The organism is Vibrio sp. JZG120 (genome assembly GCF_053890955.1).
The window spans coordinates 346,028-403,698 of the sequence record NZ_JBSRRK010000001.1 but is presented as its reverse complement, the minus strand read 5'-3'; the positions used below and the strand labels follow the sequence as shown (position 1 = coordinate 403,698).

At 44.4% G+C, this 57,671-nt stretch carries 52 protein-coding genes (2 of these 52 running past the window's edge); 22 read left to right on the top strand and 30 right to left on the bottom strand.

Going from position 1 to position 57,671, the window contains the following annotated elements; genetic code table 11:
• A protein-coding gene (locus ACWPOD_RS01840; RefSeq protein ID WP_257898000.1) for a sulfurtransferase crosses the window boundary here: on the top strand, positions 1–756 show its 3' portion. It extends 75 nt beyond the left edge of the window; the window shows 756 of its 831 coding nt (coding positions 76–831); its start codon lies beyond the left edge, outside the window; the stop codon is at positions 754–756.
• Positions 757–777: 21 nt separating this feature from the next.
• Positions 778–3,069, top strand: coding sequence for a bifunctional diguanylate cyclase/phosphodiesterase (locus ACWPOD_RS01835; protein ID WP_258626991.1), 2,292 nt, complete (start codon positions 778–780; stop codon positions 3,067–3,069).
• A gap of 25 nt (positions 3,070–3,094) precedes the next feature.
• On the opposite strand, the gene ACWPOD_RS01830 is transcribed toward ACWPOD_RS01835, so the two are convergent.
• Positions 3,095–4,387 (bottom strand): glycoside hydrolase family 18 protein, encoded by a 1,293-nt coding sequence (locus ACWPOD_RS01830; protein WP_456231476.1) that lies wholly within the window; start codon positions 4,385–4,387, stop codon positions 3,095–3,097.
• Positions 4,388–4,518: 131 nt separating this feature from the next.
• Positions 4,519–5,520 (bottom strand): sugar-binding transcriptional regulator, encoded by a 1,002-nt coding sequence (locus ACWPOD_RS01825; RefSeq protein ID WP_005396112.1) that lies wholly within the window; start codon positions 5,518–5,520, stop codon positions 4,519–4,521.
• A 466-nt stretch (positions 5,521–5,986) separates the two neighbouring features.
• Between ACWPOD_RS01825 and tal the strand changes: the two genes are divergently transcribed.
• Both tal and tkt read left to right on the top strand, forming a co-directional pair.
• Complete coding sequence (gene tal, locus ACWPOD_RS01820; protein ID WP_005396118.1) at positions 5,987–6,937, top strand: transaldolase; 951 nt, start codon at positions 5,987–5,989, stop codon at positions 6,935–6,937.
• Between the two features lie 123 nt (positions 6,938–7,060).
• Complete coding sequence (gene tkt / locus ACWPOD_RS01815) at positions 7,061–9,052, top strand: transketolase (RefSeq protein ID WP_145534636.1); 1,992 nt, start codon at positions 7,061–7,063, stop codon at positions 9,050–9,052.
• A gap of 141 nt (positions 9,053–9,193) precedes the next feature.
• On the opposite strand, the gene ACWPOD_RS01810 is transcribed toward tkt, so the two are convergent.
• The 3 genes from ACWPOD_RS01810 to aroG all read right to left on the bottom strand — a co-directional run bounded on the left by ACWPOD_RS01810 (position 9,194) and on the right by aroG (position 13,334).
• Positions 9,194–10,756, bottom strand: a complete 1,563-nt coding sequence (locus ACWPOD_RS01810; protein WP_167427340.1) for a methyl-accepting chemotaxis protein — start codon at positions 10,754–10,756, stop codon at positions 9,194–9,196.
• A 211-nt stretch (positions 10,757–10,967) separates the two neighbouring features.
• The gene (locus ACWPOD_RS01805) at positions 10,968–12,140 is read right to left on the bottom strand and encodes an MFS transporter (protein ID WP_046875894.1); all 1,173 of its coding nucleotides are present in this window, start codon (positions 12,138–12,140) and stop codon (positions 10,968–10,970) included.
• 141 nt (positions 12,141–12,281) lie between these two features.
• Positions 12,282–13,334, bottom strand: coding sequence for a 3-deoxy-7-phosphoheptulonate synthase AroG (aroG, locus tag ACWPOD_RS01800; RefSeq protein ID WP_456231475.1), 1,053 nt, complete (start codon positions 13,332–13,334; stop codon positions 12,282–12,284).
• Between the two features lie 461 nt (positions 13,335–13,795).
• Between aroG and ACWPOD_RS01795 the strand changes: the two genes are divergently transcribed.
• Positions 13,796–14,788 carry an OmpA family protein gene (locus tag ACWPOD_RS01795; RefSeq protein ID WP_005396135.1) on the top strand — a complete coding sequence of 331 codons (993 nt, stop codon included), beginning with the start codon at positions 13,796–13,798 and terminating at the stop codon, positions 14,786–14,788.
• An 87-nt stretch (positions 14,789–14,875) separates the two neighbouring features.
• On the opposite strand, the gene ACWPOD_RS01790 is transcribed toward ACWPOD_RS01795, so the two are convergent.
• Positions 14,876–15,478 (bottom strand): beta-phosphoglucomutase family hydrolase, encoded by a 603-nt coding sequence (locus ACWPOD_RS01790; RefSeq protein ID WP_031780520.1) that lies wholly within the window; start codon positions 15,476–15,478, stop codon positions 14,876–14,878.
• A 76-nt stretch (positions 15,479–15,554) separates the two neighbouring features.
• Here ACWPOD_RS01790 and arfB point away from each other — a divergent pair, with 76 nt between their 5' ends.
• Both arfB and ACWPOD_RS01780 read left to right on the top strand, forming a co-directional pair.
• Entirely contained in the window at positions 15,555–15,968 is a 414-nt protein-coding gene (arfB, locus tag ACWPOD_RS01785; RefSeq protein WP_005396137.1) for an alternative ribosome rescue aminoacyl-tRNA hydrolase ArfB, read from the top strand.
• Between the two features lie 101 nt (positions 15,969–16,069).
• On the top strand, positions 16,070–17,839 hold the full coding sequence (locus tag ACWPOD_RS01780; protein ID WP_150916929.1) for a methyl-accepting chemotaxis protein: 1,770 nt from the start codon (positions 16,070–16,072) through the stop codon (positions 17,837–17,839).
• A 91-nt stretch (positions 17,840–17,930) separates the two neighbouring features.
• Here ACWPOD_RS01780 and vmeZ read toward each other — a convergent pair whose 3' ends face one another.
• Positions 17,931–21,083: a multidrug efflux RND transporter permease subunit VmeZ gene (gene vmeZ / locus ACWPOD_RS01775; RefSeq protein ID WP_167427339.1), complete on the bottom strand. Its 3,153-nt coding sequence runs from the start codon at positions 21,081–21,083 to the stop codon at positions 17,931–17,933.
• A gap of 8 nt (positions 21,084–21,091) precedes the next feature.
• A complete protein-coding gene (gene vmeY / locus ACWPOD_RS01770; protein WP_005396140.1) occupies positions 21,092–22,219 on the bottom strand; it encodes a multidrug efflux RND transporter periplasmic adaptor subunit VmeY in 1,128 nt (375 codons plus the stop codon).
• A 416-nt stretch (positions 22,220–22,635) separates the two neighbouring features.
• Here vmeY and ACWPOD_RS01765 point away from each other — a divergent pair, with 416 nt between their 5' ends.
• Positions 22,636–23,100 (top strand): dCMP deaminase family protein, encoded by a 465-nt coding sequence (locus tag ACWPOD_RS01765; protein WP_005373515.1) that lies wholly within the window; start codon positions 22,636–22,638, stop codon positions 23,098–23,100.
• Between the two features lie 87 nt (positions 23,101–23,187).
• On the opposite strand, the gene pepT is transcribed toward ACWPOD_RS01765, so the two are convergent.
• Positions 23,188–24,417, bottom strand: coding sequence for a peptidase T (gene pepT / locus ACWPOD_RS01760; protein ID WP_047008127.1), 1,230 nt, complete (start codon positions 24,415–24,417; stop codon positions 23,188–23,190).
• A gap of 170 nt (positions 24,418–24,587) precedes the next feature.
• Positions 24,588–25,451: a DUF6279 family lipoprotein gene (locus ACWPOD_RS01755; RefSeq protein WP_031780521.1), complete on the bottom strand. Its 864-nt coding sequence runs from the start codon at positions 25,449–25,451 to the stop codon at positions 24,588–24,590.
• A 261-nt stretch (positions 25,452–25,712) separates the two neighbouring features.
• Between ACWPOD_RS01755 and ACWPOD_RS01750 the strand changes: the two genes are divergently transcribed.
• On the top strand, positions 25,713–25,886 hold the full coding sequence (locus tag ACWPOD_RS01750; protein ID WP_005373524.1) for a hypothetical protein: 174 nt from the start codon (positions 25,713–25,715) through the stop codon (positions 25,884–25,886).
• Positions 25,887–25,975: 89 nt separating this feature from the next.
• On the opposite strand, the gene ACWPOD_RS01745 is transcribed toward ACWPOD_RS01750, so the two are convergent.
• Together ACWPOD_RS01745 and narQ are read right to left on the bottom strand one after the other, a co-directional pair.
• On the bottom strand, positions 25,976–26,608 hold the full coding sequence (locus ACWPOD_RS01745) for a response regulator (protein WP_005398453.1): 633 nt from the start codon (positions 26,606–26,608) through the stop codon (positions 25,976–25,978).
• The gene (narQ, locus tag ACWPOD_RS01740) at positions 26,595–28,331 is read right to left on the bottom strand and encodes a nitrate/nitrite two-component system sensor histidine kinase NarQ (RefSeq protein ID WP_167427338.1); all 1,737 of its coding nucleotides are present in this window, start codon (positions 28,329–28,331) and stop codon (positions 26,595–26,597) included. The genes ACWPOD_RS01745 and narQ overlap by 14 nt, the downstream gene beginning before the upstream one ends.
• 247 nt (positions 28,332–28,578) lie before the next feature.
• On the opposite strand from narQ, the gene napF reads away from it, so the two are divergent.
• The 6 genes from napF to ACWPOD_RS01710 all read left to right on the top strand — a co-directional run bounded on the left by napF (position 28,579) and on the right by ACWPOD_RS01710 (position 33,187).
• Complete coding sequence (napF, locus tag ACWPOD_RS01735) at positions 28,579–29,064, top strand: ferredoxin-type protein NapF (protein ID WP_167427337.1); 486 nt, start codon at positions 28,579–28,581, stop codon at positions 29,062–29,064.
• Positions 29,065–29,105: 41 nt separating this feature from the next.
• Complete coding sequence (locus tag ACWPOD_RS01730) at positions 29,106–29,414, top strand: chaperone NapD (protein ID WP_167427336.1); 309 nt, start codon at positions 29,106–29,108, stop codon at positions 29,412–29,414.
• On the top strand, positions 29,411–31,900 hold the full coding sequence (napA, locus tag ACWPOD_RS01725) for a periplasmic nitrate reductase subunit alpha (protein WP_456231474.1): 2,490 nt from the start codon (positions 29,411–29,413) through the stop codon (positions 31,898–31,900). Before ACWPOD_RS01730 ends, napA begins: the two co-directional genes overlap by 4 nt.
• A 78-nt stretch (positions 31,901–31,978) precedes the next feature.
• Complete coding sequence (locus ACWPOD_RS01720) at positions 31,979–32,434, top strand: nitrate reductase cytochrome c-type subunit (protein WP_031780699.1); 456 nt, start codon at positions 31,979–31,981, stop codon at positions 32,432–32,434.
• Positions 32,435–32,462: 28 nt separating this feature from the next.
• Positions 32,463–33,041 carry a NapC/NirT family cytochrome c gene (locus ACWPOD_RS01715; protein WP_456231473.1) on the top strand — a complete coding sequence of 193 codons (579 nt, stop codon included), beginning with the start codon at positions 32,463–32,465 and terminating at the stop codon, positions 33,039–33,041.
• An 11-nt stretch (positions 33,042–33,052) separates the two neighbouring features.
• Positions 33,053–33,187, top strand: coding sequence for a TIGR02808 family protein (locus ACWPOD_RS01710; RefSeq protein WP_005373546.1), 135 nt, complete (start codon positions 33,053–33,055; stop codon positions 33,185–33,187).
• 203 nt (positions 33,188–33,390) lie between these two features.
• Here the strand turns inward: ACWPOD_RS01710 and phaC are convergent, their stop codons facing one another.
• The 4 genes from phaC to ACWPOD_RS01690 form a co-directional block, all read right to left on the bottom strand.
• A complete protein-coding gene (phaC, locus tag ACWPOD_RS01705; protein WP_005398277.1) occupies positions 33,391–35,166 on the bottom strand; it encodes a class I poly(R)-hydroxyalkanoic acid synthase in 1,776 nt (591 codons plus the stop codon).
• 80 nt (positions 35,167–35,246) lie between these two features.
• Positions 35,247–35,594, bottom strand: coding sequence for a phasin family protein (locus ACWPOD_RS01700; protein ID WP_005398278.1), 348 nt, complete (start codon positions 35,592–35,594; stop codon positions 35,247–35,249).
• Between the two features lie 44 nt (positions 35,595–35,638).
• Positions 35,639–36,847, bottom strand: coding sequence for an acetyl-CoA C-acetyltransferase (locus tag ACWPOD_RS01695; protein ID WP_237284959.1), 1,209 nt, complete (start codon positions 36,845–36,847; stop codon positions 35,639–35,641).
• Positions 36,848–36,859: 12 nt separating this feature from the next.
• Entirely contained in the window at positions 36,860–37,600 is a 741-nt protein-coding gene (locus ACWPOD_RS01690; RefSeq protein WP_005398281.1) for an SDR family oxidoreductase, read from the bottom strand.
• A gap of 1,015 nt (positions 37,601–38,615) precedes the next feature.
• On the opposite strand from ACWPOD_RS01690, the gene ACWPOD_RS01685 reads away from it, so the two are divergent.
• Together ACWPOD_RS01685 and ACWPOD_RS01680 are read left to right on the top strand one after the other, a co-directional pair.
• A complete protein-coding gene (locus ACWPOD_RS01685; protein ID WP_456231472.1) occupies positions 38,616–39,236 on the top strand; it encodes a LysE family translocator in 621 nt (206 codons plus the stop codon).
• A gap of 16 nt (positions 39,237–39,252) precedes the next feature.
• Positions 39,253–39,519 (top strand): hypothetical protein, encoded by a 267-nt coding sequence (locus ACWPOD_RS01680; protein WP_012842361.1) that lies wholly within the window; start codon positions 39,253–39,255, stop codon positions 39,517–39,519.
• 62 nt (positions 39,520–39,581) lie between these two features.
• On the opposite strand, the gene secF is transcribed toward ACWPOD_RS01680, so the two are convergent.
• The 4 genes from secF to ACWPOD_RS01660 form a co-directional block, all read right to left on the bottom strand.
• Complete coding sequence (gene secF / locus ACWPOD_RS01675; protein WP_005397711.1) at positions 39,582–40,484, bottom strand: protein translocase subunit SecF; 903 nt, start codon at positions 40,482–40,484, stop codon at positions 39,582–39,584.
• 2 nt (positions 40,485–40,486) lie between these two features.
• Positions 40,487–42,325, bottom strand: a complete 1,839-nt coding sequence (gene secD, locus ACWPOD_RS01670) for a protein translocase subunit SecD (RefSeq protein WP_257898009.1) — start codon at positions 42,323–42,325, stop codon at positions 40,487–40,489.
• Between the two features lie 164 nt (positions 42,326–42,489).
• Positions 42,490–42,969, bottom strand: coding sequence for a hypothetical protein (locus ACWPOD_RS01665; RefSeq protein ID WP_145472767.1), 480 nt, complete (start codon positions 42,967–42,969; stop codon positions 42,490–42,492).
• A 125-nt stretch (positions 42,970–43,094) separates the two neighbouring features.
• Entirely contained in the window at positions 43,095–43,763 is a 669-nt protein-coding gene (locus tag ACWPOD_RS01660; RefSeq protein WP_237310829.1) for an SH3 domain-containing protein, read from the bottom strand.
• A gap of 103 nt (positions 43,764–43,866) precedes the next feature.
• Between ACWPOD_RS01660 and ACWPOD_RS01655 the strand changes: the two genes are divergently transcribed.
• A complete protein-coding gene (locus tag ACWPOD_RS01655) occupies positions 43,867–44,415 on the top strand; it encodes an ATPase (RefSeq protein ID WP_237310828.1) in 549 nt (182 codons plus the stop codon).
• Between the two features lie 526 nt (positions 44,416–44,941).
• Here ACWPOD_RS01655 and ACWPOD_RS01650 read toward each other — a convergent pair.
• Complete coding sequence (locus tag ACWPOD_RS01650; protein WP_053807919.1) at positions 44,942–45,565, bottom strand: class I SAM-dependent methyltransferase; 624 nt, start codon at positions 45,563–45,565, stop codon at positions 44,942–44,944.
• A 5-nt stretch (positions 45,566–45,570) separates the two neighbouring features.
• The gene (locus ACWPOD_RS01645) at positions 45,571–46,026 is read right to left on the bottom strand and encodes an Lrp/AsnC family transcriptional regulator (protein ID WP_031780652.1); all 456 of its coding nucleotides are present in this window, start codon (positions 46,024–46,026) and stop codon (positions 45,571–45,573) included.
• Positions 46,027–46,174: 148 nt separating this feature from the next.
• Here ACWPOD_RS01645 and ACWPOD_RS01640 point away from each other — a divergent pair, with 148 nt between their 5' ends.
• Together ACWPOD_RS01640 and ACWPOD_RS01635 are read left to right on the top strand one after the other, a co-directional pair.
• Positions 46,175–47,101, top strand: a complete 927-nt coding sequence (locus ACWPOD_RS01640; RefSeq protein WP_456231661.1) for a DMT family transporter — start codon at positions 46,175–46,177, stop codon at positions 47,099–47,101.
• A 94-nt stretch (positions 47,102–47,195) separates the two neighbouring features.
• Positions 47,196–47,858, top strand: coding sequence for a flagellar brake domain-containing protein (locus tag ACWPOD_RS01635; protein WP_065646235.1), 663 nt, complete (start codon positions 47,196–47,198; stop codon positions 47,856–47,858).
• Between the two features lie 2 nt (positions 47,859–47,860).
• On the opposite strand, the gene ACWPOD_RS01630 is transcribed toward ACWPOD_RS01635, so the two are convergent.
• From ACWPOD_RS01630 to ACWPOD_RS01595, 8 genes are all read right to left on the bottom strand, one after another.
• A complete protein-coding gene (locus tag ACWPOD_RS01630) occupies positions 47,861–48,898 on the bottom strand; it encodes a DUF2955 domain-containing protein (RefSeq protein WP_109168965.1) in 1,038 nt (345 codons plus the stop codon).
• A 12-nt stretch (positions 48,899–48,910) separates the two neighbouring features.
• Entirely contained in the window at positions 48,911–49,969 is a 1,059-nt protein-coding gene (locus tag ACWPOD_RS01625) for an HlyD family secretion protein (RefSeq protein ID WP_053807920.1), read from the bottom strand.
• Positions 49,970–50,004: 35 nt separating this feature from the next.
• Positions 50,005–50,460: a MarR family transcriptional regulator gene (locus ACWPOD_RS01620; RefSeq protein ID WP_005397727.1), complete on the bottom strand. Its 456-nt coding sequence runs from the start codon at positions 50,458–50,460 to the stop codon at positions 50,005–50,007.
• Positions 50,461–50,761: 301 nt separating this feature from the next.
• Positions 50,762–53,338 carry a quorum-sensing autoinducer 2 sensor kinase/phosphatase LuxQ gene (gene luxQ, locus ACWPOD_RS01615; RefSeq protein WP_456231471.1) on the bottom strand — a complete coding sequence of 859 codons (2,577 nt, stop codon included), beginning with the start codon at positions 53,336–53,338 and terminating at the stop codon, positions 50,762–50,764.
• Positions 53,338–54,435 (bottom strand): autoinducer 2-binding periplasmic protein LuxP, encoded by a 1,098-nt coding sequence (locus ACWPOD_RS01610; RefSeq protein WP_074190484.1) that lies wholly within the window; start codon positions 54,433–54,435, stop codon positions 53,338–53,340. Before ACWPOD_RS01610 ends, luxQ begins: the two co-directional genes overlap by 1 nt.
• Before the next feature lie 320 nt (positions 54,436–54,755).
• Positions 54,756–55,076, bottom strand: a complete 321-nt coding sequence (locus ACWPOD_RS01605) for a GIY-YIG nuclease family protein (protein WP_012842363.1) — start codon at positions 55,074–55,076, stop codon at positions 54,756–54,758.
• Positions 55,073–55,723: a YceH family protein gene (locus ACWPOD_RS01600; RefSeq protein ID WP_456231470.1), complete on the bottom strand. Its 651-nt coding sequence runs from the start codon at positions 55,721–55,723 to the stop codon at positions 55,073–55,075. Before ACWPOD_RS01600 ends, ACWPOD_RS01605 begins: the two co-directional genes overlap by 4 nt.
• 165 nt (positions 55,724–55,888) lie before the next feature.
• A complete protein-coding gene (locus ACWPOD_RS01595; RefSeq protein ID WP_031780656.1) occupies positions 55,889–56,092 on the bottom strand; it encodes a hypothetical protein in 204 nt (67 codons plus the stop codon).
• 241 nt (positions 56,093–56,333) lie between these two features.
• On the opposite strand from ACWPOD_RS01595, the gene ACWPOD_RS01590 reads away from it, so the two are divergent.
• Together ACWPOD_RS01590 and ACWPOD_RS01585 are read left to right on the top strand one after the other, a co-directional pair.
• A complete protein-coding gene (locus ACWPOD_RS01590) occupies positions 56,334–56,648 on the top strand; it encodes a DUF496 family protein (RefSeq protein WP_005373603.1) in 315 nt (104 codons plus the stop codon).
• Between the two features lie 121 nt (positions 56,649–56,769).
• A protein-coding gene (locus ACWPOD_RS01585) for an MATE family efflux transporter (protein ID WP_167427331.1) crosses the window boundary here: on the top strand, positions 56,770–57,671 show its 5' portion. Its footprint extends 436 nt past the window's final position; only the first 902 of its 1,338 coding nucleotides appear in the window; it begins with the start codon at positions 56,770–56,772; its stop codon lies off the right edge, out of view.

Below are 57,671 nucleotides of genomic sequence, written 5' to 3'. Positions count from 1 at the left end.
ATTCGTTTTCAAATTCCTTCCGAAGGGAAAAAGATCACCAATAAGTGGATTCCAGGCTCATTGCGTTTCGACTACGACAATGACTTTTGTCTGCCAGATACCAATCTCCCTCATATGATGCCAACAGAAGAAGAATTTAATAACAGCGCTCAGAAACTTGGCCTGAACAACGAAGACCTTATTGTTGTTTATGACAACTCAGGAACACTCGCCTCTCCGCGCGCATGGTGGATGTTTAAGGCAATGGGGCACAATAATGTCAAAGTGCTTAATGGTGGCCTCCCGGCTTGGATTGAGGCTGGACTGCCTGTCACGGGTGTCTTGTCAGAAGCTAAGCAGCTCGGAAACTTTACCGGGAAATTAAATAAACATGCTTTTTTGGACGCAAATGCAATATTAGAGTACTCAAACAATTGCAGTGCAAACATTGTTGACGCTCGCTCACGTGCACGTTTTTTAGGCGAGGTACCAGAGCCAAGAGAAGGACTGCGTTCTGGTCATATTCCTAATTCTGTTTGCCTCCCTTTCCAAACATTATTGAGTAATGGCTTTATAAAGGCAGACTCGGAATTGAAACAAGCATTTAGTGCACTAACGTTATATAATGATAAATCAATCATTTTCAGTTGTGGCTCAGGTGTAACGGCCTGTATTTTGCTGCTAGCAGCATACCAGTTAGGTTGGCGTGATTTATCGGTCTATGACGGGTCATGGACAGAATGGGGCGCAGACCACTCATTACCCATTACTCGCTAATCTAGGAGCTATCGAAGCGGCATGGTCAGGTTAAAGAAGAACATTTGGACACTATACATGGCGCTACTTACGATAAGTGCCGTGCTGTTCGTGTTGTTTGGCCGCTACCATTATGAGTCAACCCTGAATAAGTACAAAGATAAGCAGCTCCTACAATTGGAGCTGTTTGCCTCTTCTGTCGAATCACTTCTGAAAGGACAAGAATCGTTACTTGAAGTCATTGGTCATCAGTTGGTCGAGAGAAATGACTTTACTCGTACAGCAGCAGTTCAAACTCGCCCGATGCTGGACAAACTGCTCAGTATCCATCCGGCGATTATTGGATTCGGCCTAACCAACCCCGATGGAGACTACATCGCCGTAAGCTCCAACTTGATCTTGGCAAAGCTGCATAATCTAAAACAAGATCCATTGACTCGTGATACCTTTTTGGCAGCGCTCAACTCCGACCGAATGATTATAGGTCGAACGTATTTTATGCCAGCTCAAGATTCACTTGTGATTCCGATCCGAAAAGCAATTCCAAATAAAGATGGTGTTGTACAAGCAGTGATGACGGCTGGCTTTAATATGAATTCATCTTCGGTTTTTCGTAACGACATCCATGCCAATGAGCACAACCGGGTCACATTGATCCGCAGTGATGGCTACCTTACTTTTAGCTCGTCAGAAGACACAACCCTAGAAGATTACCTAAAACCTGCCAATGATTTAGATATAAAAGCCGTTATGGCTCAAATCACAAAAGATTCAGGCTGGGATATAGCGCAACTAAAAAAGCTCACACGAGCGCTAAATATTGTTGTCGACAATTCTCGCCTGAGTGAGTTAATCACATTGAGATACCTTCCTGATTATCATCTTTGGGCCTCTTCCTCGACAGATTTGAATTTTATTAAGCGCGGATTTTACGAACAGTTTGCACTGTACTCGATTGTTTTTCTTATCGTCCAAGGTGCTTTTTACGCTTTATTCCGCTCCATTGCGAACAATGAACATAAAACAAAACTGCGTTTGCTCTATCAAGCGAACCACGATCATCTCACTGGATTACCAAACCGAGAGTACCTACGCGCAAACATTCGACACTGGCTTTCTGGGAAAGGGAACCCTTTTTCTTTGATGTTTATCGATATTGATAATTTCAAATCAGTCAACGACACACATGGTCATGACTTTGGCGACGAAGTTCTAAAACAAATATCTATCCGCTTAAACACCTTTGTTAACGATGGCCGATTAATCATCCGTGAAGCCAGTGACGAGTTTATTTTTCTAACGAATCGAATTGATGAAGTAAGCGTTAAAAGACTAGCGAGCGACTTAATAAAGGCGCTATCAGAACCCTACGAAGTCAATGACAGTCAGTTCCTGCTCAGTTGCAGTATTGGTATTGCCTGCTATCCACACCATGGTGAAACATTAGATGAATTGCTCCTGTCAGCCGATATTGCGATGTATCAAGCGAAAAAACAACGCAACGTATACAGCCTGTTCAATCAGCAGATGCAAGCTACACACCTGCGTAAAATGAAAATTGAGCAACGCTTGAGGCTCGCGATAGATAAGCAAGCGCTTCATATGGTTTATCAACCTCAGTTAAACCTAGAAGGCGATATTTATGGTGTCGAAGCGCTTATTCGTTGGAGTGATGATGAGCTCGGCTTAGTCCCACCAAGTGAATTTATTCCCGTCGCAGAAAGCACAGGGTTGATGGTTCGTATTGGTGAACAAATCATTGAAAATAGCCTGACAGATATGGCTAAACTGACTGGTAATATTGATACATCTATCCAGATGTCTATTAACATCTCGGTCAAACAGTTTGTTCACGCCAAATTCATTACTAATCTTATGAATGCTATTGAGAAACGCGGCATCGAATGTTCAAAGATTACCCTAGAGATCACCGAAAACCTGTTTATTGAAGATCTTGAAAAGTTCGCACCAATTTGCGAGCGCTTGCATGCTCTTGGCTTTAAAATCTCGCTCGATGATTTCGGGACTGGCTACTCTTCATTAAGCATGTTGCGTACGCTACCTATTGACGAGGTGAAGATTGACAAGAGCTTTGTCGATCACATTGAGCATGACAAAAAAGCGCTGAATATGGTTAAGAATATCATTTCTATCGGCAAAAACTTTGAAATGAAAGTACTGGCTGAAGGAGTAGAGACGCTGCAACAACTGAATGAGTTAAAAGCTTGCGGTTGTGATTTGATTCAGGGCTACTTCTACTCTAAACCTTTATCGCTTGAAGACTTGATCGCTTTTACGAAGCAGAACCAAAGCAAAGAAACCGTAGTTGAATAACTACGATCGCTTTGCTTAGAAGGTTTTATTTATTCATTTCTTGGTACATCACCTCCACCAACTCTCCTTTCGGATCGCCTGACAATTCCCAAGTAAAAATACCGCCTAAGTTCGCCTGTTTAGCCCAATTTGCTTTGGCTTTGATCGAGCGTTGATCTTCGTAAGAGATAAAGACTTTCTTTACAGGATGCCACAAGTAAGGCGCTTGAGATTGCTCATCATACTTGTACTCGTAGCCCTGCTCCGCTCCATAGTTCTTCACCAAATCCCAAAACATGAAATAGCCGTTCTCACCCGTACCAAACTGCGCTCCTTGCTCGGATACAAGATCTTGCGTTGGTAAGCCACCCGAGAAGTCTTTGGTGCCTTGCCAGCCACGCCCGTAAAACGCAGCGCCAATCACCAGTTTCTCACTTGGAATACCGAGCTCAATCATCTGATTGATGAACACGTCTGCGCCCATGCCCCACCAGCTTCGCTCAGTCGCATGCAAGTTGGTAGTATGCCCGGTTTGCTGCCCCCAACCACCAAGGAAGTCATACGTCATCGCAAACATGTTAGTTAGGTACGGCTCCGCGGCTTTCCAATCGATACCTGCTGCTTTTGGACCAACGCCAACAGCAGTAGAGAGCTCGTATTCACGTTTGGTTTGATTTGTGAGTTCATCTAATTCTGCACGCATGGTTTTCACCAAATAGGTAAAGGCATCACGCTCAGATACTTTTTGCTCATCAGAAAGCTTGGTGTCAGGATTCCAAGGCGACGTTGTTAAACCGCCACCACCAGGGTATTCCCAATCCAGATCAATACCATCAAAGAAATCATATTGAGCAATCAACTCAACGGCAGTTTTTGAGAATTGATCCATCGCTTGTTTGTTTTTTGCCATAGCATGGAACGGTTCGGACATTGTCCAACCACCAAAAGAAGGGAGAATTTTGAGATCAGGATGTTGTTTCTTCATTTCAGCAAGTTGAGCGAAGTGGCCTTTGTATGGCACGTTAACGGAGACATCGCCAAAGTCCTTTTCTAATGCTGCTTCGGTATCGACAATGATCGCCGTATACGGATCTTTTCCTTCACATTGTTCGGCAACCAGTTTTTGTACCGTTTCAGAAGCACCGGCATGAGGGCCGCACATACTAAGAAACGCGTAAATCACGTGTGTCAGCTTATCGGCGGGAATATCGTTCACCGTGTATGGGTTTTCTGCATTTGCGTACTGCCAATCCGCAAAGTAACCCGCCACGACTTTTTGCTCAGCTTGCGCCGCACCAGTCAGCCCCATAATCAGTGCAGCAAGAAGTGTCTTTTTCATTGTGTTCTCCAGAGTAGATGTACAAATTTAAAGCTACTCCTAGAGAATATTTTTAACTTGAAAACGAAATCAGGCTGCGAGTCATTTATAACTCCTCGCAGCCTGATTACATAAGTTGCATATTATTTGTGCTAACTCTCAGATGCCGCGTTGCCGTGCATTTGCTCATCTAAGTTGAGTACCGTTAATGCATTGCTGACGCTTGTGGCGATCACGTCTATCGCTCCGGTTCTTAATGCTCCAAGTAAGGCGAGCGGCTTACTGTTCTCCGCTGCAATCGCGATGACTTCCGATATTGGGCGAAACTCTTCAATACCAAGGCCAATCACTCGGTCACTCATTACGGTGTTGGCAACATTACCGTGAATATCAAAGAAATCATAACCTGCAAAGTCCCCGACCACGCCTTGTTGAAGTCTCGACTGAACCACTTCATCAGGCGTAAACCAACCTAAGTCCACCATGTAGCTGTTTTCGCTCATGTCACCAATACCGACCAAAGCGACATCAGCTTTACGTGCTAGGTCGAGCGTTTGTTTCACGGTTGCATTTTGCATGAAAGCCAACTTCTGTTCTCTGTTCTCTGCATAAGCCGGCGCATAGAGAGTTTCGGACGTTCCACCGTACTTTTTCGCTAACTGACGACAAATGTGATCGGCGTTATACATACCACCACGTGGGTGAATACCGCCGATACCACATACAAATTTACAGTCACGCGGCGTAATAACACCAATATGGTGAGCGACGGAAGATACGTTACGCCCTTGTCCAACGGTCACCACCATGCCGTTTTTAAGCGTGCTGGTGAGATAATTGGACACCAATCCCGACACCTGTAGTCGCTGTGCCTCTTCATTTGGCTGATCAAGAGCGACAAGCGCACGCTTAACGCCGAATCGCTCGATCAAACGTTGCTCAATCTTGGCGCTAAACACCGGGTGGTATTTAACGGTGATTTCAACGATGCCTTCATCACGCGCCTGCTTGAGCATTCGCCCGACCTTTGCGCGTGATATGGCAAATTTTCTCGATATCTCTTCCTGAGTCGCACCGTCTTGATAATACGCGACGGAAATCTCTGTCAACAAATCCGTGTTTTCAATGGAAATATCTTGATTAGAACTGCTCATGGTTTCTCTCGCCCTTTAAGAGGATCGATATTGTATGCAATAAGTGAGCATATGCTCATCGACTTAGCATATGTTCTTTATCAATTTAAACGCTACATTTGCTCATCGCAATAACATTTTCTCACTACAATTTTTTACCCTCACGTACAACGCTCAACCTTTGAACAATAAGGGCAAACGTTTATTTGGGTTAACCACTACACACACAGTAAAAAAACGTTGATGAAGTTCACTATAAGTCGATTTCAGCGATTGACTTTCAGCATAGATAGGATAAATATGGACACATCATTTACTCAGCTATCGATCAAATGTTCATTGCATTTGTTCGGTAACGAAATTTTCCGTAGTTGGCTGAGCAGATGTCTCATTAAATGCGATGAGACGATTAGCTAACTCGCTTGCAAATGCACAAGCTGTGATAACAAAAATCACGCTTAAGCCCATTTAAATAGGATGATCGATTATGAGCAACAAGTTAGAGCAACTTCGTAAACTAACGACTGTAGTAGCAGACACTGGCGAAATTGATGCAATCAAAAAGTATCAACCAGAAGACGCAACAACTAACCCTTCTCTTATCCTGAAAGCCGCTCAAATCGCAGAGTACGCACCTCTAATCGATGCTTCAATCGAATATGCTAAAGCACAGAGCAACGACAAAGCTCAACAAGTTCAAGACACTTGTGACATGCTTGCAGTAAACATCGGTAAAGAAATCCTAAAAACTATTCCAGGTCGTATCTCTACAGAAGTTGACGCACGCCTATCTTACGATATGGAAGGAAGCGTAGCGAAAGCACGTCAACTAGTAAAAATGTACAACGATGCAGGCATCACTAACGACCGCATCCTTATCAAACTAGCGTCTACTTGGGAAGGTATCCGCGCAGCAGAAATCCTAGAGAAAGAAGGCATCAACTGTAACCTAACGCTTCTATTCTCATTCGCTCAAGCGCGTGCTTGTGCAGAAGCTGGCGTATTCCTAATCTCTCCATTCGTTGGCCGTATTATGGACTGGTACAAAGCGAAAGAAGGCCGTGACTTCGAAGCTTCAGAAGATCCAGGCGTACTGTCTGTAACTAAGATCTACAACTACTACAAAGAGTACGGCTACAAAACTGTCGTAATGGGCGCAAGCTTCCGTAACATCGGTGAGATCCTAGAACTAGCTGGCTGTGACCGTCTAACTATCGCGCCTGCTCTACTTGCTGAGCTAGAAGCTGCAGAAGGTGAAGTGGTTGAGAAGCTAGTTGATTCTAAAGGCGCAGCTGAGCGTCCTGCACCAATGACTCATTCTGAGTTCCTATGGGAACACAACCAAGACCCAATGGCGGTTGAGAAACTGGCTGAAGGCATCCGCAACTTCGCCGTTGACCAAGGTAAACTAGAAGCGATGATCGAAGCTAAGCTTTAATTGCTTACCAAAAGCGAGTAGCCCGTCTACTCGCTTTTACCATCAGCGCTTATTCAAGATTTTCTATTTGAACTTGTTTCGACGAGTTCCCTCTATTTAAACCCTTATCGAGAAGTAATCACTATGGATCGTAAATATCTAGCAAATGCAATCCGTGCGCTAAGCATGGATGGTGTTCAACAAGCTAACTCTGGTCACCCAGGTGCACCTATGGGCATGGCTGATATCGCTGAAGTTCTTTGGCGTTCTCACCTAAACCACAACCCATCAAACCCTGAGTGGGCAGACCGCGACCGTTTCGTACTGTCTAACGGCCACGGCTCAATGCTAATTTACTCTCTACTGCACTTGAGCGGTTACGAGCTATCTATCGATGATCTGAAAAACTTCCGTCAGCTTCACTCTAAGACTCCTGGTCACCCAGAGTACGGCTACGCGCCTGGTATCGAGACAACAACGGGTCCTCTAGGTCAAGGCATCACTAACGCGGTTGGTATGGCTCTAGCTGAGAAAGCGCTAGCAGCACAGTTCAACAAAGAAGGCCACGACATCGTTGACCACTTCACTTACGTGTTCATGGGCGACGGCTGTCTGATGGAAGGCATCTCGCACGAGGCATGTTCTCTAGCTGGTACACTAGGTCTAGGCAAACTGATCGCATTCTGGGATGACAACGGCATCTCAATCGATGGTCACGTTGAAGGTTGGTTCTCTGACGACACGCCTAAGCGTTTTGAAGCTTACGGCTGGCACGTAATCCCAGCAGTAGACGGTCACGACTCTGAAGCGATCAACGCAGCAATCGAAGCGGCGAAAGCGGATCCACGTCCTACACTTATCTGTACTAAGACAATCATCGGTTTTGGTTCACCAAACAAATCTGGTTCACACGATTGTCACGGTGCGCCACTAGGTGCAGAAGAAATCGCAGCAACACGCAAAGAACTAGGTTGGGAGCACGGTCCTTTTGAAATTCCGCAAGAAGTCTACGCAGAATGGTCAGCGAAAGAAACAGGCGCAGCTAAGGAAGCAGCGTGGAACGAGAAATTTGCAGCTTATGAAGCAGCGTACCCTGAGCTGGCAGCTGAATTTAAACGCCGCGTAAACGGTGAACTTCCTGCACAGTGGGAAGAGAAAGCAAGCCAAATCATTGCCGATCTTCAAGCAAACCCAGCAAACATTGCGTCACGTAAAGCATCTCAAAACGCTCTAGAGGCATTTGGTGCTCTACTACCTGAGTTCATGGGCGGCTCTGCTGACCTAGCGCCGTCTAACCTAACCATGTGGTCTGGTTCTAAGTCTCTAGAAGCAAGTGACTTCTCTGGTAACTACATCCACTACGGTGTACGTGAATTCGGTATGACGGCGATCATGAACGGTATTGCGCTACACGGTGGTTTCGTTCCTTACGGCGCGACATTCCTAATGTTCATGGAATATGCTCGTAACGCAATGCGTATGGCGGCTCTGATGAAGATTCAGAACATCCAAGTGTACACGCACGATTCTATCGGTCTTGGCGAAGATGGCCCAACTCACCAACCGGTTGAGCAAATGGCATCGCTACGTCTAACGCCAAACATGAGCACATGGCGTCCATGTGACCAAGTTGAATCAGCAGTGGCTTGGAAACTAGCGATTGAACGTAAAGATGCACCAACTGCGCTTATCTTCTCACGTCAAAACCTAGCGCAACAAGAGCGCACAGCTGAACAAGTTGCTGACATCGCAAAAGGCGGTTACATCCTGAAAGATTGCGAAGGCAAGCCAGAGCTAATCCTTATCGCAACAGGTTCTGAAGTTGAACTAGCAGTAGAAGCAGCAGCACAGCTAACTGCTGAAGGTAAGAAAGTACGCGTTGTTTCAATGCCATCAACAGATGCATTCGACAAGCAAGACGCCGCTTACCGTGAAGCCGTTCTACCATCAGACGTAACAGCTCGTATCGCTATCGAAGCAGGTATTGCTGACTTCTGGTACAAGTACGTAGGCTTCGACGGTCGCATCATCGGTATGACTTCATTCGGTGAATCTGCACCTGCTGGTGAACTGTTCAAAATGTTCGGTTTCACTACTGAAAACGTAGTAAATACAGCAAAAGAACTACTAGCGTAATTGCAGTAAAAAGATAATCAGTTTTCTCTATTGCGAATGTGAAAACTGAAAAGCCCCGCCAGCAATGGCGGGGCTTTCTTTTATCTGGCCCCTATTTGTGTAAACACAGCCAGAAAGTGAACACAACGACTTTCGTTACGGCTATTTGTCTTCAAATCGAAGCGCGAGCTGATAGAAATCTTGTACTTGCTCTTTCAACTGACGGCTGTTTTGCTCTACGGAGTGCGTTGCTGCCAAGTTTTGCTCTGCCGTAGAAGCAATAGAGTGAATATGCTGATTTACATCGCTGGATAGCTTCAGCTGGTTATTTGCCGCTTCCGCCACATCGACCATCAACCCACTCATGCTTTGCATCATCTGTTCAACCTCAGACAAACGAAGCGCGCTTTGCTCTGCAACCTGAGAACAGGTATCCGTTTGCTCTTTGTTTGCCAGAATGTCTTTTTGCCAACTTTGTATCGTCGCCAACATAGCAGAGATAGACGCTTGGATTTGTTCAGTTGCATTGGATGTGCGACCAGAGAGCGCGCGCACCTCATCGGCAACAACAGCAAAACCACGACCTTGCTCACCCGCCCTCGCCGCTTCAATTGCCGCGTTAAGTGCCAGTAAATTGGTTTGTTCTGCGATCCCACCAATCTCTTCCATCAAATGATTCACTTTCTGCGCCTGATCACTCAGTTGATACGTCGTTTCCGTCGCTTTTTCTGCTTGAAGGCTCAACTGCGTTAGATTGGTGTGCGTTTGATCGATGGTTTCCTTCGCCATCAAGCATGACTTCAATGTGTCATCAATTAGCATATGGGCATCATTGGTGCTAGAAGAGACTGAATTCGCCGAAGACTCCACCTCTTGAGTCGCATCACGTACGCGATGAATATCGGTGTTTTGCTGATTTAATGCAGCCGAAACTTCTGCTGTGGTTTGACTGAGTTCTTCGGCGCAATGCTGCAACGGCAGTGCGGAGTCTGTCATTCTTCCCAACACGGTTCGAATTCTTGCGGACAGCATTTTGATATGGAAATCGGCAATCGAAAATGCCGTATTGCCGGAATAGATCAAGCGACTCACGCTGTCGTATTGCTTTTGTAACTTTTTCAGTTGTTTAGGCGTATCAATCAATTCTTGGCGGAATAACAACGCTAGAACACTCGCAGGTAGTGCACTTGCAAGCCAAGCCAATGGACCTTCAATAGACAATGCATATGCGGCTGCAGGTGCGGTCAATGCGCCAAGTAGAATCGCATAGCGAATGGTTTCATTGAGTTTCAACGACCAAGTACGACCTGACTTCTCGGCGGCGCGCATACTCTTGTAGGCTTTCGTGGCTATATCAACCCACTCTCGCTTTGGCTTCACGCGCACAGATTGATAACCAACAACGTGGTTATTTTCATAAATAGGGGTGACATAGGCATCAACCCAATAGTAACCGCCCGACTTAGTGGCATTCTTAACCATGCCGCGCCAGGCTTTGCCTTGCTTAAGACGTGCCCACATATCGCCGAAAGCGGCTTTAGGCATGTCATTGTGGCGAACGATATTGTGGTTCTGGCCGACGAGTTCTTCGTGAGTGTACTCAGCAACACGGCAAAAGGCTTCGTTACAATACGTAATAACACCTTGTAGGTTAGTTGTTGAGACGAGTTCCTCAGACTCCCTCACGAGAGTTTCTTGAGCTTTATGAGAAATATTGACTGACATAGACGAAACTTCTGTAGTTTTTATTGATTTTCGGCAAGATATATACAGGATTTTTATTTTTATTACAAAAAGTTAGACAAAAAGTCTTATCAATTCGACATTTTTAGTGTGGGAATTCACATTATCAATAAAAATATAAAGAAGAAGTTGTGGAGTTGAGCTAATAAACAAAACCCGACACGTTATGCCGGGCTATGTATAGAAGATCTAATCAAGCAGTTTGGGATTCCGTTTCTTTGTTCGTTTTCAAAGCAAACATCACGATGACGAGTAACACAAAAGGAAGAACGTACAAATTAAGGTTTTGCCAACCTACGGTGGATTCAAGCCAGCCAGATAGTAATGCAGTGATAGTGACACAACTGAACACGAAGAATTCATTAAACGCTTGAGCCTTGCTCCTGTTTTTCGCTTCATAGCTTTGACTAAATAACCCAGTTGCCGCGATAAACATAAAGTTCCAACCAACGCCTAACAGAACTAAAGCAAGACTAAAGTGCCAAATGGACACTCCGTGTATGTTAATTCCAATACAAGCAACAAATAGCAATCCACCGGCTAAAATCATATTCTTCGCGCCAAACCGCTCTATCAAGCGTCCCGTGACAAACGCCGGTGCAAACATGCCCAGCACATGCCATTCGATCACTCCTGCCGCTTTGTCAAAATCAAAGCCACAACCAATCATCGCCAGAGGCGTTGCTGTCATTAAAATGTTCATCACCGCATACGCAACCATTGCGGCGATAACCGCTAGCATGAAATTAGGTCGACGGATAATATGCCCCACTTTATCCGCTTTAGTATGTAGAACTTGCGTGTGTGCTGGTGGAAAACGAATCGTTTGCAGCACGATCAACGCAGTTATATAAAGTCCAATAAGCACGGCAAAAGCACTAATGTACAAACCATCATCTGACCATTGCTGTGAATACACCGCCAAATTAGGGCCAAGTATCGCCGCTAGTACCCCTCCCGCCATAGATATCGAAATCGCCCTGTGTCTTGCCGACTCTTCACACACTTCAATAGCAGCAAATCTGTATAGCGTTCCGAAGCCAATACCAACACCGAGCAAAAAGGTAGAAACACAGAACAGATAGAAGTTCTGTTGACTTAACGCATACGTCGCTAGGCTGGCACCCAAAATGCCAATAACATTACCGAGACTAAACCCAAGGCGACGTCCCAACTTGCCCATAATTAGTGACGCAGGGATCGTCGCAGCCATCAGTCCTAAAAATTGCAGCGCAACGGGCAACGTAATAAAGCTTGATGACGGCGCAAGTGTTTTGCCAATAAGGGCAATAACAGATATGAGTAAAATATTCCCTGTCATTAATAGGGCTTGGCAAAGGGATAATAGCCATACATTACGATTCAATTCCAAATTCCTTTTGGTTACAGCGCATACAGATAACATATAGGAAAGCAGAAACAATAGAAAGAGATGCGAGTAATTCTCAATAAAAAAGAGCCAGAAGCACAATGCCTCTGGCTCTTTAAAAAGTTCTTTCTGTTGAGCTTATTTGTTACGGCGCGCTTTTACTGCATCTGAAAGCTGACGAAGTACGGTTTCCGTATCTTCCCAACCGATACATGCATCGGTAATCGACTGACCATAAGTGGCCGCTTTACCATCCACTAAGTCTTGGCGACCTTCAACTAAATGAGACTCAATCATCACACCAAAAATTGCTTCTTCGCCACCAGCTATTTGCTCTGATACGTCATCAGACACCAACATTTGACGTTTAAACTGCTTCGAGCTGTTAGCGTGGCTAAAATCAATCATCACTTTTTTCGGTAGCCCTGCACCATCTAACTCATCTTTAATTTGAGCAACATGCGCTGCACTGTAGTTTGGCTCTTTACCACCACGGAGAATGATATGGCAATCAGGATTGCCAGCGGTTTCTACGATCGCAGAATGTCCGTATTTTGTTACTGATAAGAAGTGGTGAGAAGCACTTGCAGAACGAATCGCATCGCTCGCGATCTTAATGTTCCCGTCTGTACCATTTTTAAACCCAACAGGACAAGAAAGACCAGAAGCAAGCTCACGGTGAACCTGAGATTCTGTCGTACGAGCACCGATAGCACCCCAACTGATCAGATCCGCCACGTACTGAGGCGTAATCATATCTAGGAACTCACTCGCGGTTGGCAAGCCCATATCGGTAAGATCAAGAAGAAGCTTACGTCCAATACGCAGACCATCATTCAGCTTGTAGGTATCATTCAGGTAAGGGTCGTTGATCAGACCTTTCCATCCTACCGTTGTACGCGGTTTCTCAAAATAAACTCGCATCACAACTTCTAGTTGTTCACCAAGTTCATCACGTAATACTTTTAGCTTTTTACCATATTCAACCGCAGCAGCAGGATCGTGAATGGAACACGGGCCAACAGTTACAAGTAATCGGTCATCTTTTCCTTCAAGAATATTGTGAATGGCATTACGGCAATCAAAAGTGGTCGAAGAAGCGGTTTCAGTCGCTGGGAACTTCTCTAATACTGCTACAGGTGGCAATAACTCTTTTACTCTATTTATTCTTACATCATCAGTTTGAAACATTACTTCTACTTCCTGGTTTTTATTTCCGACCCAATTTTTTGCCAACTGAACTCATTGCAACATTGTTCACAAAGCGAGCAGCATCAAGGGCTCTGGTCATTTTCTGTCTAGCGTTTAAGTAACTTATCGGCTTAGGCGTAGACTTGCAATCAGTTTTTGCAAATAAATGCAAATAAAAACCACCTGTTAACCACCGCGCACAATGTAAAATAAACTTTACGAAAAAAAGTTCAAAATAATCATCAATTTTCTTATGACCCCAAAAATCTTTACTACAATGTAAGAAATATCAGAAGTTTGTGAGGTGTTATTGGTTAGTAAATGTTGATCAAGTTCAAAGATATTGTTGCTTGATATGAAATGATTAGAATATTAAACTAATTTCTTATAAACGCTGGTTTTTTCTAATTTTTTGATAAAACGAAGTAGAAGTTAATATGCAATCAATACAAGGAAACATTATGAACAAAGTAGCAATTGCAGTAGCAGCAGTGGTAGCTGGTAGTAGCGCGCTTTTAAACTCTGCTCAAGCTGAAATGTATATCGGGGGCAAAGTAGGCATGACTACACTTGACGATGCTTGCTATCTAAATAGCCCTTGTGATGATGAAGCTTTTGGTGCTGGACTACATATCGGTTATGACTTCACCGATATCATCGGGCTAGAGTATGGTGTCGACTTCTTAGGCGATTACAAAGCTAACTTTAAGTCAGGGGCTAATACAGTTAATACGATCGACGGCAATTTAACGGCTTTAACTCTCGCACCTAAATTCAACTGGCACTTGAACGAATCTTGGAATTTATTCGCTAAGATCGGTGGTGCTTACATGATGTCTGATGACGAAAAAGATTTCGTTCCAACTGGCTCGCTAGGTGCTGAATACACTATCGACAGAAACTGGAGCGTACGCGCAGAATATCAACGCTATCAAGATCTGTCTGATGACGTATGGGACGACATGGACGCTAACTTCTTCGGTATCGGCTTTAACTACAAATTTGCGGCTGCGCCAGTGGTTGCGGCAGTTGTAACAGAAGAAGTGGTTGAACCAGATCCAGAACCAGTGATGATGAGCAAAGTGCACAAAGAAGAGTACGGTACAGGTACGTTTGAATTCGACAGTGCTAAGCTAACAGACTCTGTTTCGGAGCGTCTAGACAACTTCGTATCATTCTTGAACGAATACCCACAAGCTCAAGTAGAGATCACTGGCTACACGGATAGCTCTGGTCCTGCGACTTACAACCAAAAACTGTCTGAGCGTCGTGCTCAATCTGTTGCGGATTACCTAACTGCTGCAGGCATTGACTCAGATCGTTTAACTGTGAAAGGCATGGGTGAAGAAAACCCAGTTGCTGACAACAGCACTCGTGAAGGTCGTGAGAAAAACCGTCGCGTAGAGGTTGTGGTTCCTTCGTTTGAATACCAAGAACTAGTTCAACCTGAATAAACATTTATGATATTTTATCTATGATGTTGTAAAAGTTAATGGGGTGCGTTTGCACCCCATTTTGATCTCGCTTTATCGCTCTTTTTACTATGGTTTTGGAAAAAAGATTAACTCGTTATCTTGCACCATAACGCAATCCATACCCGCTGCATGCGCCGCTCGTTTACCTAGCTCGGTATCCTCGAATACAAGACATTGTGACGCTTCCAACCCAAGATGCTCGGCCGCCACCAAAAAGGTATCCGGAAAAGGCTTATGGTTCTCTACATCACTTGCAGTTACCACAACATCCAACTTGTCCAATAAACCGGAGTGGCTCAATAAGCGCATGGCACTTTCTCGTTGACTGCCAGTCCCGACCGCTATTTTCTTGTGGCCTAAATATTCTTCTAACACGATATTAGTGCACGGAATAACGTCCCCGTGCAGCTCCATAGCAGCGAACGTTTCCATTTTAAATGTAGCGACGGTTTTAGGATCTAATGAAAGCTCATGCACACGGTTTAGCTCCTCAACAATTTTAAAGCTCGGCATGCCCCCTAAACTGTGAAACCACTCCTGACAAAACGGAAAATCAAAGCGATCTGCGGTTGCTTGCCAAGCAGCCAAATGGGCTGGCATGGTATCTATTAAAGTACCATCCATATCAAATATGAATCCCTCATAGGGCCTAAAATCAATCGTGCTCATGTCTTTTCTTCTATTTGTACATCTGTGATGTTAATTTATCAGCTCTTTCAATCGTCCTTACCGGCATTTACTTATCATGCTCAAAATTTCGAACTCCGTCACAATTCAAGAGTGGGAAATTCAATTATCCCCAATTAGAGCTCAAGGAAATGGTGGCCAGAACGTTAACAAGGTAGCGTCCGCTATACATTTACGCTTTGATATCCGACATTCCAGCTTACCTGACTTCTACAAAGAACGATTACTTGCTCTTTCTGACAGTCGTATAACTAAAGATGGCGTGATCATCATCAAAGCGCAACAATTTCGCACGCAAGAACAAAATAAGGAAGACGCCCTGAATCGGCTTCAAGCTTTAATTAAAGCTGCCGCCTTACAGGAGAAGAAGCGTATTAAAACGAAACCAACCCGCGCTTCTCAACGCCGAAGACTTGATACCAAGAACAAGCATGGAGCGAAAAAGCAGCAACGTAAGAAAGTGCTGTATTAATGCATGTCGTTTTCTCGACATGTTAGTTGAACAACGTTTGCTAGCCCTTGGGAAATCTCATTGGATTTCTCTTTTTAGTTACTTATTCAGGAAACAACAATATGACTATTAGGCAAAAACTCTACTTCCTCGGAGTTATCGCCATTTTAGGCATCGTGGCCCTTTTGGGTACGTCATCCCATTTCGCCAATAAGAGCAATGAACTTAACCACGCCATCAAACTCGTTGGCGATCTAGAAATACGTTTACTCAACTTACGCAGAAACGAGAAAGATTTCTTACTGCGTAGTAATGACAAATACCTAAACAAATTTGATGCGAATGTTGATAAGTTTCTAAATACAGAAAGAGAGCTTGCGAACATACTCACGAGCAATGAATTACCTTCCAGTCAACGATTCAAACAAGACCTCCTTGCATACCAAAAGGGCTTTCAGAATCTGGTCAGTGCTTACCAACGCTACGGACTTGATGCAAAGAGTGGCCTTCTTGCTGCTTACGAGCAAGCACTGTTAGAAGCCAAGCAACGCTCCGACCACCAGCAATTGCTGGCGTTGGTTCGTTTTGACTCTGCGGTTAAATCAGGTCAATTCAATAGTGATTTGCTTGTTGGGCTATATGCTCCGGAGCTCACCAAAACAGGTAAGCTAGTAGCGACACAAAAACAAGTTGTAGGAGTCGCTTACGACCAAGGCCTACTTGGTGAAACTCGCGCATTATCTCATGCCGTAGAAGAACAATTTGAAACCTTTTCGACAGCCCTTAGCTCTGCTGCTGCAAAGCGTGATGAACAAATGTCGACCATCAAGCAAGTCATTACTGCTCTGATCTTAGGTGTTATTTTCGCATTGATTTGGCAGATCTCTCGCTCAATCAATACACGAGTAAACAGCTTGCTTGGCACCATTCGAAGCATTAGCGAAACAAACAACATGGGACTGCGCTCTGACTTGAAAGGCAAAGATGAGCTATTTGATATCAGCCACCACCTCAATGATCTGTTGGATAAGCTTGAGCAGTTAATTAGTGGCACCCAAGAAAAATCTGCGCAGTTAACGGCCAGTACCGATAATATGCATCGTGAGCTAGAAGGAGTTATGGAGCAGTTCCATACTCAAACGGACCACACTGCATCGATGGCTACTGCGGTTCAGCAAATGGTGGCAACGATAGGCGAAATATCGGAAAGCACGTCGGTTGCGGTAGAGGGTGTACATCAAGCCGCGAATAATGCCGAACAAGGCCGAAGTGTTGTTGAAACTACTGTAACCAACATTGGTCAATTGACCAGTATTTTATCGAACAGTCAGCAGTCGATTGGCTCGTTGAACCAACATGTAGATAAAATTGGTGGTGCGGTGAACATCATCCAAGAAATTGCGGAACAAACTAACTTACTGGCTCTCAATGCAGCAATTGAAGCCGCGCGAGCGGGCGAACAAGGTCGTGGCTTCGCCGTTGTTGCCGATGAAGTACGAGCCCTAGCTAGCCGAACTCATCAATCTACCGAGGAAATCACGCGAGTTGTTGTTGATATTCAAGCTCAAATGTCGACGGTCGTGGCGGATATTGATCAATGTAACGATCAAGGACAACAAACGCTTAATGCCTCTGAAAAACTTGATTCTAGCCTGCAGCAGATCATCACTGACATGCATGCAATTCAAGGCAATTCGGAGCGCATTGCTTCTGCGATTGAAGAGCAAGGTATCGTGATGAACCAAGTTAGTGGCTCAATCACCGAGCTTAACGCGATATCTGAAAACAACATGCAATCCGCTCAGGAATGCTTGCACGAAGTGAACTCTGTTTCTGCTCAAGCTCATGATATGGACGAAGCCGTTGCACAATTTAAAACCGCGCTAAAATAACCTTCCCTACAAATAAAAAGCCCGAGGCAATCATTGCTTCGGGCTTTTTTTCGACTTTAACTTCGTGCTCTACTGTGCACTGCGGGTGTGATTACTCATCATCAAGAGGAACCAACTTGGTGTTGCCGCCATGAACTTTCTCACGCTGTCTTTGCACCATAGCGTAGAAGCCAGGGATCAAGAATGTACCTGCTAGAAGCACACACAATAGACCACCAATCAGCGACACACCGAGCGAGTTTTGGCTCACGTGCCCTGCACCTGCGGCGAAGATCAGCGGGAAGATACCCAGGATAAACGACCAAGATGTCATATTCACAGCGCGGAAACGTAACGTGCCTCCTTTAACCGCAGCACTATCGATATCAGCATCTTTTTCTTCACGTTCTTGCTTGGCGAACTCCACAATCAAAATTGCGTTTTTCGCCGCCAAGGCTATGAGCAAGACAAGACCAATTTGCGCATACAAGTTAAGCGGTGTCCCAGTCAGATTCAACGCTAAGAAGGAGCCTAACGTTGCTACTGGCACCACCAAAATGATGGCTAATGGAATACTCCAGCTCTCATATTGTGCAACCATGAACAAGTAAATGAAGATCAAAGCCAGCGCAAACGCATAAATGGCTTGGTTACCCGCAAGTACTTCCTGATAAGCCATACCTGTCCATTCATACGTGTACCCCTGTGGGAGAACTTCAGCAGCAACGCGTTCCATTGCAGCAATCGCATCACCACTAGAGTAACCCGGAGCTGGTTGGCCTTGAATGATAGCACTGCGGTACATGTTGTAACGCCATGCCACATCAGGCTCAAACACTTGCTCGTAGCTCACTAGCGTACTTAGCGGAACCATATCGCCGTTCGAAGAACGAACATGGAAACGCTCTAGATCTTCCATGCTGCTACGGTGCTGGCTATCAGCTTGCATGGTTACGCGGAAGTTCTTACCAAACATGGTGAAGTCATTCACATAAAGCGAACCTAAGTTGCCTTGCAAGGTTTGGAAAATAGACGATAGCGAAATACCCAACTGCTGTGCTTTCTCACGGTCGATATCAACGTAGTAGTGCGGGACATTCGCGCGGAACGTACTAAACGTGTAGGCAATTTCAGGGGCTTGGTTGGCCGCTTGGATCATTTCTCCCATGACCATCGACAAATCGGTACGGCTTCGCCCTAGCGTATCTTCAAGCACAAACTCAAAACCAGACGCTGCCCCCATACCAGGAACCGCTGGTGGCCCCATCGCAAACACAACCGCTTGAGGCAACTCTGTTGCAGCACGACCGTTAATACGCGCCGCGATGGCATTGGCAGAGTGTTCCCCTTGCAACGAGTTACGAGTATCCCAGTCATGCAGTTTGATAAACACAGATGCACCGTTTGATGCCGCTGCGCCTGTCATAAACGAGTAACCGTTCGCAACCGTCACGCCATCCACACCAGGTTCTTCACCAATCATGTTCATTAAATCATTGGTGACTTCTTCAGTACGAGATAAAGATGCTGAATCTGGTAGCTGAACGTTAACCAGCAAAATGCCTTTATCTTCTTGAGGAACAAACGCTGTTGAGGTGGTTTTCGCAAAGAAAGTGACCGCCGCGATAGCGACTATAAAGAACGTCACGAGTAGCAAAGATTTCTTCACCAAGAAACCAGCGACCTGACCATAACGCGTTGTGATACGCTCTAAGCCTCGGTTGAAAGCCTGGAACCAGTTAGCCGTGTTGCCCCCACCCTGCTTCAATACCAGAGAACAAAGTGCTGGAGACAGCGTCAATGCATTGATGGATGAAATCACAACCGAAATACAGATGGTCAAAGCGAACTGGCGATACATGATTCCAGTGATACCCGGCAGCATCGCGACTGGTATGAATACCGCAAGTAGAACCAAGGTCGACGTGATGATTGGGCCCGTTACTTCTTTCATCGCTAGCAATGTCGCTTTACGCGGTGAAATGGTTGGGTCTTTCGCCATGGTGGTATCGACGTTTTCGATAACCAGAATCGCATCGTCCACCACGATACCAATCGCGAGGATCAAACCAAACAAAGTGACCGTATTGATGGTGAAGCCCGTCGCCTGCATGATGGCAAACGTACCAATCAGAGAAACGGGGATCGCAACAACAGGAATCAAAGTTGCGCGCGCACTACCCAAGAACAAGTAAGTTACAGCAATCACCAATAGAATCGCTTCAATCAGTGTTTTTACTACCCCTTTGATCGATTCAGATACGAACACGGTTGTATCGTAGCTGGTCTCGTACGCCATGCCCTCAGGGAAGTTTTTACTCAAGTCCTCAAGCAGCTCCATGACGGCCTGACCACTTTCTAACGCGTTCGCATCTGATTGAAGAGACAATGCAACAATTGACGCGTCCTGACCACGGAATTTACCGTTACCATCGTAGAACTTTTTGCCTAGTTCAACGCGAGCAACATCTTTCAGATAAACCGTAGATCCATTGGGATTAGCTCGAAGGACAACGTTCTCAAACTCACTCACGCTTTCCAAGCGACCTTTGGTCACAAGGTTAAACTGAACTTCTTGTGGATTGTTGTATGGTGCTGCACCAACACGCCCTGCCGCAACTTGAACGTTTTGTTCAGCCAAAGCGGCGTATACGTCTGACGTGGTTAGCTTAAGGTTGGCCATTTTTTCCGGATCTAACCAAACACGCATTGCGTATTCGCCACCACCAATCACGTTAACTTCACTAATGCCTTTCGCACGAGCCAGCTGATCTTTTACATTCAAGTTAATGTAGTTAATCAAGAACTGATCGTCATATTTACCATCAGGTGAATAGAAGTTAAGGACCATCAGCAAGTCAGGTGAGCGTTTTTTCACCGTCACACCAACCATGCGCACTTCTTGAGGCAGTTTTGACTCGATCTGTGACACACGGTTTTGCACGTTTACTTGCGCCATGTCTGGATCGGTCCCGACATCGAACGTAACGTTTAGGCTGTATGAGCCATCGTTCGCGCTCTTTGAAGACATGTAGATCATGTCCTCAACGCCATTGACCGACGTCTCTATGGGGTCCGCAATGGCCTGCTCGACAACTTCCGCACTCGCACCGGTGTAGTATGCCGAAACGCTGACTGATGGCGGACTTATCTGTGGGTACTCCGCCACTGGCAAAATCGCCAGTGAGATCGCGCCTGCTAGCGTTAATATGATCGAAATAACCAGCGCGAATTTAGGTCTCTGAATAAAGAAACGACTTAACATAGTGCCCCCTACTGCTTATCTTCAGCAGGTGTTTGAATGCGCACTTCTACACCATTACGCACACGCTGTAGGCCCTGTGTAATAACCGTATCTTCCTGTTCGAGGCCTTCTCGAATGATAATGCCTTGTTCAACCTGAGGTCCAAGCTCGACGTTACGACGCTCAGCCACACTTCCCTCAGCCATCACCATCACAAAGTCACCTTCTAAGTCAGTCTGTACGGCACGTCGTGGGATAACAATAACGTCTTTTGTGTTCTTATCTCTCAAGTTCACTTTGATGTGCTGACCCGGAAGTAACTTCTGCTCTGGGTTTGGCACTAGCGCACGCATTGCAATCGTACCAGTTTTGGTATCAATACGATTACCTAAGAAATCGAGCTTACCGAGATGCTCAAAAAACTGACCATTTTCCAGCTCAAGCTGAACTTCAACTCTGTTTGATTCTGCTGAGCCGTCGCCTTTGACTTGATCCATCCCCATGGCTAAACGCTCGCGCTCACTCACACTAAATGAAGTATGCACTGGGTCTAAGCTCACCAATGTCGTCAGCACGCCAGATGAAGGGGAAACAAGATCACCGGTACTCACTTTGGTATCGCTAATACGACCGCTGAACGGAGCTCGGATTTGAGTATAAGAAAGGTTAACTTCAGCAAGCTTAAGCTGAGCGTTTGCTGCTTCTAGCTCGGCTTTCGCACCAAGAAGTGCCGCAGTTAAGGCGTCAAACTCAGATTGAGAGATACTACCACGAGGCAACAAGTTTTTACCTCGGGTGTGGTCTAGTTCCGCTTTTTTTAGCGCGGCTTTTGCTTGTGCAAGTGCCGCTTTAGCGCTCGCGACTTGTGCTTCAAAAGAAGATGGCTCGATAGAATAAAGAAGCTGTCCTTTTTCTACCATTTGCCCCTCTTCAAAGTGACGAGCTTTTAAATAGCCAGAAATCTGCGCGGTAATATTGGTATCTTCTACTGCTTCAATGCGACCGATATAAGACTTGCTCGGTTGGTAGTCGATAACCGTGACATCCTGAGTCACTACGAGAGGCGCCTGGCCTTCCCTTTGGGCATTATTAGCTTCCCCGCATCCAGCGAGGATTGCTGTAGCCGCCATTAGTGCGACAAGTGGTTTCTTTTGCATGTATTTACCGTCTTTATAGAACAGGATATTGTTGAATTCCCATCAACCTTACTCCTTGCTGCAACTGAAAACTTCACTCAAAAGCCCCCAAAATGTTTCTAAATGTAAACATGAGAAACAAAAAGAAAATAAAGTAATTTAGTTAACAGTGATATTTAATGAGCAATATACAAACAGCTCAATCATAACTATTTGATATACACTCTCAGGCATCGTGCATTTAGGGCGCTAGGAAACGCGAATTAAGATATCGTATAAAGACGGAAAGTGAGATTCGGTGCTCAAGATAAGAACGTTTTATGGTTAAAAAGACAAAAAATGACGCCTTCATACTCAAGACCTCGATTTTGACTATTTTTTTAATATAAATGGGTTATCATTCAATTAATTCAACGCCTTCGACAGAGAGGATGACTATGATTTCTAAATGGGCAAAACGCTTTTACCAGATGGCAGAACTAGTGGCGTCTTGGAGTAAGGACCCATCAACACAAGTCGGTGCAGTTATCACTAAACAGAATCGCATTGTATCTGTTGGATTTAATGGCTACCCGCACGGTGTTTCTGACAGTGTCGATACCGATGAACGCGAGTTGAAATATCTAAAAACACTGCATGCAGAAGAGAACGCAATTTTGTTCTCAAAACGTGATTTAGACGGATGTGATATTTGGGTGACGCATTTTCCATGCCCTAACTGCGCGGCAAAGATCATTCAAACAGGGATCTCACACGTTCACTGCCCTGAGCAATCTGAAGACTTTCTATCTCGCTGGGGAGATAAAATCCAAGTCAGCCAAGACATGTTCGACCAAGCGGGTGTGAAAGTCGACTGGCTACCACTAGAAGACATAGAAATTGAAGACAAAGACGTACGTTAATGTTTCGTTTTTGAATTTAAAAATAGCCCAGATGACTCTGGGCTATTTTTCCCCATTCAATCGACAAGAACCGCTCGACCTGATCTGTTAACCGTGTTTTTTAGCGGTGAGTTCAGCAATTTTGACGATGACAAGCACTGACTTCTCCATCATTTCAACCGAAATAAACTCATGAATCCCATGGAAGTTAAAACCACCAGTGAAGATATTCGGGCACGGCAACCCCATAAAAGATAAACGAGCGCCATCTGTACCACCACGAATAGGTTTTATAATTGGCTCCACATCACACGCTTCCATCGCTTGCTTTGCTAGCTCAATGATATGCGGGTAAGGCTCAACCATTTCTCTCATATTGTAATAGCTGTCTGTTATTTTCAGTTCTACAGAACCATGGCGTAAGCCCGCGTTCATATCATCAACGAGTTTCTGCATAAAGGCTTTACGCTCTTCAAGCCCCTGACGATCAAAGTCTCGGATAATGTAACCAAGCTCGCTTCGCGCCACGCCCATTTCTGCCGATTTTAAATGGAAGAACCCTTCGTAGCCTTCGGTTGTTTCCGGAGTTTGATCTTGGGGCATTTGAACTTGAAATTTCGCAGCCAAGTTCATCGCATTGACCATTTTGCCTTTTGCGGTACCTGGATGAACGCTAACACCATGAAAAATCACATCGGCGTTTGCCGCATTAAAGTTTTCGTATTCCAGTTCACCTTGCGGGCCACCATCAATAGTGTATGCCCATTTCGCGCCAAACTTTTCAACATCAAATAAATCTGCGCCCCGGCCAATCTCTTCATCTGGTGTAAAGCCGATACAAATGTCGCCGTGTGGAATGTCTGGATTTTCTAGTAACAGCGCGACTGCAGAGAGAATCTCAGCAATACCAGCTTTGTTATCCGCGCCAAGTAATGTAGTGCCATCGGTAGTGATAAGATTGTGGCCATGTAGATGATGTAAATCTGGATATTGCACCGGAGATAGCACTTCATCCCCCAACCCTAGCGCAATATCGCCACCTTGATAATCTTCAATAAATTGCGGTTTTACGTTTTTTCCTGAGGCGTCAGGCGCGGTATCCATATGGGCAATAAAGCCGATAGGCGGCACCTCATAATCAACGTTAGCTGGCAGTCTAGCCATCAAGTAGCCATTTTTATCTAATGTCACATCACTTAAGCCAAGTTCGATCATCTCTTTCTTAAGCAACTCAGCAAACACAAGCTGACCAGGCGAGCTTGGGCAAAGCGTAACATGTGGATTTGATTGGGTATCGAACGTGACGTAGCGAAGAAATCTTTCAACTAAATGTTTCATATTTATTCTCATTGTTTTTATACGATGAGGCTTTATCAACCATCAGTAAGCTGACCTTACCTCATCAAACCTCAAGCTATGTTACGCTCTTAGCTCAATAAGAATTTGCTTTGAATCATTTTTTCATAAGAAAGGCTAATGCACATCCCCTCGTCAATTGAAGCATGAATCTAATCTAATAATTCCTCAGCTAGTACTCGCCACTCTTTTACCTTACCGCGAAAATGACGCCATTGTTTATCGGTCATAGATTGAGAAATATCTAATGTCAGTTGATCGACCAGCACAAAGTTAGAATCAATATTTTTAGAAAGCTGCTCACTGTAATAGCTCTCTGGCTCGAACAACAGGCGCATAAATATATCCTGATAAGTGACAGCATTGGACTTGTTGTCGAACAGATATTCAAGCTCTTGATATATCGTTGCTCGATAACCTCTCCATAAAGGACTGTTAAGAGTGACTTGCTGAGAAAACGTTTGAGCTAATTGGCGCTGACTTTCTGATAGGCTTCCCAACCACTCTTCCATCCATTCTTCTGTGTTATCTAGAATAATTTCACGTATTTCATCTTCCGTTTTATCCGCATATTTTGCGTTTCGCTCTTGATAATGCTCTTGTACATTACTCAGAAATTCCCGTTCTTGATCTTTCGTTAACTGTAAACTCAAAGCAAAAAGGTCTGGTGCCGCTTTGCTTACCACTCTATCGTAATGCGCTCGCATTCTATCTCGATTTTCCTGCAAATAATTTAGGGTGATATCGCTCGCTTTTAATCTCTCAAGCTCTTTTAAATGATCGATATATAACGGTAACTCTTCTTTCTTATGCCATTCTGCTAACAATAATAAGCGTTCTTCCACTAGGACTTCTTGTTCACCTTGCAGAGAAACATAATCCTCTATGTAATCGATAACGAACCAATCGATATTGCTGTATAGAAACTTCTTCGTACATCCGGCAAGAAGAAATACGAAACAAAATAGAAGGCCATAGCGAAGCACCTTATTAGATACACCCTGTAATTTAGTCACTTATTCGTATTCCCTTTTCTATTGATTAAGTTCTATACTCAACTTGTATCACTTAATATTGCGGCAAACTTACACCAGTGTGACAAATATTGATTGCCACCTTAATAATATATAGAGTTTGAAATTAACTTTTTGATCACAGCTATCCGCAAAAAAGTGAGTTAGAGCGCAATTATCGGCTAAAAAATGCACCGAACGACGCTCCCTATAACGGCATATAATTTGCATGGATGTTTTTTGGATGGTTTATGGAGGCGAAGTATGGCAGCCGCTGAGCAACTTGATACCAGTGTAGAATATGAGATTCGATATTTTGAACAGGGGAAAATGCACTGCATGAGAGTCATTGCTGAAAGCAAAAAAGTGGCTTATCAGTACTATTTGGAGTGCGGTAAGCACAACAGTGACTTGTACTCTATTCGCCCAGACAAATAAAAAAACCGCCTTAAAGGCGGTTTTTTTACCATCAAAATCACACTAAATAATTGATTGTATTAGTAATTTTGGATTAACCTTCAACTGTATTATTTGATATCGCCAAAGCGCTCAAGATAAAGAACCGTTGCCGCAGTACGAGAAGGAACTTGAAGCTTTTTAAGTAAACTCTTCATATGCACTTTAACCGTGGATTCAGAAATAAAAAGACGGTCGGCAATCTGCTTGTTGCGGAAACCTCTTGCCACCTCTCTTAAGATCTGCGTTTCGCGATCCGTCAGCGTATCAAAAACGTCCTCTTGTCCTGAACGCTCACTCAAATACTTAGAAACTTCTTGGCTGTAAGCTTTGTCGCCTTGATGTGCTTGTTTTAGCAACTCAACCAACTCATCGGGCTCAGTGTCTTTCAATAAATAGCCATCGGCACCACTTCTAACTATTGCTTCTATGTCAGCTGGGCTATCCGATACGGTTAAGATAACAATTCGAGCTTCACAACCATCAGCACGTAGCGCTTGTAAGGTATCGAGGCCTGACATGCCTTTCATATTGAGATCAAGAAGTACAAGATCCAGTTCCAGCTCATGCGCTTTCGCTACCGCATCTGCGCCATTACTTGCTTCTGCAACGACTTCAAACTCAGGCTCAAAGCTTAAAAGTTGGTGAATACCTCGTCGCATGAGTGGATGATCATCCACCAGCATTACTTTACACACTGTCACTGTTTACTTCCTTACTATGTTGGAATTCTAGTTTTACGGTACAGCCTTTGTTTATCGATGCTTCAATGTGAAGATCGGCATGCAGCCTAGCGGCTCGCTCTTGCATGATACTCATACCGTAATGATTTAATTTTTCGTCTTGATGTTCAAAGCCTATTCCATCATCGGTAACGGTTACTGTGACTTTTCCATCATTATCAAGACATTGAATGTGAATATTATCTGCTTGCGCATGCTTGATGGCATTAATTGCCGCTTCTCTTATCAACTGTAGTAAATGAACCTGCTGGTGTGCATCCAGTTCAGTTGAAGAAAGTCTATTTTTTAACGTAATGTCAGCGACGGTTTGTTCGTTGAGCGTTTCGACCATATCTTGCAATGCTTGGCCAAAACTGCCCTCTTTAATCGTAAGACGAAACGTCGTCAGTAATTCGCGTAGTTGGGTATAAGCAGCAGATAAGCCCGTATCCAACTCGGCAATGACTTGATTCGCCTGAGCTATCGCTTTTTCATCAGGCAAATTCTTTACGCTTCTCTTTAATAAAGCGACCTGAATTTTTAAATAAGAGAGTGCTTGAGCTAATGAATCATGCAGTTCCCGAGCAATGGTGGCTCGCTCTTCCATCAGTAGGATTTGTTCTGCTTGGCGTTGGGCTCGATTGTAATACACGGCACGCGATAAAATCTGCACAAAGTTGTCAATCAGTGCCTCATTCGGACAAGGTAACCCGGCCTTCCAATACAAATAGCCTAAGTGCTCACCGTCTAACGTTAGAGCCTTACTATGGCAATCTTCATCACAGTCGTGGCAGCACTCTTCCCCTTCCATCAATATCCAACTCGGTTCTCCCAATTGCTCTATTTCAAGTTTGACCGCTTTAATGCCTTCAAGACTTGCAATATGTTGCAATATGGCTTGGAAGTTATCCTGATTAATACGCGAAGCCGTTAACTCTTTCGACGAGTCATACAATACTTCTAAAGACTGATTCGCATGCTGTAATTTACGCGTTTTTTCATCAACCGCTTGTTCTAGCCCTCGGTATAACTTACCAAGGTCCGTCGCCATCCGATTAAAGGTTCGAGTCAGGATCCCCATTTCATTATCGCTGGATACATCAAGCGATATATTAAATGAGCGATTCTTAATTTGCTCGCTAGCAAAAACTAAAGCACGCAAGGGCCGTACAACTTCGAGGCGCACAAAATGGACAACAAACATACTGACACAAAGGATACCGCCTAACCCTAACCCGCCAATCCAAGCTAAGTTAATCAGCTTTTGCTCCGAAAAGCTTTGCAGCTTAAATACAAACTCATCGATCTGCTTTACAAAACCAGCCACTAGGAGTTGGTACTCCGCCGGGTTGTCTCCTCTCAACACCGACTTGAGCTCATGCCATCTCATAATAAGACGGTAGTAATCATGAGTAATGTCGTCTGGCACTGACCAATGCTGGAGTGCTTTCATGGAAGGTGAGTATATCGAATGTTCAAATGCGTCAATATGTGAAGAGTAATCAACAGATTTAATCTGAATATCATGTGCCAAACGATAACTTTGCATTCGCATTGAGCCAGCAACATTGACGGCTTCTGCATCATTCAAGCTTGACGCTAACGTAAAAATTGCAAAACCAGTCGTAGCAACTGAAAGCAGCAAAATAAGAAGCATCGCGGACGCAATCGTGCGCGTCACTGACTTTTTCACATTTTTAAACAATCTGAGTTCCTCGCCCATTAACAACCCTATTTGTACGTGCAATGAACCCATTACCTTTCAACTTTATCAATATGTGATCACCTGCGACGGAATTTATTGATCCAAAACAATATTGCATCCCATTTACCTCCTAAGAGGTATTTATACAAATATGTCAAAAACTACAATTTCGTTAGTTTAAATGACAGTTTATTAATGAAAATTGTGGACTATGCTTAGTTTGGGTTCCAAGTTTCGAGGTGACTAAGTGGTAGACCTTTCCAGAAGAAGACTCTTTGCAAGAAAAGCGCACCCCGACAACGCCGTACGTTTGCCTTGGTTAACCAAGCCAGAACAGTTTACGGACGATTGCACTCGCTGCGGTAAATGCATTGAGGCCTGCGAAACAAAGATTATAACTAAAAGTGATGGCGGATTCCCTTCGGTCGATTTTTCTATTGATGAATGCACATTTTGTTATCAGTGTGCAGACGCCTGTCCTGAGCCCCTTTTCTTGCCAAAAACAGAGCAACCTTGGCAAGCGAAAGCAATCATCAACGATAGCTGCTTAGCAAAACAAAATGTCGAATGCCGAAGCTGTGGGGATATGTGCGACCCAATGGCAATTCAGTTCAAATTAGAGCTGGGGAAAGTAGCACAACCCAATTTAGACCTTGATGAGTGTAACGGCTGCGGCGCCTGTGTTTCAGTGTGCCCGACTTCATCCATCAATGTGAGCAATATAACAGCCTAAGCCGTATGTCGTCGGCCAAAGGCAATAAATGAGAGAGCTATATGTCACTAAATGAAGTGCATATTTCAAGTTTGGTAGTACACGTACTGCCAGAACATCTGGACGACATCAAACAACAGATCGAAGCACATGAAAATGCGGAAATCTATGGTGACAGTCCAGAAGGCAAGATTATCGTCGTGCTTGAAACCGAAAACCAAGGTTTTATCACAGACACTATCGATGCCATTAACAATTTACCGAATGTCTTGAGCACGGTATTGGTTTATCACCAAATCGAAACTGGGCTTGAAGAAACGGATGAAGAAGACACTGGAACACAACATTCCCAAATCGAGGGTGAAGTATGAAAATGACAAGACGTGCGTTTGTGAAAGCAAACGCGGCTGCATCAGCTGCTGCTGTCGCAGGTGTGACACTACCAGCATCTGCAGCCAACCTGATTGCAAGCTCTGATCAAACCAAAATCACATGGGACAAAGCACCTTGTCGTTTCTGTGGTACAGGCTGTTCTGTTCTTGTTGGTACTCAAAATGGCAAAGTGGTAGCAACACAGGGTGACCCAGAAGCACCAGTAAACAAAGGCCTAAACTGTATTAAAGGCTACTTCCTTTCTAAGATCATGTACGGTCAAGACCGCCTGACTCAGCCGATGCTGAGAATGAAAGATGGCAAATTCCACAAAGACGGTGAATTTACACCTATCTCTTGGGATGACGCTTTCGACATCATGGCTGAGAAATGGAAAGCTTCCCTCGAGAAAAAAGGTCCAACAAGCGTAGGTATGTTTGGCTCAGGCCAATGGACAGTAATGGAAGGCTACGCTGCGTCAAAGCTAATGAAAGCGGGCTTCCGTTCAAACAACATTGATCCAAACGCTCGTCACTGTATGGCTTCTGCTGTAGTTGGCTTTATGCGCGCATTCGGTATCGATGAGCCGATGGGTTGTTACGATGACTTTGAGAACGCAGACGCATTCGTTCTATGGGGCTCGAACATGGCAGAGATGCACCCTGTTCTATGGACTCGTATTACTGACCGTCGCCTAAGTCACCCTCACGTTAAAGTGAACGTGCTTTCTACTTACTACCACCGTTCATTTGAGTTGGCAGATCACGGCTACATTTTTAATCCACAGTCTGACCTAGCGATTGCTAACTTCATCGCGAACTACATCATCGAAAACGATGCGGTAAACTGGGACTTCGTGAACAAGCACACTAACTTCACTCAAGCAGATACCGACATCGGTTACGGCCTACGTGACGATGATCCGCTACAAAAAGCAGCGAAGAACCCTAACTCAGGCAAGCTAACGTCTATCTCTTTCGAAAAGTACAAAAAGTCTGTTGCACCTTACACAGCTGAAAAAGCCTCTGAAATCTCTGGTGTTGAAAAAGAGAAGCTTATCGAGCTTGCGAAGCAATACGCCAATCCAAATACGAAAGTAATGTCACTTTGGACAATGGGTATGAACCAACATACTCGTGGCGTGTGGATGAATAACTTGGTTTACAACATCCACCTACTAACCGGTAAGATCTCGACTCCGGGTAACAGCCCATTCTCACTAACGGGTCAACCATCTGCGTGTGGTACCGCTCGTGAGGTTGGTACTTTCGCTCACCGTCTACCTGCAGACATGGTAGTAGCTAACCCGAAACACCGTAAGATTGCGGAAGACATCTGGAAACTGCCAGAAGGTACGATTCCACCAAAACCTGGCTTCCACGCCGTATTGCAAGACCGCATGTTGAATGACGGCGTTCTGAACTGTTATTGGGTTCAATGTAATAACAACATGCAAGCGGGTCCAAACATCAACACAGAACGTCTTCCAGGTTACCGCAACCCTGAAAACTTCATCGTTGTGTCTGACCCATACCCAACAGCGACAGCGCAAGCAGCAGACCTTATTCTTCCAACTGCAATGTGGATTGAGAAAGAAGGTGCTTACGGTAACGCAGAGCGTCGTACTCAAGCTTGGTACCAACAAGTGGGCACGGTCGGTCAGGCAAAATCTGACCTATGGCAGCTAATGGAGTTCTCGAAACGCTTCAAAATGGAAGAAGTGTGGCCTGAAGAGCTACTAGCGAAAGCGCCTCAGTACCGTGGTAAAACCATGTACGACGTACTATACCGCAATGGTAATGTCGACAAGTTCCCTATCGAAGAAGCACGCGAACTGAATGACGATGCCCACCACTTCGGTTTCTATGTTCAAAAAGGTCTGTTTGAGGAATACGCAACATTTGGCCGTGGTCACGGGCATGATTTAGCACCATACGACCGTTACCATGAAGTGCGTGGTCTACGTTGGCCAGTTGTTGATGGTAAGGAAACACAATGGCGCTTTAAAGAAGGTTCTGACCCATACGCAAAAGAAGGTTCTGGTTGGGATTTCTACGGCAATGCTGACGGCAAAGCGAAGATTATCTCTGCACCATATGAAGCGCCACCAGAAGTGCCAAACGATGAGTTTGATATGTGGCTATGTACTGGTCGTGTTCTTGAACATTGGCACACAGGCACCATGACTCGTCGTGTACCTGAGCTATACAAAGCAGTACCAGACGCAGTGTGTTACATGCACCCTGAAGACGCAAAAGCGCGTAACGTTCGTCGTGGTGAAGAAGTACTCATGGCAAACAAACGCGGCGAAGTACGCGTTCGTGTTGAAACTCGCGGTCGTAACCGTCCGCCAAAAGGTTTGGTATTCGTACCGTTCTTTGATGCACGTATTTTGATTAATAAGCTCATCCTAGATGCGACTGACCCACTGTCTAAACAGACAGACTTTAAGAAGTGTCCAGTCAAAATCACTAAGATTGCTTAACCTTCAGATACCGAATGCTACGGCCGTCACTATGGCGGCCTAATAAAGAATTTAAGCCATAAAGGCGGAGATGAAATGATGAAAAAATTACTTGTCGCACTTTTATCTGTAGGTGCTTTAGTGACAGGCATTGCGCAAGCTGAGTTAGATAATCCAGGTGGCATTGGTGGTCTAGAGTCTCTACGTGGAATGTCTCAATTGGAAGACACACGCCCAGCAGATGAGTTCAAAGACTTCCCTAAAGACCAGATTGTTGAAGATAGCTTTGTTTATCAACCACCGTTGATCCCACACAGCATCCGTCACTACGAAGTGTCGTTAAATGCTAATAAGTGTCTTGCGTGCCACAGCTGGAAAAATGCAAAAGAGTCAGGCGCGACTAAAATTAGCGTAACGCACTATGTAAACCGAGAAGATGCTGTATTGGCGGATATGTCTCCTCGTCGTTACTTCTGTTTGCAATGCCACGTGCCACAAACTAATGCTAAGCCACTAGTTGAAAACAAGTTCGAGGCAGTTGATTCGCTTCAGTAATTGAAACGCGAGTACGAAGAGGTTATTTATGAAAATACTTAAAGCGTTTTGGAAAAGACTGAAGAACCCAAGTAAAGCTGCCGCTGGTTTGGTTTTGTTCTTAGGTTTTGCTGGCGGTCTTTTGTTTTGGGGCGCATTCAACACAGGTATGGAGGCAACCAACACAGAAGAGTTCTGTTCTGGCTGTCACGCACCAATCGTTGCTGAAATTCAAGAAACAATTCACTACTCTAACCGTTCTGGTGTTCGTGCCATCTGCTCAGACTGTCACGTTCCTCATGAATGGACAGATAAGATCGTTCGTAAAGTACAAGCATCCAAAGAGCTATTCGCTCACTATGTTCTGCGTACTATCGATACACCAGAGAAGTTCCAAGAGCGTCGAGGACACCTTGCTGAGCGAGAGTGGGCACGAATGAAAAAGAATGACTCTCTTGAGTGTCGTAACTGTCACGAGTTTGATTATATGGATTACTCTCAACAAGGCTCACGAGCAGCGGAACAGCACTCTACTGCGCTAGCTTCTGGAGAGAAAACCTGCGTTGATTGTCACAAAGGCATCGCGCACAAACTACCGGACATGAGCGGCGTTGAAGGCTGGCACTAAGGAGACTTCCCATGAGTACTTTAGAATCTGTAATTTGGCATATCCTTGGCTATAGCGCCATGCCTGTGATTATTCTTTCCGGCTTTGTGGCAGTAGCAGCAATCTCTCTCTGGCTGCTGTCATTTGGTAAGGATAAAGAGGTGTAACGTAACGCACCTCTACCCGTCAACTTGCCTATTTGTTGACACTAAGCGCTGAGTATCTACTCGGCGCTTTTTTATTCACCGTCACTTTCGGCCCAAAATGTCCTCAACCGATACATATACTCAATCGGTATAATAAGGTAGTCAGTAACGACCAAAAAAAGCGACCATAAAGGTCGCTAAAATTTACTGCTATAGGGAGTTGTTTAAGATTCTTTTACTGGCAGAACCTGCTTGACGTATTGCCCTGGAGCTTCATCGATTGCTGGGTGGTCTTCCGAGCCAATAGGGAATGGTTCGACTTGCTCTTTAGGATTGAATTGAAGTAGCCATTCATTCCAATGTGTCCACCACGACCCCTCTTTGTGCTCGGCATTATTCAACCACTCGTCAGCCGAATCATCCAAAGTATCGTTCAACCAATAACCATACTTATTTTTCGCTGGAGGGTTCACAATACCCGCAATATGACCCGACTCACCGAGAACAAACGTTTTGTTGCCACCAGTGTTCAGGGCACCACGATAAGTTCCCTGCCATAACGCAATATGGTCTTCTTTCGTTGATACAAAATAGCTAGGAATTTTGATCTTATTTAGGTCAATCCATACCCCACCAATTTTGACGCCTTTGTCTTGCACCAGCTTGTTCTCTAAATAGAGCTCACGAAGCAAGAAGTTATGGGAGGCAGCACTCACGTTGGTGCTGTCACTGTTCCAGTACAACAAGTCAAAATCGACTGGGCTGTTACCCTTTAAGTAGTTGTCTACATAGTAGTTCCAGTACAAGCTATTTTCGCGCAGTAAGCTGAATGTGACGCTTAATGAACGACCGTCCATATACCCTTTTGCGTTGTTTTGCGCCTCAATTGCACTCACAATGGTGTCATTGATGTACGCGCCAACTTCGCCTGGCTGAGAAAAGTCGAGCAATGTGGTGAAGAAAGTCGCAGATTTAATACGCTTCTTCATACGTTTTGCCGCATAGTACGCAACCGTGCTCGCCAGAACCGTACCACCGATACAGTAACCAGCCGCGTTGATTTGCTCTTGGCCCGTTATATCTTCAATTGCGGCGACGGCTTTGACGACGCCTTCTGTCACATAGTCACCAAACTCTACATGCGCTTGTGCCTTGCCTGGGTTGCGCCAAGACATCATAAATACGCTATGTCCCTGCTCTAGCAACCATCGAACCATTGAGTTCTTCGCTGTTAAGTCAAGGATGTAGTATTTATTAATGAAAGGCGGAACGATGAGCAGTGGCGTCGCATTCACTTTCTCTGTTAGAGGTCGATATTGAATCAACTCAAACAATTCGTTTTGAAAAACCACATCGCCCGGAGTGGTCGCAACGTCATCACCCACGCGGAACGCATTGTTGTTCGTCATACGAATTTTCAAAATGTCCGCACTGGACTCAACGTCTTCTTTTAACTGCTCTAAGCCAGCCAGAAGGTTTTGACCGTTTTGCTCAAGTGTCAGTTTCAAGAGTTCTGGATTCGTCGCGATGAAATTCGAAGGGGAAAGTGCATTGATGGCTTGACGAGAAAAGAAAAGTATTCGCTCTTTAGATTTTTCATCCAAACCTTCGAGTGACTCAATTGTATCTAAATAAGTCTTACTGAATAACAGGTAGGATTGCTTAATGAAGCTATACATCACCTCATTTTGCCACGCTTCATTAGAAAAACGCTTGTCCCCTTTTTCTGCTTCGATGACCTGTTTTTGATTACCCGCCAACGCGACATTCTGCCAAATTTGTAGCTGCTGTTCCCACCATTCTGCTTGCAGTTTTAAGATCGCAGCAGGTTGATTTACAGCTTGTTCGAAGAGTTTGGCAGTGTCTTCCAAGTTCACTTCTTGCATGGCCTTATTTAAAGGAGAGTTCACGACTGCCTTGTTCACTTCGAAATCATGCCACCACTGTTGATTGGTTTGTTGAAGCTGTACAAGATAGTCCGAAAAGAAGTGCTGAAACATAGTCTTACTCCTATATTCGGAAAAAACAACGCCGCCCAAATTAGGGTCTAGAGACCCTAAGGCGGCGAGAATCGGACAAATTACGCTGGAGTAACAGTCTTTAGATTTTCCGAAGTCATTTTCTCAACGTCTTCTTTGAACTCTTTTGCAATAGCTTGAAGCTTGTTGCTGTCGTCCATCATTTGTTGAGAAAGCTTAGTAAGAACGCTTAGTTGCTGGCTGTTGAAAGCAGTCAATGACGTTACGTCTTTGATTTCTGATGCCGCTTTCATTTGGTTCAGACCCACTTCGCTGTAAGTACGAATTGCGTTCAGTTGAAGCTCAGTCAACACTTCTACGTTTTTTGTCACTAGCTTGTTGAACTTCAAGTAAGGTTCTAGATTTTTTTCAGTTTGATCGCTAAAGGTTTTGAAGAAATCTGTGTACATGGTTTATCTCCTAGAGAAAGAATTAAAAATGTCCGTTTAAATAATTACTTAACTGCTTTTATAACCACAGCCGTCCCCATGCCGCCGCCCACACAAAGTGATGCGACACCATATTGACCATTTTGCTTATGAAGCTCGTGAACAAGCGTCACTAAGATTCGGTTGCCCGATGCACCAAGTGGGTGACCTAGCGCGATAGCACCACCATTAAAGTTCGCTTTATCTTGAATCGCGTTAACGGGAACTTGGTTGGTTTCCGCCAACTGATGAATCACGCCAAGTGCTTGCGCAGCAAATGCTTCGTTTAACTCGTAAACGTCAATGTCGTTTACCGTTAATTCCGCTTTTGCTAATGCTTTATTGACTGACTCCACTGGACCTAGACCCATAATTTTCGGATCAAGCCCCGATTGCGCATAGCTTACGATCTCAGCAATAGGCGTGAGTCCATGTGCTTTAACTGCGCTCTCAGACGCGACGATAATTGCACTCGCACCATCGTTAATACCTGATGCATTCCCCGCAGTCACAGTGCCTTCACGGTCAAAAGCAGGGCGCAGCTTGCTTAACGCTTCCATAGTCGCATTAGCCTTTGGGTATTCGTCGGTATCGAATAGCACCGTTTCACGGCGTTGCTTTACTTCTACAGGCACAATTTCGTCTTTGAATTTGCCCGCTTCGATTGCCGCCACCGCTTTCTGTTGGCTAGACAGCGCATACTCGTCTTGCTGTTGACGGGTTAGGCCGATTTCTTTTGCAACGTTTTCTGCCGTCACACCCATGTGATATTGGTTATAAACGTCGGTTAAACCGTCTGCTACGAGCAGGTCTTTCAGCTCTAGGTTGCCCATTTTGTTGCCATCACGAATACTACTTGGCGCGGCAAACGGAATCTGAGACATGACCTCAACACCTGCTGCAACAACAATCTCTGTATCGCCACTACGGATATGTGAAACCGCATCCATGACGGTTTTCATGCCACTGCCGCACACCATGTTTACGCCATACGCAGGAACCGCGTCCGGAATCCCAGCGAACAATGCCGCCTGACGACCGACTCCCATGCCTTGACCTGCGCCGACAACGTTGCCAACAATGACTTCGTCAATCTTGTCGCCATTCAACTTCGCCGCTTCCAATGCGCCCTTAATCGCTACTGCTGCCAAATTGCCAGCAGAGGTATTTTTAAGACTGCCACCAAAGGCGCCAATTGGAGTGCGCTTCGCCGCTACGATAAACACTTTTTCCATCATCTTCTCTCCTTAGTGCATGTATAGGCCGCCATTCACCGACAAAGTCTCACCGGTGATATAGGCCCCTGCATCGCTGACCAAGAAGCTCACTGATGCTGCAATTTCTTCTGGTGTAGCAAGGCGTTTCATTGGGATTTGATTCGTGATGGATTCCAATACTTCTGGCTTCATTTGCTCAACCATTGGTGTACCAGTGTAACCTGGCGCAATAACATTTACTGTCACACCCGAGCGAGCACCTTCATACGCCAAGGCTTTAGAGAAACCTATCATCCCAGCTTTCGCCGCCGAGTAGTTTGCTTGACCAAACTGCCCTTTTAGGCCATTGACTGAAGAGATGTTAATGACACGACCACCGCCTTTTTCGCACATCGCAGCGAATAGAGGTTGCGTAACGTTGAATAGACTATTGAGGTTGGTATTAATGACGTCATTCCAAGCTTGCGCAGTCATCTTTTTAAACACGCCATCACGTGTGATACCTGCGTTGTTGATAACGACATCAATGGTCCCTTCTTCCTCAAGCAATTGCGCTAACTTTGCTGCACACTCTGCAGTGTTTGTTACGTCCAACTCAAAAAGGCGAACCTGATCTTTGGTAAACCCTTTACTGTTGAACCACTCCAACGCACATTCATAGTTGCCTGTGAAATACGTAGCGATTACACGGTAACCATCATTCACTAATTGAGAGGAAATAGCAGAACCAATTCCGCCTTTTGATCCGGTGATCAAAGCGACTTTCTTCATCGAAGACTCCATTCTTAACGGCATTTAAAAAAGCAAACTAAATACACTGATGAAATAAATCACCAACTGACGTGTTTATTTATTCTTTTGGCTATCAATCCTGTGATGCCTTTTATTTTAAGTTAAACCAGAAATATTACATTTCAAATAAAAAACTAATCCATTTGCATAAGATTGATTTAGATCTCATTAAACATGAAATGTTATAAAATGGTTAACTATTTATAAGTCATTGTTTTAAATAAAATAAAGTTAAACACAAGCTTATCAGAACATAAATTTAATCATTATTTATCAATAATTTACATACCGAGCAGTGGACGTTACATCATCTCATGATTTCAGATACTACTCTCATGCTCAGAGTTGTTCTCTATAAATACGATTAGAATAATAATTCAAATATCAATATAAGCAATTGTCAGTAATATCATTTAATTACTAACTTAAATGGTATTACTGATAGTATAACCTTAATTTTATATTTATAGTTTTACTTATGAAAACTGGTATATTTAGAATGTAAAAAATAGAAGAAAACGTCTCATTTTGGTGCAGTTCGCACTATTATGACGCAGCAATTAAAAAATAATTTCAGTTTTATTTTAAATATCCAAATAACATCAATTAATTAGCATTTAACGTATCGAATCACTTTTTATCTATTGAAGTACCGGTACGGTGCAATATTCGATAGTGCCATCTCCTAAAGCAATCATCTAGATTCTTTAACCCAGTAAATTGATGTTATACCCAAATGACGTCAAGATGCAGAAATCGTGTCAGTGACATGCTCCGCAGGGCGAGTTTCCTTATCCCACAGCCTTTGTTAACGATTTTTGATTTAGAACCACTAGATCTTCAAATCGTTGCCGTGCCTGTGAGCCAAGTCATTCTCGCTGAACCTAGCACCTTGAGGTTATTTGGGGATATTTGGGGATATTTGGGGATAGTATCCTTTATTAATTTGCACTATCTTTGTGGCTTCTATCAAATCACTTAGTTATCAACAAACATGAATCTTGCATTGCTCAGTATGTTCATCCCTACCTTCTTTTTTGTCTCAATTACACCAGGAATGTGCATGACGCTCGCCTTAACGCTAGGAATGAGTATCGGTTATCGCCGCACATTATTGATGATGATTGGTGAACTCGTCGGTGTCGCGCTGGTTTCAGTCTCGGCAGTACTAGGGATCGCCGCGATCATGCTCAACTATCCTTGGATGTTTATCGCACTAAAGTTTATTGGTGGCGGCTACTTACTCTATCTTGGTGTAGAAATGTGGCGATCTCGAGGTAAGTTAGCAATAAATGTCGATAATTTAGAAAAACCCAAAAGTGGCAATGTCGCGCTCATCATGCAAGGCTTCGTTACCGCTATCGCAAACCCAAAAGGCTGGGCATTTATGATTTCTCTACTGCCGCCTTTTATCGATCAAAATGCGGCTCTTGCTCCACAGCTGATCGTGCTTGTCTCCATCATTCTTCTTTTTGAGTTCATTTGTATGTCTCTGTATGCCACGGGTGGTAAAGGACTGAAACGCGTGTTGGGTCAATCAAAGAATGTGCGCCTGATGAACCGTATCGCGGGCACTTTAATGATGGGGGTTGGTGTTTGGCTATTACTGAGCTAAAGCAACGCTGGAAATGATGAAAAATATCCTAAGAAAAATTACGCGAAACATAAGTGAAGTATTAGATTTTCAGGCCCGGGTTTGGGTCGTAAACGTTTATGCTGGAGAACACAAAGGCGAATCTTACGTTGTAAACGAAGACAGCTTTTCCGAGCCATTGCAATGGATGAAAAAGAAAGGTTATCACACATCCATGCTGCGCCTGGTTGAATCGATGAAGCGCTCTCAAATCATTGAGTTCGACTTAGGTCACGTCAAACACCGCCTGATGCGTGTGAAATAGCACAAAGTAAAACGCCACTCAAACAGAGTGGCGCAAGCACTTTTTACCTTCAGCACCTCGCATTACGGCGCGGTATCAATCTCGACAGGTAAGTAGTGCTTCGGTTCTAGTTTGAACAGTTCAGGTAATACGGTACCAATGGAAATGGAAGACCATGTACCTGATAGCACACCAATAAACATCGCGGTTGAGAAACCCGCTAGCGGTGCTCCCCCCATAATCCATAGTGCACCAACAGTAATCAGTGTTGTGCCTGATGTCACCATCGTTCTAGAGAACGTCGCGATGACAGCCTGATCATTGATGTCTTCCATTTTCCAACTTTGTTTCGCGATCAGTAGCTCACGAATTCGATCTGAAATGATGATCGAATCATTCAATGAGTAGCCTAAAATTGCCAATACGGCAGCAAAAACCGTTAAGTTGAATTCCATTTGGGTAACGGCAAAGAAGCCGAGGACGACAATTACGTCATGAGCCAGAGCAAATACAGAGCCACTCGCTAAGCGCCATTCAAAACGGAAACACAAGTAACCAAGGATGCTCAGCACACAAATCAATAGTGCTAAACCGCCTTGATCAAACAAATCCTGACCAACTTGAGCACCAACAATACTGTTGCTGACGACATCAACTTGATGTGAAACTGGCTTTAATACCTCTTCCACACTCGGCAGAGTTTGTCCTTCTTCTGGGGCGGAGTAGCGAATAAGCCAACGACCATCTTCACCTGTGCGGGTGACAGAGGTTGATTCACCAAGTTTTGGTTGCAGTGCATCAAGCAGATCGTGGTTGGTTAACGACTTATCGACTTTCACTTCTGTCACCATACCACCAGTGAAATCCAAGCCAAGATTCAACCCTTTAAAGCCCAGAGCACCAAGTGCGATCACCGTCAAAACGATAGAAACTAGCGTAGTAAAGTGGCGAATTTTACGAATATTTTGTTTTAGCATTTCGACCATGATTAAACCCTCACATCACGACGGGCATCTCGGCCCCAAATTAAATTGATCATTGCTCGAGAGGCAAATACGCCTGTAAACATACTGGTTAACAAACCTAATCCGAGTGTTAAGGCAAAGCCTTGAATTGGACCGTTACCGATGGCGTATAAAATCACGGCGGTGATCATGGTAGTAATGTTGGCATCAAGGATGGTCGAGAACGCGCTATCAAAGCCCAGATCAATCGCTTGAGCGAAACTGCGGCCTTCACGCATTTTGTCCTTAATACGTTCGAAGATAATAACGTTGGTGTCCACTGCCATACCAACGGTTAACACCAAACCTGCAATACCTGGAAGCGTTAGCACCGCACCTGGTAACAAGGCAATTAGGCCAAGCAAACAAAGCATGTTGGCACAAAGCGCCACATTCGCCACCCAACCTAAGCGGCGGTACCAAAGTGCCATAAAGGTCAGTGTTAACCCCATACCTAAAGCAAGTGCCGCAAAACCATTTTCAATGTTTTCAGCTCCCAAAGAAGCACCAATAGTGCGCTCTTCTACGATAGTAACCGGGGCTGTTAGCGACCCCGCACGAAGTAATAGCGCTAACTGCTGCGCTTCGTCCATGCTGCCAGCGCCGGTAATACGGAACTGGCTACCAAGTTGAGATTGAATAGTCGCAACGCTGATAACGCGCTCGCTGCGCTCTGTTACGCCACGATCGTTTGTCTTGTATTCGCGATAAACCGTCGCCATTGGTTTGCCAATATGCGTTGCAGAGAAATCACTCATCTTTTTACCGCCCGCGTGGTCAAGCGAGATGTTAACTTCTGACATACCCATATTGTCGACGCCTGCACGAGCGTTAACAATGTGCTCACCCGTTAGGACTGGTCGTTTCTCCAGAATAACCGTTCGGCCATCGTTATCTTTCAGCACAAGATCTTGGCCGCTTCGCGCTTGGCTTGCATCTTTCACTTCGTAGAATGCCAAACTCGCAGTGGCACCAATAACGTTTTTCGCTTGTGCTGGGTCTTGTACACCTGGGAGCTCAATACGAATGCTGTCTTTACCCTGACGCTGAACTAATGCTTCCGTAATGCCTAGCTCTTCAATACGACCACGCATAATCTTCAAGTTTTGTTGCAATGTCGTTGATTGGAACTCTTGAATATTCTGCTCACTTGGCTCAAGAACAAAACCGCGAGACGAGCTTTTCACCACCCAACCTGGATAGTTTTGACGCAAGAATTTGTTTACTTCAGCTAGGGCGGTATCACTCTCACTGTTTACCGCAATGCGGTTACCACTTTCTGCGCGAATTTGTACACCACGCACGCGCTGATCTCGCAGGCTTGCTTTGATCTCATCGATCAAAGCATTACGTTGCTCCTCAAATGCTTTATTTACGTCAACATTCAAGAGGAACTGTACCCCACCGCGAAGGTCAAGACCGAGTTTGATTGGGCTAAACCCCATCTCATTCAGCCACTCTGGAGCAACAGACACATATGAGAAGGTAATGCTGTCTTCTTTATTTAGCTCATTGTTTAGTAACGCACGAGCTTTGCTTTGCGCATTTTCATCATCGAATACAATGGTTGTTTTACCATCTTTTTCGATGATTTTGTCTGCTGAGATGTGATTGGTTTTCAGTAGTTGATTCAACTGAACAACCGACATTTCACTGCTGTTTTGGTTTGAAAACGTTAGCTGGATCGATGGTTGCTCACCGAACCAAGTCGGAATCGCGCTTAACGTTAAGATAATGACCGTCGTGATTAATACGACATATTTCCAAGCTGAATAGTGATTCATCAGCTTTCTGTTCTTTTGCTGCTTTGCTGTTTTTTTCATGTAAACATCATCCCTTCACTACGAAGTGAAGCTTTTAATAACAAGGCTTAACACACGACAGATGCCCCCAGAAAAAATTCAGGGTATGAAATGCTCAGGACGGTTACGCCCTGTTGAATACAATCGTCGTGTTAAGAGTGCACAATGGTGCAAATAGATGGTGTTTAGGCAGAAAACTGACTATTGAGTGCGACGTACATTGCGTTGGTCTCTTTCCAACCAGAAATGCGATGCTCGCTTGTGAAATGATAAAAAGTGTACTGGTTTTGACGCCAATTGATATCCATCAGGCTGTAGGCATAACCTGCGTCAGCATAGAAAGGCGTGTTTAGGTCACCAACAACGTCAACATGCTCATCATCGAGGCCTTCACGTAAGTGAGAAACCCAACGTTGAGTGTTAAATAGGGCTAGCGTATCGAGTCTTGCGTGACTTTCAGAAATCGGAGACTGCGTCGTTTCTTCTGAGACCTCAGAAAAATCGATTGAGGTATTTGCAAAAGCAATACTCGCAACAAATGGTTGCAGCTTAGAAAAGTAAGGTAAATGAGCTTTCTGATCGATTTGCGCAGCAAAAACATGCGCTGGTAGCAACACCATCGCAAGCAGCATAAAAAGCAATTTTTTCAAGCAAATCTGAGACATAATAACTCACTAAAAACAAAACGAGTCGAGTTTTTTCACTCGACTCGATGATAGTATTCCTATTAATTATGGTTCACAACTAAAAAGTTATAAATCTCTAGAGGCTTTAAACTAAAGGCGCTCTGTTAGCGGTAAAAGATATCGCCTTTATCGACATCTAAATAGATTTTGTTTTCTTGCTCCAAACCACCACAATAAATGAAGTACACATTGCGCTTGTCATAAGTAACCGAACGAACCCAGCCACCGAGCTCTTCAAAATCACTCGGATCACAGGTTTCATCGTCTAACAATTGCTGGGTTTTCTTGCGGAAGATGTCCAAGTGGACTTTTAAATCATCCGACTTCTGCAAATATCCATCCAGTATTTCCAAACGCTCTTGTTCTTTAATAACTGGCTCTGCATCAGATAATCCTTCGGCATTCAACCACTCAGCTTTTTCTTCACCGCCCTCTTCATAAACAAGGTAACCAGAGATTCGATACCAACCATCCACTTTTTCTAACACCGATACTTTTTCTCCCTTATAGAGCGTATCGACAACCAAAGCATTAGCATTTGGCTTATTGTAAACATTGATTCGACGCTCAATGACATAGTATTCAGTCACTTCAGGAGGGGAGGTTTCTAAATCCAGAATCGGTTTGGATGTTTCTTCTTCCACTGGCGCTTGCTCCACTTGCGCAGCTTTTGGCGCTTCAGGTTCATCTTTTTGCATAAAGAAGAAATAGTATCCAGCACCCGCCCCACCGAGCAACAGTATGACAATCAATGCGATGAGAATTTTCTTCATGTACTTTTCCTTTTCATTCTTTGTTCTTATCTCACCGGCAACACGCATGTCGCGGAAATTTGGGTATATACTCAAAAGGGTCGGTCAACTAACGCGAGCAATAATGATCAACAAACTCAATTGGATACTGTTGCTTCTTCTGTTCCCCATTATGGGGCACGCCAATATTCAATGTAACCCATCGTCGTGGAATGACAATCTTACCCAATTCAATCGTTTAGAGTCCAATTACAATAAGCATGTTGAGGTATTCAATGCACTTTTAGCCGAACATAAGCAGCGTCAGTTATTGTCCCAAACCTTTTCCCTACATGAACTCGTATTACTTTGGCGCGCCCGCTCGAACCAAAATGCGTTCAAAGCTCAATTAAAAGCCTCCATTCAATATAAAGAAGAACTCACGACTAAAGCTAATGAGTTGATTAAATTGAGCACACAATCTCAATGGTCAGCAAATGGATGGAAGAAACTTGCCCAAAAGTGCCGTGAGTCAAACGAAACTGCCAATCAAATCACTGCGGAGTGGTATAACACCAACGCTTTGCAACTTACCGAGGATTACAAACGCCTTTCTTCACAGTACCAAGCACTAGCGCAACTCTATGATAAAGAAGCGAGATCGCTTCAATACGCTCAAGATGTTTCGAGGTAAAAATCGAGCCCGTTTTGAAAAGACGATGTCGGGTTTTCACTCCAATATTGGACGTTATTCGTGCTTTAATTCCCTCTTTTAGTGATCCCAACATTATATGTAAAAAATGGGACTGTTCCCTTTTACAAACTTGACTAAACCATGACCAAGAGAGGCAACTTATAGAGACATACGTCACAATAATACTTTACTTATGGCCAATTTTTGGTTAATTTACCCATTAATAAAATTTAATAAAAAGTCACATTTGGCTGGAGATGATGCTACAACCATGGTTATCAATCGATTAAGTAACAGGGACTGTCCTAATGCTACCAAAGCCAAGTTTTTGTCAGTAGTTAGGCACGTAAAAGAGTTTGGTTCAATTAGCGATTTGGACCTTTGTAAAATCTTCGGAGAAACAATTTGGAGTGATGGGAGGGAATACCATTCAGCTGCGTTCTCATTCAAGGTTGATAGATACACAGGTAACTGTGAAATCTCACAATACAAGCACCAATAAGGCTTAAGAATTTATAAGGCGGAGTCAGGAAACTGATTCCGCTTTTTTGATCATCGCAATCGTAAAGTCGTGATCGGAATAACCCTCAATCAATTGTGCGTCTGGACATAGCCATCGGCAATAGCGTAACACCCCAACTTTATTATGCGATGCGAGCATTCTCATGCTCGGCAGCTTTTCTTCATCCAATAAGTTAAACACGCACCCTTTCTCTGCGGTCCGGTACATTTTCTCAATCATCTCAATGGTATGATTTGGATTCGCGGATTGATAATTCAATGATCCAGAAGCAAAGACATAATCACTACGGGGCAATACCAACGTTGAAAAGTCACCGCATACGAACTCACTTTGAGTACGAAAGTCCCGCTTTCTGGCCTCAGAGATAAACTGTTTTTGCTGATCAATGCCAATATAACTTTGGGGGCGCAGATTATTGAACTCAATAAACGCTAATAAGTCTCCGTAGCCGCACCCAATATCTAAAAGACTTGAACCGTCTAACGTTAACCCACGGCACAAGGCTTCAAATCGACTGATTTGGCTGTACTTATCTCTCCATCCCAGCGTTCGCGCTCTGTCTGTACCGAACTGTCGGTATCGCTTTCGGTGATAGTGAGCAATCTTAAGTCTATCGAGAAATTTCATCTTTCTTATGCATAAATCGGCAAGCTTCCATTTCCTTTCACTTGTCTAATCGCCAAGTGCGTATGGATATCTTTTACGTTTTCTAATCGTTGTAGCTTTCTAGTGAATGTTTCATAGCCAGCGAGATCTTTGCTGACCACTTCTAACAAATAATCATAAGCCCCTGATACAACATGGCACGAGATCACCTCGTCCATTTCAACAACAGCATGTTCAAATTCATCAATCGAAGAAGCTTGGTGGTTGTTCAAACTGACTTCAACAAATACGGTCATCGCAATACCCACCGTGTCTCTGGACACAATGGCTCGATAACCGCTAATTACGCCCTCCTGCTCTAAACGCTTAATGCGTCTTGCACAAGGTGATGCCGATAATCCTACTTTGTCAGCGAGCTCTGCCGTAGTCAGGGTTGCATCCTTCTGCATCAAGTTGATCAGTTGCCTGTCAATTTTGTCCATTTTTCCTTCCATGCCAATAATCACTAACAATTGACACTTATACGCGCTTTATCACCAACATCAAGCTTAATTACGTCAAATTTTGCCTCCCCTTGGCACGAGTTTTATTCAACAATTAACACATCATTTACAAATGGACATGCCGACAATGATCTTGGGATACGCAGCTATATTAACGACCTTACTGCTTTGGTCTGGTTTCTTTATTTCTTTAAAAGGGGGCGCAATTTCTAACTTGCAGCCAGCCGATATCGCGCTAGTTCGCTTTCTAATCCCAAGTTTAATTTTATTACCATTTGTGATTAAGCATAAGCAGGCGCTTCGCGTCGTGCCTAAACGCTACCTAACTGGTGTTGTGGTAGGGAGTGGCCTGCCCTACCTGCTGGTCGTCGGCACAGCTATGCACTTCGCTCCCGTGGCGCACGGCAGTGCATTAGTACCTGGCACTTTGCCATTGTTTGTTTCTGCTATCGCGGTGTTGTGCTATCAACAGTCGCTGAGTGCTCACCGCTTAATCGGGCTTTCTACGGTGTTGTTAGGGATTTTCGTATTCCTTCTTTCTAATAGCGGTGCAGAGTACAACTGGTCTCAATTACAAGGCCACATCTTGTTTCTAACCGGTAGCATTATGTGGGCCGTTTTCACCATCAGTGCTCGTGTTGCTAACCTTAATGCGCATGTCTGTGCTGGGTTCGTTGCAATCGCGTCTTTGGCACTGCTCATCATTGCGGTTGGCTTCGGATGGGTAGATAGTTACCTAGCGATAACGCCGAGCAGTCAGTGGCCGTGGGAAGAGTTATTTGGCCACGCGATGTTGCAAGGTGTCGGCGCAGGCTTAATCGCCTCTTTTACCTTTATCTATGCAATCCGAATTATTGGCGCCGAAGCCAGTGCTGCTTTTGGGTCATTAACTCCAGTCGTCGCGACACTTCTTGCCGTTCCAATCTTTGGTGAACAACCAGATTCACTTACTTGGTTAGCGCTGATGCTGGTAACCTGCGGCAGTATTGTGGCAAGCCAAATCTTTATGAAAGATGGAATGAGCCAAACTTATCGCCCACCACTTCACAGATAGCGATAATTTTACAAAAACTTTTGTCCTACTATCTTGAATAACAAAATGGCGTTTTGATAGCCTCGATTTAACCAATAATTAAAACGCCAATGTAATGCCTGCCACTCATACTAAAGATGAACTGCATAGATTCCTCAAACCGGGAATGAAACTTTCGACTAATTTCGAGTTTGGGCCTAAGGACCAGTATACGTATTCCACCACCTATCTTGGGATGAAAGAGAACGCGTATTTGATTCTTGATATACCGATGCGTTTGCTTGAAGAGCAAGTGATGAGAAAACTCCCAAACGCCGATGTCATCGTGCGTGGTGTATCAGATACGGAGTTAGGCCATGTCATTGCATTTAAATCCAGTGTTCTAACAACTGCGGTTCGTCCTTCGCCCCTTTTATTTATTCGAATTCCAGGAACATTTGCAACCAAACCAGTCCGGGAACACGAACGATATAAGCTGCAAATGGATTGTAAGATTGTTCATGCGGGGAATGTTTACGACGGTAGCCTTATCGACTTCTCACTGGCAGGTATTGGTATCTCAACCTTTATAGAGCCTGAATTCAACGTTGGTGAAAGTGTCACTATCGACTCTTCTCTAAGTCACTATATCGGAGAAGAAAATCGGTGTGTCATTGCCAACATTAAGAAGTTGGTGAAAGGCTGGGTAATAGGAATTAAGTTTGAAAGCCCAATAGCGATGAGTCACGAGCTAAAAACAGAGTTACTGGAGCAGTCCTTTCTAACCAGTAACGTCTGAACTTACTGCTGGCTAAAGCGCGTCGCCTCAAAGCTGTTGAGCACTCTGTGCACCGCATAGGTCAAGAGCAGAGTGACAACAATAGCAAACAAAATACTACTCACGCGATACAGCGCGCTGAACATTAAATCGCCATCCGGGGTCAGGTATTGGCCAAATAAAATACCTAATGTAGTTAATCCGCCAAACCCAGCTCCTGACCCACTAGACTCTTTTACATGCATATAGCTGAACATCATCGCGCCAATCCACAGCAATGGGACGATAAACAGCAAGGTATCCGACCAATCGTATAGTACGAGCTGCCCAGCAATACCAAAGGTTACCCCCATCAAGGTCCCCATTGCTCTTTTGCGCGCATACCCTAAAGCACCGTTCCAATGCATAGGAAACAATAAAAGCAAGGTTGTCGCCTGAGCGGACATAGAATCACTGAGGTCAAATAGCTGGAATACAAGGAAAGACATTGTAGCGATACTCGCCCCCATAAGGGCTTCATGCCGCATGCGGTGACTCTGTTTAGGCTGAGATGGTTTGGCCGGTGGCTGACGAGGCTCTGCATCAGGGATCAAAAATGTCACGACGTAGGCCACGATCACTGAAATAACATTCGCTTGTAGGTTGCTGAATATCAGATCATTTAAGTCGGTTGTTGGATAACTCGCAAAATGCAGCATGATGCTCAAGCTCAGCACGCTATTTGCCCCAAACAGGAATAAGCTCCCTTTTGACATACAGGCGAACTTATACAAAAACAACCCGAAGGCGATGATCGTCATCATGCCAGGATGTCCACCAAATAGCCCACCAAGAATACCGACCTCCAATCCGCATACGACCGCTGAAAAAATCAGCTGTCGTGCAGCATGCAGGCTCATGACTGGTACCATTCCAAGTAACAACATCGGTGTTACGGTAAAAAATACGCCATAATTCCAGCCAAAGACCTTACATAAGGTGAAGCCAATGGTCGCGCCAGTTGCAATGCGCAAACACTGACGGAAGTCGTTTTCCGACATGGGATGATCCCATAACTTCATATCGCCTCCCCGTTAATAAATGTAATGAAGAAGACTCAAAAATCGGATCTGACATCTCGCTAACCAGCCAGATAACGAGTTTTCTGGCAACAGTTGCACAGTCGCACGTGCCCCGGCCGGAAATGCGCGCTGTTGAGGTTCATCGATAGCTAAATGTAAACGTAAACGCTGCGCGTCTCTCACCCAACGGTTTGAGTCTGTCGGTGTCGCTAAACGGCCATCCGCATCAAACTGGCCCGAGCTTACCCCCGCATCCACACTCGTAATACGAGCTTCAAATACGTCACCTGGCAAGCTATCAAAGGCCACTAACGCCCGACTGTTCTGATTGAAGTGTCGCAGACTCTTTTCACGAAAGTCGGCAATAATATCCACGTCATCCGAGACTAAAGCCACAAGAGGTGTACCAGCGGCCGCATAGGCACCCGTTTCCAGTTGCAAGTTAGCGACAACGCCATCATGTTCAGCAATTACTTGAGTGTAAGACAGATTAAGTTCCGCTTGTTTTAGCTGGTTTTGTGCCACGCGGATATTTACATTCGTTGCACCTAAATCGCCTCGGTTTACTTCCAACTCTTTTAAACGAGCGCGCGCGGCCAGTAAGTTTGCTCTGGCTGCCGTTGCACTACTTTGTGCATCATCACGCTGTTGTTGCGAGGTGCCATTGCGATGAAACAATGTATCAAGACGTTTGGCTTCGCGAACTTTTTGCTCGGCGACAATTTTGCTTGCTTCAACGTCCGCTTTTGCCGCTGCAATAGAGGCATCAAGCTGTTCATTATTTTGAATCACACGCTCAAGGTTAAGTTGAGCCTTTTCTACGGCGAGCTGATAAGGCTGTGGATCAATCTGGAATAGTAGATCGCCTTGGCTTATTTCTTGGTTGTTGGCAACATAAAGATGCGTAATCTGTCCACTCACACGGGGAGCTACTTTAGTTACCACTCGCGTTGCCATTGCCTGAGGCGTCAATGGCATGGCGAGATCTGCGACTAGAAAATAGGCAAAGACAAGGACAAACGCGACGCAAGAATACTTGATCCAACGTGCGAATTTTTGATCTGGAGTCATAGGCGTTTACTTCTCTTTTAATTCGGGTTTCTGACTTATTCGCTAAGTGAATCAAGTGCATTGTGAGCAATCTGATCGAGGATCAATGAAAGCTTTTGAAGCTCTTGGTCATTGATTTCCGTCAGTAGCTTGCTCCGTACTTGAAGAATTCGAGTCTCCATTTGCTTGAGTAGGGTTTTACCTTCTTCTGTAAGGCTAACAATGCGTGCTCGCTTGTCATGCTCACTGCAATGGCGAGTGATCAGAGATTGCTCTTCTAATAGCTTTAATGTGCGCATCAGCGATGCCAACTCAATCTCAAGCGCTTCAGCCAAATGCTTCTGACTAACGTTGTCGCCCATTCGATAAAGTTTCCATAACGCAGTCCAACGCGGGTACGTCAGGTTTAAAGGCTCCAACTCGCGATCTGCAACCATTTTCCACAAACGGGCAACACGAGATAACTTTTCAGCCAGAGAAAGGTCGCGCAAACTGTTGATGTCTTGAATCATAAGATCTACTCAATTACTTAGCTTGCTAAGTAATATAAAATAGTTAGCACGCTAAGTAAATAAGTTTTTGTGATTTAAATCACATAGAATATGCCATTGGGGAACAAGTTTGCGTAACGCAACGTAGTACTTGGGTTGAATAGTAGTGATATACGACACTAAAGGTGATATCAGCACTCCTGGCTTATCAACAAGTGAAGCATTGAGATACAAAAAAAGCACAACCCTAAGTTATGGCGTTGTGCTTTTCGGTTTAGTGAGCGATTGAATTATCAATTAAGGCTCATAGCGAATGAGTTCATCACGTTCGTTCAATTAAGAATCGCTGCTTGAAGTCAACAAAGGCTTCATGCAGCGCATTTTCTTTAATCGGTTTGAGCAATACGTAATTCGCGCCCGCCTCCATAAACGCATCACTGGTTTCTTTCGCCGTATCGGCAGTACAAGCATAAATTGGCGTGCCTAACTTCAGCTTCTGTCGGATCTCTTTGGTTGTTTCAATTCCTCCAAGATGCGGCAGTTGGTTGTCCATCAAAATCAAATCGTAAGTATGATCTTTTAAGAACTCCATCGCTTCCAATCCATCTTTTGCCCAATCAACCTGCATTTTGTACTTGTTACAAAATGCTTTGAGAATGAAGGCATTAGTATGGTTATCTTCTACCAACAGTACTTTTAGACTCTCTGCGAATAACTCACCAGGTTTAACTCTCAAGCTTGAATCAAGAGGGGTGAGCACTCGCTCACGATCTTTCACTGGCATTGTAATAACAAAGGTCGTGCCTAAACCTTTTTGACTACGTACTTGAACGTCACCTTCCAGCATATCGACGAGGCTTTTCACAATGGTCAGTCCCAAGCCACTGCCACCGTATTCTCGAGTGGTCGTTGCTTCCTCTTGAACGAAAGGTTCGAACATTTGGTCAAGCTTATCGGGCTCTATGCCGATGCCCGTATCCGTAATTTCCACTACCAACACACTATTTTCAGCGCCGTAGAACTGCTCCAGTTCAGCATGCAAGCGTACGCTGCCCGAGGGGGTAAACTTAACTGAGTTACTGACTAAGTTGAATAAAATTTGGTTCAGACGAACTTGGTCAGTAAAGATTTCAACATTGGGATCAATCTTGTTTTCAATGACGAGGTTAACGCCTTTATTTTCGCAAATTGGACGATAAATGTTTTCTAACGTTCGAATCGTGTCAGTGAAAGAAAACGGGTGCTTTTGAATATTAAACTTACCCTGCTCAATCTTCGAAAAATCCAAAATATCATTCAAAACAGCAAGTAAGTGCTCACCACTATGTCGAAGTACGTCAATTTGGTTATTCTGTTCTTCCGTTTCGACCGAGTCTTTTAATAATTGAGCAACTCCTAGAATGCCATTGATTGGCGTTCGGATTTCATGGCTCATTTTAGCCAGAAAATCGGCACGTGCTTGGGCGGATTTTTCTGCCTCTTTACGTGCCAAGTTACTTTGTTTTTCCGCTTCAATAAGCGTCGTAATATCCTGACCTTGAACAATGATACCGCTGATATCACCGTCAACTCGAATCGGCGATAAGTTCCAGCGATATACCTTGTCTCCAATTGGTACATTGACGCCAGTTAACGTGGCTCCTTGAGCTGCCATTCGCAGGTGCGGCATCAACTTTTCTTTGAAGCCTTTAAACACTGGGTGCATGGTTTCAATGTCGTTTTCCATGACCAATTCTTTGCGGGCTGCCGGGTTGATTTGGATGAGTACACCAGACTCTGACCACACCATAATCGGCGATAACGCAAAGTTAAACAGATCGCGGAATGAACGCTTTTGCGCTTCCAGCTCTTCAAAGGTGTTTTCTAGTGTCGAACCAATATGATCGAACTCCTCGATATCCGACCCGCCAAACCGTTCGAACCTTTTTTCTTCACGAGCCGAACGAGTGTATGCCATCAACGAGCCAAGCTCTTCGACGACTCGATTCTCAATCCACTCTTTGGTCATCAACGCAATCATCACCATCCCGATAACCGAAGCCAGCATCGCTAAAAGGTGCTGGATTTGCAGCGTCACAACACTCTGATTGTCCTGCACGGTTAGTAAACACAAATCCGTCGTGGCAGCATTGACTTCGATAGGGGTTTTAATGATCAACAACTGGTCAAGCTTTTGCTGAGACTCTCGCCGCTTCAGAACATCAAATATCTTGTACGCTTCATCTCCGACTAGTGAGCTAGCTAGTGGCGTATCGTTGGCCACCAAAACAACATTATCAACGTTCCCTTCGTTTTTTAGTCTTTCCATCAACCCGAAGTTGTTATCTAGAACAACAACATTGTAAGAATACCCCATCACTTCACCGGTTTTAGGTTGTAAAACCGGTACACGACGCAGTAACAGGTGGCGAGTTCCCATTGGGGTATGTGAAGGAAGGTAATACCAATTGTTGCTAAAAGTCACTTGGCTCGCGAGGTCATTGAGAATCAAGTTATTGATGCCATAGAAATGCGCATTCCCATCATCCCAAATAATGCCTTGATGATCGGTGAGAAAGCGAAATTCTGGCGTATGAGAAGGATCACTCTGGTCAATACTCATGAAAAAGTAATTGAGAGCTTCTTCATCCCGTTCTGTATAAAAATCTAAAACAACATCACTCTTCGAGTTACTGTTGTGATGAATCTGAATCGCAGCAAAATGGCTATCAAAAATATTAAGAATCAGCGCTGACGTCTGTTGCTTAGTTCTGTCGACTTCCTGCCAAATAATTTGCTTCGAGAAGTAATAACTCTGAACGAAGATACCTAAAATGATCGGAGCAAGTACGAGAATGATTATTTTCGTAATAAGCGTCGACAATGAGCGACGCTTTCTTGTTTTTGATGTAGTTGTCATCAATTGTCTGAGTATCTAAATGCGCGTTTTCTTAATGCTTCAATTCTTTCTGGAGAATCAGATTTCGTGACGACTTCAAAATCACCAGAATAAACGGTTGGAACGGGTTTCCCTTCAAGATCCCACTTAATCGCTTCTGCCATTGCAATGCCAGTATCATCGTTCATACGCATAACAGTAACGTCTAACTCCCCTTTCGAAAGCGCTTCTAATTCTGCAGAGCCGCCACCCCAGCCGTTGATCATGACATCATCACGCCCTAACTCTTTCAGCGCATCAACAGCACCTAGCGCAACATCTGTAGAACACGCATAAATAAAATCGACGTCAGGGTATTTTTCCAAACTCGCTTTTGCTGCTTCATACCCAGACTGCTTTGTCGCTTTGGTATAATAAGCAGATTGTAGTTCAAAGTTGTTATCACGGTTGACTTGATTGATAAAGGTGTTGCCTCTGATATCGCTGATATACCCTTCTGAAAAGTAGAGCACACTATAATGGCTCTGTTTTGGAAAACGCTTACCAAACTCCACTGCAAGCTCACGGCTGCCTTCAGCATGATCAAAACCAACATAAAGGAACGGTTGGTGATCCTCCCAATCTCTTACCGGTGTAGTGATATTTTGTAAGATCAACTTGGTTTTCTTTGAGTCTAAGACGTGTTCAACAAACTTACGATGCCTAGTGGTATCGAGAGTGAAAATCAGATAATCGGAGTTGCTCTTCAGCGCTTCCATTAAAGACAAACTTTGTTGCTTAATATCTGCGTTGGGACGGGTAAATACTTGATTAAGTTGATAGTCGATATCGAGTTTATCTAAACGCTGTTCAAATGCGTCGATATTTCGAATCCAATAATCCGAAATCTGTTGACCTGGATAAACCACAGAAATTTTTAACGGACGCTTTTTGTCTCTTTCAACCGGAACGGGAGTCTCTCGCACGGCGTCAGCCAACGCATTCGTTAACTGCTTCTGTTCTGGAAACTGGTCTAAAAATTCTTGATATGCCCAATACCCGTTGAGGACTTGAGTGGCTTGCGCTATCGGCGCGACAGTGGCCATTGACATCAGGGAGAATACTAACGCTTTTTTCATCTACTGCTCTTTTAGCTTTTTATGAGCCTAATTCAGCTCTATTCGTTACCTAGCCGAGTCATCCTTTACTCTTGTAATCTACCTTCCTCTGAGTGCCTGTTTCAATAATAAATTGGTTCTTAGTCTGAGTTGGAACGAATAAACGTTTATTGTGTACCTAATTGTAAGGTCACAAAATATCATTTCTCCTTTTCATACTCTGAGTGTTTAAACAGAACACCAACCCATTATGCGTCAGTTTGTTCTTACATGGTACTCCAAAACTAAAAAGAAACCGCCTCAGTGGACGGTTTCTTTGTTATTCGGCATGTCGCGAACGCTTATTTCGATAAAGCCATTTCTAACATCATCTGCTGATTTTCATCAACGACAATACTTGCTTTTGACGTAACAAGCAGCTCTTTCTTAGCTTTTGTTAGTTGCTTAATATAATACTCAGCCCGCATGGCAAGTGTCTTTGAATCAAAATCCGAAGACCACTCCAATACCAAGGGACCTTTTCCTTTTAAAGCTTTCGCTCCTTTGCCCGTTTGGTGCTGATTGAATCTTCGCTCAACATTGTTTGTGACACCGCAATACAGCGCATTGCGGTTATTTCGTATCAAATAGACACTCCAACGCTGCGCTGTATTTTCAATCATGAAAGTAGTGACTCGACCTTAGCTTTTAGTTCATCGAGCTCTTCTTTAAGCTGAGCAACTTCGAGCTCTAACTGGCTGACTCGATCAGAATTAGAGCCAGCCGCTGACACTGGCACTGCTAGCTCAAAGACGTCAACGTCGCCACAGAACAAATGCATATAGCGTGACTCTCGCTTTCCGGCTTCACGCGGTAACTTGACCACTAATGGCCCTTTGTCTTCGCTTGCTAAGTGCTCCAGAACCGTTTCAACTTCTTTTACATCATGAAATGTCGCGAGACGATTGGTACGAGTGCGAATTTCCCCAGGCGTTTGAGCACCACGCAAAAGCATACAGCACACGATTCCCTTCTCTTGTTCTGTCAGTTTTAAATCACCAAACTCCGTATTACAGAAACGGTGCTGATACTTGCTAACACGGCTGTTAAACGCACTTTCGTCACTGACGAGCCTACGCTCAATTAGAGCATCAACGGCATCGAGAACGTCTGACTCAGAGAGCGACATTACGGGATCACGGTTGCTTTTTTGATTACACGCGTTGGTTAAAGCGTTTAGGCTGAGGGGGTAAAGATCTGGGGTGGTGACTTCTTTTTCGATCAAGCAACCAATGACTCGTGCTTCAATTGCCGTTAGCTCAACTTTCATAATGCATTTCCTTATTATTTTTGCATTTGACTTGGTACCTAAATCGCTTCGAAATCATGCATCATACATTGGCAAAGAGATGCAAGAAGCGTTAACGATTCAGGTGTCGGTGTCAGGCTAAAGCATAGCGCAAGACCTGGCACCCTTTGCGAATCGGGTCAGGTATCAATGCTCCGAGAGAATTGGCACTTTCGTCAAATTGCCATCTTGATCAACCATCATTATTTTTGAACGATTCAGCTCAACTTCGATGATTTCGAGTTGCTCGCGAGCGTTGATATACGCTGTTTTTAACTTTTCAGCCACAGAGCGAGTGGCTTGCTCATTATCTTGACTACTTACTTGCTCCGCAGTGTTCCCAGAGTCCATATCAAGTTCATCATTTTGCATTCAATGGTGTTGATAATATAGTGAAGGCCACGTTATGACAATGCATCGATGGATTCTACGATGTTGCCCAAAACTCGATTAAAGAAGCGTGATTATGTAGACACATCGCAATTGGTTGAGAAATGTTCAACTCTGCATTGTGATTGATCTAAAGACTGTTATGCCACTGGATGTTGTGCTTTAATCGAGGGAGATATTCATAAAATTAGGAAAGAGAACTATGAGTAGCGTATTTGAAATCGTTAACCAAGCTCGTCGTAAAAACAAACTAAAACGTGAGCTGCTTGATAACGAAAAGAAAGTTCGTGATAACCGCAAACGTGTTGACCTTCTAGAAAACCTTCTAGATTACATCAAACCAGAAATGACTCACGATGAAATCGTCGCAATCATCAAAAATATGAAAGCAGACTACGAAGATCGTGTTGATGACCACATCATCAAAAGTGCAGAAATCTCTAAAGCACGTCGTGACATCAGCCGTCGTATTCGCGAACTGACTGAAGAAGACAAGCAAACTAGCGGCAAAAAATAAACGCTTAAGCTAGATTTTCCAACCCTGAGTAAGGCTACCTTACTCGGGGTTTATTTTTGTCTCTAAACTAAGCGCCGTGTACAATCAATCCAACTCTTATTCCTAACGCATTCAGCTTTCTATGTCCTCAACTACGACAAGTACACAACCAACACTTGCAAAACAATTATTTACGATGACTTGGCCAATGCTATTTGGCGTTCTATCTTTAATGAGCTTTCAGCTTGTAGATAGTGCGTTTATCGGTCAGCTCGGCGTTTTACCTTTGGCCGCTCAAGGTTTTACTCTTCCGTTGCAAATGGTCATTATCGGCATTCAAGTCGGTTTAGGTATCGCCACGACTGCTGTCATTTCTAAAGCGCTTGGTGCGAATGAAAGTCGTTATGCCAAACAGCTCGGTGGCTTAGTTTTGATGATTGGCTCAATCGGTGTAGCCGTTTTTGGAGGGCTAATTTGGCTTTTGCGCTACCCCATTTTATCTCTATTAAGTGCTCCAGAGTCTGTGATGCCGATTATCGACAGCTACTGGCCTTGGTGGCTGCTAAGTTCATGGACTGGCGCGGTTTTATATTTTTACTACAGTATTTGCCGAGCTAACGGCAACACCATGTTGCCTGGCACAATGATGATGGTGACCAGCGGCGTGAACCTTGTGCTCGATCCACTATTTATTTTCACGTTTGACTTGGGCATTAACGGAGCCGCAATAGCAACCATCGTTGCTTTTGGGTTTGGTATTTTAGTCGTCGCGCCTCGCGTAAAAAAGAATCACTGGGCAACAACGCAGTGGCAAGACCTCAACGTAACTAAAAGTGTTGCGTCTATCGGTAACATCATGGGACCTGCGATGATCAGCCAACTGCTGCCTCCGTTGTCGTCCATGTTGGCAACAAAGTTGTTGGCAAGCTTCGGGACCGCAGCAGTCGCCGCTTGGGCGCTCGGTTCACGCTACGAATTCTTTGCTATCGTTTCGGTGTTAGCGCTGACAATGTCTATGCCCCCAATGGTCGGGCGCTTACTTGG

What these genes read in the sequence shown, in the direction of transcription:
- ACWPOD_RS01660 (WP_237310829.1), bottom strand. Translation starts at nt 43,763, where the DNA reads ATGAAGAAAATTCTCATCGCATTGATTGTCATACTGTTGCTCGGTGGG.
- ACWPOD_RS01720 (WP_031780699.1), top strand. Translation starts at nt 31,979, where the DNA reads ATGAAAAAATTACTTGTCGCACTTTTATCTGTAGGTGCTTTAGTGACA.
- ACWPOD_RS01690 (WP_005398281.1), bottom strand. Translation starts at nt 37,600, where the DNA reads ATGAAGAAAGTCGCTTTGATCACCGGATCAAAAGGCGGAATTGGTTCT.
- ACWPOD_RS01765 (WP_005373515.1), top strand. Translation starts at nt 22,636, where the DNA reads ATGATTTCTAAATGGGCAAAACGCTTTTACCAGATGGCAGAACTAGTG.
- ACWPOD_RS01835 (WP_258626991.1), top strand. Translation starts at nt 778, where the DNA reads ATGGTCAGGTTAAAGAAGAACATTTGGACACTATACATGGCGCTACTT.
- ACWPOD_RS01780 (WP_150916929.1), top strand. Translation starts at nt 16,070, where the DNA reads ATGACTATTAGGCAAAAACTCTACTTCCTCGGAGTTATCGCCATTTTA.
- ACWPOD_RS01600 (WP_456231470.1), bottom strand. Translation starts at nt 55,723, where the DNA reads ATGAAAGTTGAGCTAACGGCAATTGAAGCACGAGTCATTGGTTGCTTG.
- phaC (WP_005398277.1), bottom strand. Translation starts at nt 35,166, where the DNA reads ATGTTTCAGCACTTCTTTTCGGACTATCTTGTACAGCTTCAACAAACC.
- pepT (WP_047008127.1), bottom strand. Translation starts at nt 24,417, where the DNA reads ATGAAACATTTAGTTGAAAGATTTCTTCGCTACGTCACGTTCGATACC.
- ACWPOD_RS01590 (WP_005373603.1), top strand. Translation starts at nt 56,334, where the DNA reads ATGAGTAGCGTATTTGAAATCGTTAACCAAGCTCGTCGTAAAAACAAA.
- ACWPOD_RS01680 (WP_012842361.1), top strand. Translation starts at nt 39,253, where the DNA reads ATGAAAAATATCCTAAGAAAAATTACGCGAAACATAAGTGAAGTATTA.
- ACWPOD_RS01710 (WP_005373546.1), top strand. Translation starts at nt 33,053, where the DNA reads ATGAGTACTTTAGAATCTGTAATTTGGCATATCCTTGGCTATAGCGCC.
- ACWPOD_RS01635 (WP_065646235.1), top strand. Translation starts at nt 47,196, where the DNA reads ATGCCTGCCACTCATACTAAAGATGAACTGCATAGATTCCTCAAACCG.
- vmeZ (WP_167427339.1), bottom strand. Translation starts at nt 21,083, where the DNA reads ATGTTAAGTCGTTTCTTTATTCAGAGACCTAAATTCGCGCTGGTTATT.
- napA (WP_456231474.1), top strand. Translation starts at nt 29,411, where the DNA reads ATGAAAATGACAAGACGTGCGTTTGTGAAAGCAAACGCGGCTGCATCA.
- aroG (WP_456231475.1), bottom strand. Translation starts at nt 13,334, where the DNA reads ATGTTTCAAACTGATGATGTAAGAATAAATAGAGTAAAAGAGTTATTG.
- ACWPOD_RS01695 (WP_237284959.1), bottom strand. Translation starts at nt 36,847, where the DNA reads ATGGAAAAAGTGTTTATCGTAGCGGCGAAGCGCACTCCAATTGGCGCC.
- ACWPOD_RS01730 (WP_167427336.1), top strand. Translation starts at nt 29,106, where the DNA reads ATGTCACTAAATGAAGTGCATATTTCAAGTTTGGTAGTACACGTACTG.
- ACWPOD_RS01640 (WP_456231661.1), top strand. Translation starts at nt 46,175, where the DNA reads ATGATCTTGGGATACGCAGCTATATTAACGACCTTACTGCTTTGGTCT.
- ACWPOD_RS01830 (WP_456231476.1), bottom strand. Translation starts at nt 4,387, where the DNA reads ATGAAAAAGACACTTCTTGCTGCACTGATTATGGGGCTGACTGGTGCG.
- ACWPOD_RS01620 (WP_005397727.1), bottom strand. Translation starts at nt 50,460, where the DNA reads ATGATTCAAGACATCAACAGTTTGCGCGACCTTTCTCTGGCTGAAAAG.
- ACWPOD_RS01795 (WP_005396135.1), top strand. Translation starts at nt 13,796, where the DNA reads ATGAACAAAGTAGCAATTGCAGTAGCAGCAGTGGTAGCTGGTAGTAGC.
- ACWPOD_RS01750 (WP_005373524.1), top strand. Translation starts at nt 25,713, where the DNA reads ATGGCAGCCGCTGAGCAACTTGATACCAGTGTAGAATATGAGATTCGA.
- ACWPOD_RS01605 (WP_012842363.1), bottom strand. Translation starts at nt 55,076, where the DNA reads ATGATTGAAAATACAGCGCAGCGTTGGAGTGTCTATTTGATACGAAAT.
- ACWPOD_RS01685 (WP_456231472.1), top strand. Translation starts at nt 38,616, where the DNA reads ATGAATCTTGCATTGCTCAGTATGTTCATCCCTACCTTCTTTTTTGTC.
- ACWPOD_RS01630 (WP_109168965.1), bottom strand. Translation starts at nt 48,898, where the DNA reads ATGAAGTTATGGGATCATCCCATGTCGGAAAACGACTTCCGTCAGTGT.
- ACWPOD_RS01825 (WP_005396112.1), bottom strand. Translation starts at nt 5,520, where the DNA reads ATGAGCAGTTCTAATCAAGATATTTCCATTGAAAACACGGATTTGTTG.
- ACWPOD_RS01790 (WP_031780520.1), bottom strand. Translation starts at nt 15,478, where the DNA reads ATGAGCACGATTGATTTTAGGCCCTATGAGGGATTCATATTTGATATG.
- arfB (WP_005396137.1), top strand. Translation starts at nt 15,555, where the DNA reads ATGCTCAAAATTTCGAACTCCGTCACAATTCAAGAGTGGGAAATTCAA.
- ACWPOD_RS01810 (WP_167427340.1), bottom strand. Translation starts at nt 10,756, where the DNA reads ATGTCAGTCAATATTTCTCATAAAGCTCAAGAAACTCTCGTGAGGGAG.
- tal (WP_005396118.1), top strand. Translation starts at nt 5,987, where the DNA reads ATGAGCAACAAGTTAGAGCAACTTCGTAAACTAACGACTGTAGTAGCA.
- luxQ (WP_456231471.1), bottom strand. Translation starts at nt 53,338, where the DNA reads ATGACAACTACATCAAAAACAAGAAAGCGTCGCTCATTGTCGACGCTT.
- secD (WP_257898009.1), bottom strand. Translation starts at nt 42,325, where the DNA reads ATGAAAAAAACAGCAAAGCAGCAAAAGAACAGAAAGCTGATGAATCAC.
- ACWPOD_RS01610 (WP_074190484.1), bottom strand. Translation starts at nt 54,435, where the DNA reads ATGAAAAAAGCGTTAGTATTCTCCCTGATGTCAATGGCCACTGTCGCG.
- ACWPOD_RS01650 (WP_053807919.1), bottom strand. Translation starts at nt 45,565, where the DNA reads ATGAAATTTCTCGATAGACTTAAGATTGCTCACTATCACCGAAAGCGA.
- ACWPOD_RS01715 (WP_456231473.1), top strand. Translation starts at nt 32,463, where the DNA reads ATGAAAATACTTAAAGCGTTTTGGAAAAGACTGAAGAACCCAAGTAAA.
- ACWPOD_RS01595 (WP_031780656.1), bottom strand. Translation starts at nt 56,092, where the DNA reads ATGGACTCTGGGAACACTGCGGAGCAAGTAAGTAGTCAAGATAATGAG.
- vmeY (WP_005396140.1), bottom strand. Translation starts at nt 22,219, where the DNA reads ATGCAAAAGAAACCACTTGTCGCACTAATGGCGGCTACAGCAATCCTC.
- ACWPOD_RS01655 (WP_237310828.1), top strand. Translation starts at nt 43,867, where the DNA reads ATGATCAACAAACTCAATTGGATACTGTTGCTTCTTCTGTTCCCCATT.
- ACWPOD_RS01645 (WP_031780652.1), bottom strand. Translation starts at nt 46,026, where the DNA reads ATGGACAAAATTGACAGGCAACTGATCAACTTGATGCAGAAGGATGCA.
- ACWPOD_RS01625 (WP_053807920.1), bottom strand. Translation starts at nt 49,969, where the DNA reads ATGACTCCAGATCAAAAATTCGCACGTTGGATCAAGTATTCTTGCGTC.
- ACWPOD_RS01700 (WP_005398278.1), bottom strand. Translation starts at nt 35,594, where the DNA reads ATGTACACAGATTTCTTCAAAACCTTTAGCGATCAAACTGAAAAAAAT.
- tkt (WP_145534636.1), top strand. Translation starts at nt 7,061, where the DNA reads ATGGATCGTAAATATCTAGCAAATGCAATCCGTGCGCTAAGCATGGAT.
- secF (WP_005397711.1), bottom strand. Translation starts at nt 40,484, where the DNA reads ATGGTCGAAATGCTAAAACAAAATATTCGTAAAATTCGCCACTTTACT.
- ACWPOD_RS01665 (WP_145472767.1), bottom strand. Translation starts at nt 42,969, where the DNA reads ATGTCTCAGATTTGCTTGAAAAAATTGCTTTTTATGCTGCTTGCGATG.